At 65.2% G+C, this 52,668-nt stretch carries 54 protein-coding genes, 8 tRNA genes and 1 riboswitch (1 of these 63 only partly in view); of the genes, 43 read left to right on the forward strand and 19 right to left on the reverse strand.

The window, feature by feature from the left end; translation table 11 throughout:
* The 3 genes from ABE423_RS03635 to ABE423_RS03645 all read left to right on the forward strand — a co-directional run.
* Positions 1-3,349, forward strand: partial view of a PilC/PilY family type IV pilus protein gene (locus ABE423_RS03635; RefSeq protein ID WP_125893531.1) — the 3' portion only. It extends 1,226 nt beyond the left edge of the window; the window shows 3,349 of its 4,575 coding nt (coding positions 1,227-4,575); its start codon lies beyond the left edge, outside the window; it ends in the stop codon at positions 3,347-3,349.
* A gap of 23 nt (positions 3,350-3,372) precedes the next feature.
* A complete protein-coding gene (locus tag ABE423_RS03640) occupies positions 3,373-3,786 on the forward strand; it encodes a type IV pilin protein (protein WP_197617153.1) in 414 nt (137 codons plus the stop codon).
* A 68-nt stretch (positions 3,787-3,854) separates the two neighbouring features.
* Positions 3,855-3,931: transfer RNA gene (locus ABE423_RS03645), tRNA-Asn, on the forward strand.
* A gap of 60 nt (positions 3,932-3,991) precedes the next feature.
* Here ABE423_RS03645 and ABE423_RS03650 read toward each other — a convergent pair.
* Positions 3,992-4,552 (reverse strand): GspH/FimT family pseudopilin, encoded by a 561-nt coding sequence (locus ABE423_RS03650; RefSeq protein ID WP_346485020.1) that lies wholly within the window; start codon positions 4,550-4,552, stop codon positions 3,992-3,994.
* A 92-nt stretch (positions 4,553-4,644) separates the two neighbouring features.
* On the opposite strand from ABE423_RS03650, the gene uvrB reads away from it, so the two are divergent.
* From uvrB to ABE423_RS03665, 3 genes are all read left to right on the forward strand, one after another.
* On the forward strand, positions 4,645-6,669 hold the full coding sequence (gene uvrB / locus ABE423_RS03655; RefSeq protein WP_032128896.1) for an excinuclease ABC subunit UvrB: 2,025 nt from the start codon (positions 4,645-4,647) through the stop codon (positions 6,667-6,669).
* A gap of 107 nt (positions 6,670-6,776) precedes the next feature.
* Positions 6,777-6,851: transfer RNA gene (locus ABE423_RS03660), tRNA-Val, on the forward strand.
* Between the two features lie 98 nt (positions 6,852-6,949).
* Positions 6,950-7,024 (forward strand) — tRNA-Val (locus ABE423_RS03665).
* A 98-nt stretch (positions 7,025-7,122) separates the two neighbouring features.
* Here the strand turns inward: ABE423_RS03665 and ABE423_RS03670 are convergent.
* Entirely contained in the window at positions 7,123-7,455 is a 333-nt protein-coding gene (locus tag ABE423_RS03670; RefSeq protein ID WP_125893534.1) for a hypothetical protein, read from the reverse strand.
* Positions 7,456-7,637: 182 nt separating this feature from the next.
* Here ABE423_RS03670 and ABE423_RS03675 point away from each other — a divergent pair, with 182 nt between their 5' ends.
* On the forward strand, positions 7,638-7,778 hold the full coding sequence (locus ABE423_RS03675; RefSeq protein WP_165929929.1) for a hypothetical protein: 141 nt from the start codon (positions 7,638-7,640) through the stop codon (positions 7,776-7,778).
* Between the two features lie 44 nt (positions 7,779-7,822).
* On the opposite strand, the gene ABE423_RS03680 is transcribed toward ABE423_RS03675, so the two are convergent.
* Positions 7,823-8,107 carry a hypothetical protein gene (locus tag ABE423_RS03680; RefSeq protein WP_032128898.1) on the reverse strand — a complete coding sequence of 95 codons (285 nt, stop codon included), beginning with the start codon at positions 8,105-8,107 and terminating at the stop codon, positions 7,823-7,825.
* Positions 8,108-8,138: 31 nt separating this feature from the next.
* Positions 8,139-8,906, reverse strand: coding sequence for a MipA/OmpV family protein (locus tag ABE423_RS03685; protein WP_125893535.1), 768 nt, complete (start codon positions 8,904-8,906; stop codon positions 8,139-8,141).
* A gap of 145 nt (positions 8,907-9,051) precedes the next feature.
* On the opposite strand from ABE423_RS03685, the gene ABE423_RS03690 reads away from it, so the two are divergent.
* The 15 genes from ABE423_RS03690 to ABE423_RS03760 all read left to right on the forward strand — a co-directional run bounded on the left by ABE423_RS03690 (position 9,052) and on the right by ABE423_RS03760 (position 24,422).
* The gene (locus ABE423_RS03690) at positions 9,052-9,723 is read left to right on the forward strand and encodes a response regulator transcription factor (RefSeq protein WP_032128900.1); all 672 of its coding nucleotides are present in this window, start codon (positions 9,052-9,054) and stop codon (positions 9,721-9,723) included.
* Between the two features lies 1 nt (position 9,724).
* The gene (locus tag ABE423_RS03695; protein ID WP_049399928.1) at positions 9,725-11,077 is read left to right on the forward strand and encodes a HAMP domain-containing sensor histidine kinase; all 1,353 of its coding nucleotides are present in this window, start codon (positions 9,725-9,727) and stop codon (positions 11,075-11,077) included.
* A 59-nt stretch (positions 11,078-11,136) separates the two neighbouring features.
* Complete coding sequence (locus ABE423_RS03700; protein WP_346485025.1) at positions 11,137-13,536, forward strand: DNA internalization-related competence protein ComEC/Rec2; 2,400 nt, start codon at positions 11,137-11,139, stop codon at positions 13,534-13,536.
* A gap of 3 nt (positions 13,537-13,539) precedes the next feature.
* Positions 13,540-14,202: a MotA/TolQ/ExbB proton channel family protein gene (locus ABE423_RS03705; protein WP_019337175.1), complete on the forward strand. Its 663-nt coding sequence runs from the start codon at positions 13,540-13,542 to the stop codon at positions 14,200-14,202.
* Positions 14,203-14,205: 3 nt separating this feature from the next.
* Positions 14,206-14,628: a biopolymer transporter ExbD gene (locus ABE423_RS03710; RefSeq protein ID WP_125893537.1), complete on the forward strand. Its 423-nt coding sequence runs from the start codon at positions 14,206-14,208 to the stop codon at positions 14,626-14,628.
* A complete protein-coding gene (gene msbA, locus ABE423_RS03715) occupies positions 14,625-16,373 on the forward strand; it encodes a lipid A export permease/ATP-binding protein MsbA (protein WP_032128904.1) in 1,749 nt (582 codons plus the stop codon). Before ABE423_RS03710 ends, msbA begins: the two co-directional genes overlap by 4 nt.
* A complete protein-coding gene (gene lpxK, locus ABE423_RS03720) occupies positions 16,373-17,392 on the forward strand; it encodes a tetraacyldisaccharide 4'-kinase (RefSeq protein WP_125893538.1) in 1,020 nt (339 codons plus the stop codon). Before msbA ends, lpxK begins: the two co-directional genes overlap by 1 nt.
* A gap of 74 nt (positions 17,393-17,466) precedes the next feature.
* Positions 17,467-18,240: a 3-deoxy-manno-octulosonate cytidylyltransferase gene (gene kdsB / locus ABE423_RS03725; protein WP_121503788.1), complete on the forward strand. Its 774-nt coding sequence runs from the start codon at positions 17,467-17,469 to the stop codon at positions 18,238-18,240.
* The gene (locus ABE423_RS03730) at positions 18,237-18,725 is read left to right on the forward strand and encodes a low molecular weight protein-tyrosine-phosphatase (RefSeq protein WP_032128907.1); all 489 of its coding nucleotides are present in this window, start codon (positions 18,237-18,239) and stop codon (positions 18,723-18,725) included. Before kdsB ends, ABE423_RS03730 begins: the two co-directional genes overlap by 4 nt.
* Entirely contained in the window at positions 18,722-20,134 is a 1,413-nt protein-coding gene (locus tag ABE423_RS03735; protein WP_125893539.1) for a hypothetical protein, read from the forward strand. Before ABE423_RS03730 ends, ABE423_RS03735 begins: the two co-directional genes overlap by 4 nt.
* Positions 20,131-21,975: an excinuclease ABC subunit UvrC gene (uvrC, locus tag ABE423_RS03740; RefSeq protein ID WP_180837475.1), complete on the forward strand. Its 1,845-nt coding sequence runs from the start codon at positions 20,131-20,133 to the stop codon at positions 21,973-21,975. The genes ABE423_RS03735 and uvrC overlap by 4 nt, the downstream gene beginning before the upstream one ends.
* Positions 21,976-21,993: 18 nt before the next feature.
* Positions 21,994-22,620 carry a CDP-diacylglycerol--glycerol-3-phosphate 3-phosphatidyltransferase gene (gene pgsA, locus ABE423_RS03745; RefSeq protein ID WP_012510614.1) on the forward strand — a complete coding sequence of 209 codons (627 nt, stop codon included), beginning with the start codon at positions 21,994-21,996 and terminating at the stop codon, positions 22,618-22,620.
* Positions 22,621-22,911: 291 nt separating this feature from the next.
* Positions 22,912-22,987 (forward strand) — tRNA-Gly (locus tag ABE423_RS03750).
* A gap of 137 nt (positions 22,988-23,124) precedes the next feature.
* The gene (locus ABE423_RS03755) at positions 23,125-24,231 is read left to right on the forward strand and encodes an NAD(P)/FAD-dependent oxidoreductase (RefSeq protein ID WP_180837476.1); all 1,107 of its coding nucleotides are present in this window, start codon (positions 23,125-23,127) and stop codon (positions 24,229-24,231) included.
* A gap of 115 nt (positions 24,232-24,346) precedes the next feature.
* Positions 24,347-24,422, forward strand: a tRNA-Gly gene (locus ABE423_RS03760).
* Positions 24,423-24,489: 67 nt separating this feature from the next.
* On the opposite strand, the gene ABE423_RS03765 is transcribed toward ABE423_RS03760, so the two are convergent.
* A complete protein-coding gene (locus ABE423_RS03765) occupies positions 24,490-24,837 on the reverse strand; it encodes a hypothetical protein (protein WP_253143281.1) in 348 nt (115 codons plus the stop codon).
* A gap of 190 nt (positions 24,838-25,027) precedes the next feature.
* On the opposite strand from ABE423_RS03765, the gene ABE423_RS03770 reads away from it, so the two are divergent.
* The 4 genes from ABE423_RS03770 to ABE423_RS03785 are packed head-to-tail and all read left to right on the forward strand — an operon-like array spanning position 25,028 to position 29,277.
* Positions 25,028-26,491 carry an efflux transporter outer membrane subunit gene (locus tag ABE423_RS03770; protein WP_180837477.1) on the forward strand — a complete coding sequence of 488 codons (1,464 nt, stop codon included), beginning with the start codon at positions 25,028-25,030 and terminating at the stop codon, positions 26,489-26,491.
* Positions 26,488-27,627: an ABC transporter permease gene (locus ABE423_RS03775; protein WP_100434389.1), complete on the forward strand. Its 1,140-nt coding sequence runs from the start codon at positions 26,488-26,490 to the stop codon at positions 27,625-27,627. Before ABE423_RS03770 ends, ABE423_RS03775 begins: the two co-directional genes overlap by 4 nt.
* Before the next feature lie 10 nt (positions 27,628-27,637).
* Positions 27,638-28,366 carry an ABC transporter ATP-binding protein gene (locus ABE423_RS03780; RefSeq protein WP_012510619.1) on the forward strand — a complete coding sequence of 243 codons (729 nt, stop codon included), beginning with the start codon at positions 27,638-27,640 and terminating at the stop codon, positions 28,364-28,366.
* The gene (locus tag ABE423_RS03785; protein ID WP_346485032.1) at positions 28,363-29,277 is read left to right on the forward strand and encodes an HlyD family efflux transporter periplasmic adaptor subunit; all 915 of its coding nucleotides are present in this window, start codon (positions 28,363-28,365) and stop codon (positions 29,275-29,277) included. The genes ABE423_RS03780 and ABE423_RS03785 overlap by 4 nt, the downstream gene beginning before the upstream one ends.
* 9 nt (positions 29,278-29,286) lie before the next feature.
* Here the strand turns inward: ABE423_RS03785 and ABE423_RS03790 are convergent, their stop codons facing one another.
* From ABE423_RS03790 to ABE423_RS03800, 3 genes are all read right to left on the reverse strand, one after another.
* The gene (locus ABE423_RS03790) at positions 29,287-29,727 is read right to left on the reverse strand and encodes a hypothetical protein (RefSeq protein ID WP_253143278.1); all 441 of its coding nucleotides are present in this window, start codon (positions 29,725-29,727) and stop codon (positions 29,287-29,289) included.
* Between the two features lie 107 nt (positions 29,728-29,834).
* Positions 29,835-30,278 carry a hypothetical protein gene (locus ABE423_RS03795; protein ID WP_253143277.1) on the reverse strand — a complete coding sequence of 148 codons (444 nt, stop codon included), beginning with the start codon at positions 30,276-30,278 and terminating at the stop codon, positions 29,835-29,837.
* Positions 30,271-30,672: a hypothetical protein gene (locus ABE423_RS03800; RefSeq protein ID WP_180837480.1), complete on the reverse strand. Its 402-nt coding sequence runs from the start codon at positions 30,670-30,672 to the stop codon at positions 30,271-30,273. Before ABE423_RS03800 ends, ABE423_RS03795 begins: the two co-directional genes overlap by 8 nt.
* Positions 30,673-30,802: 130 nt before the next feature.
* Between ABE423_RS03800 and ABE423_RS03805 the strand changes: the two genes are divergently transcribed.
* From ABE423_RS03805 to ABE423_RS03820, 4 genes are all read left to right on the forward strand, one after another.
* Positions 30,803-30,878: transfer RNA gene (locus ABE423_RS03805), tRNA-Gly, on the forward strand.
* Between the two features lie 66 nt (positions 30,879-30,944).
* A tRNA-Cys gene (locus tag ABE423_RS03810) sits at positions 30,945-31,018 on the forward strand.
* A gap of 318 nt (positions 31,019-31,336) precedes the next feature.
* Positions 31,337-31,618, forward strand: a complete 282-nt coding sequence (locus tag ABE423_RS03815) for a hypothetical protein (RefSeq protein ID WP_258015754.1) — start codon at positions 31,337-31,339, stop codon at positions 31,616-31,618.
* Positions 31,619-33,438: 1,820 nt separating this feature from the next.
* Positions 33,439-34,473, forward strand: a complete 1,035-nt coding sequence (locus ABE423_RS03820) for a DUF2806 domain-containing protein (RefSeq protein WP_346485035.1) — start codon at positions 33,439-33,441, stop codon at positions 34,471-34,473.
* Between the two features lie 158 nt (positions 34,474-34,631).
* On the opposite strand, the gene ABE423_RS03825 is transcribed toward ABE423_RS03820, so the two are convergent.
* The gene (locus ABE423_RS03825; protein WP_180837482.1) at positions 34,632-35,870 is read right to left on the reverse strand and encodes a HEPN domain-containing protein; all 1,239 of its coding nucleotides are present in this window, start codon (positions 35,868-35,870) and stop codon (positions 34,632-34,634) included.
* Between the two features lie 232 nt (positions 35,871-36,102).
* Positions 36,103-36,507 (reverse strand): NUDIX domain-containing protein, encoded by a 405-nt coding sequence (locus ABE423_RS03830; protein WP_180837483.1) that lies wholly within the window; start codon positions 36,505-36,507, stop codon positions 36,103-36,105.
* A 107-nt stretch (positions 36,508-36,614) separates the two neighbouring features.
* Between ABE423_RS03830 and ABE423_RS03835 the strand changes: the two genes are divergently transcribed.
* Positions 36,615-37,136 (forward strand): GNAT family N-acetyltransferase, encoded by a 522-nt coding sequence (locus ABE423_RS03835; RefSeq protein ID WP_180837484.1) that lies wholly within the window; start codon positions 36,615-36,617, stop codon positions 37,134-37,136.
* Positions 37,137-37,146: 10 nt separating this feature from the next.
* On the opposite strand, the gene ABE423_RS03840 is transcribed toward ABE423_RS03835, so the two are convergent.
* Positions 37,147-37,788, reverse strand: coding sequence for a flavin reductase (locus tag ABE423_RS03840; protein ID WP_180837485.1), 642 nt, complete (start codon positions 37,786-37,788; stop codon positions 37,147-37,149).
* Between the two features lie 105 nt (positions 37,789-37,893).
* Between ABE423_RS03840 and ABE423_RS03845 the strand changes: the two genes are divergently transcribed.
* A complete protein-coding gene (locus ABE423_RS03845) occupies positions 37,894-38,598 on the forward strand; it encodes a winged helix-turn-helix domain-containing protein (protein WP_049399948.1) in 705 nt (234 codons plus the stop codon).
* 123 nt (positions 38,599-38,721) lie between these two features.
* Complete coding sequence (locus ABE423_RS03850) at positions 38,722-38,991, forward strand: hypothetical protein (protein ID WP_032128923.1); 270 nt, start codon at positions 38,722-38,724, stop codon at positions 38,989-38,991.
* A gap of 15 nt (positions 38,992-39,006) precedes the next feature.
* Here the strand turns inward: ABE423_RS03850 and ABE423_RS03855 are convergent, their stop codons facing one another.
* From ABE423_RS03855 to ABE423_RS03865, 3 genes are all read right to left on the reverse strand, one after another.
* Complete coding sequence (locus ABE423_RS03855) at positions 39,007-39,771, reverse strand: thioesterase family protein (protein ID WP_049461945.1); 765 nt, start codon at positions 39,769-39,771, stop codon at positions 39,007-39,009.
* A gap of 118 nt (positions 39,772-39,889) precedes the next feature.
* Entirely contained in the window at positions 39,890-40,090 is a 201-nt protein-coding gene (locus tag ABE423_RS03860) for a hypothetical protein (RefSeq protein WP_346485040.1), read from the reverse strand.
* Positions 40,091-40,178: 88 nt separating this feature from the next.
* Complete coding sequence (locus ABE423_RS03865; RefSeq protein WP_180837487.1) at positions 40,179-41,255, reverse strand: hypothetical protein; 1,077 nt, start codon at positions 41,253-41,255, stop codon at positions 40,179-40,181.
* A 261-nt stretch (positions 41,256-41,516) separates the two neighbouring features.
* Between ABE423_RS03865 and ABE423_RS03870 the strand changes: the two genes are divergently transcribed.
* Both ABE423_RS03870 and ABE423_RS03875 read left to right on the forward strand, forming a co-directional pair.
* Complete coding sequence (locus ABE423_RS03870; RefSeq protein WP_180837488.1) at positions 41,517-42,029, forward strand: ATP-binding protein; 513 nt, start codon at positions 41,517-41,519, stop codon at positions 42,027-42,029.
* A gap of 96 nt (positions 42,030-42,125) precedes the next feature.
* Positions 42,126-42,959 (forward strand): AraC family transcriptional regulator, encoded by an 834-nt coding sequence (locus ABE423_RS03875; RefSeq protein ID WP_032128928.1) that lies wholly within the window; start codon positions 42,126-42,128, stop codon positions 42,957-42,959.
* Between the two features lie 3 nt (positions 42,960-42,962).
* Here ABE423_RS03875 and crcB read toward each other — a convergent pair whose 3' ends face one another.
* A complete protein-coding gene (gene crcB / locus ABE423_RS03880; RefSeq protein ID WP_032128929.1) occupies positions 42,963-43,355 on the reverse strand; it encodes a fluoride efflux transporter CrcB in 393 nt (130 codons plus the stop codon).
* Positions 43,356-43,437: 82 nt separating this feature from the next.
* Positions 43,438-43,501: riboswitch (Fluoride riboswitch) on the reverse strand.
* 22 nt (positions 43,502-43,523) lie between these two features.
* Entirely contained in the window at positions 43,524-43,925 is a 402-nt protein-coding gene (locus tag ABE423_RS03885) for a transcriptional regulator (protein WP_010486043.1), read from the reverse strand.
* A gap of 111 nt (positions 43,926-44,036) precedes the next feature.
* Here ABE423_RS03885 and ABE423_RS03890 point away from each other — a divergent pair, with 111 nt between their 5' ends.
* Complete coding sequence (locus ABE423_RS03890) at positions 44,037-44,246, forward strand: hypothetical protein (RefSeq protein WP_032128930.1); 210 nt, start codon at positions 44,037-44,039, stop codon at positions 44,244-44,246.
* 353 nt (positions 44,247-44,599) lie between these two features.
* A complete protein-coding gene (locus ABE423_RS03895; protein ID WP_032128931.1) occupies positions 44,600-44,836 on the forward strand; it encodes a hypothetical protein in 237 nt (78 codons plus the stop codon).
* A 1-nt stretch (position 44,837) separates the two neighbouring features.
* On the opposite strand, the gene ABE423_RS03900 is transcribed toward ABE423_RS03895, so the two are convergent.
* Together ABE423_RS03900 and ABE423_RS03905 are read right to left on the reverse strand one after the other, a co-directional pair.
* The gene (locus tag ABE423_RS03900) at positions 44,838-45,887 is read right to left on the reverse strand and encodes a 4Fe-4S dicluster domain-containing protein (RefSeq protein WP_164080509.1); all 1,050 of its coding nucleotides are present in this window, start codon (positions 45,885-45,887) and stop codon (positions 44,838-44,840) included.
* Positions 45,884-46,171, reverse strand: coding sequence for a hypothetical protein (locus tag ABE423_RS03905; RefSeq protein WP_010486039.1), 288 nt, complete (start codon positions 46,169-46,171; stop codon positions 45,884-45,886). The genes ABE423_RS03900 and ABE423_RS03905 overlap by 4 nt, the downstream gene beginning before the upstream one ends.
* A 179-nt stretch (positions 46,172-46,350) precedes the next feature.
* On the opposite strand from ABE423_RS03905, the gene ABE423_RS03910 reads away from it, so the two are divergent.
* Together ABE423_RS03910 and hemN are read left to right on the forward strand one after the other, a co-directional pair.
* The gene (locus tag ABE423_RS03910; RefSeq protein WP_032128934.1) at positions 46,351-46,791 is read left to right on the forward strand and encodes a group III truncated hemoglobin; all 441 of its coding nucleotides are present in this window, start codon (positions 46,351-46,353) and stop codon (positions 46,789-46,791) included.
* 44 nt (positions 46,792-46,835) lie between these two features.
* Positions 46,836-48,245: an oxygen-independent coproporphyrinogen III oxidase gene (gene hemN / locus ABE423_RS03915; RefSeq protein ID WP_346485045.1), complete on the forward strand. Its 1,410-nt coding sequence runs from the start codon at positions 46,836-46,838 to the stop codon at positions 48,243-48,245.
* 23 nt (positions 48,246-48,268) lie between these two features.
* On the opposite strand, the gene ABE423_RS03920 is transcribed toward hemN, so the two are convergent.
* Positions 48,269-48,355, reverse strand: a tRNA-Leu gene (locus tag ABE423_RS03920).
* A 133-nt stretch (positions 48,356-48,488) separates the two neighbouring features.
* On the opposite strand from ABE423_RS03920, the gene ABE423_RS03925 reads away from it, so the two are divergent.
* The 4 genes from ABE423_RS03925 to ABE423_RS03940 all read left to right on the forward strand — a co-directional run bounded on the left by ABE423_RS03925 (position 48,489) and on the right by ABE423_RS03940 (position 52,567).
* Complete coding sequence (locus tag ABE423_RS03925; protein ID WP_032128935.1) at positions 48,489-48,923, forward strand: BLUF domain-containing protein; 435 nt, start codon at positions 48,489-48,491, stop codon at positions 48,921-48,923.
* Positions 48,924-49,065: 142 nt separating this feature from the next.
* Positions 49,066-50,352, forward strand: a complete 1,287-nt coding sequence (locus ABE423_RS03930; RefSeq protein WP_346485047.1) for a nucleotide sugar dehydrogenase — start codon at positions 49,066-49,068, stop codon at positions 50,350-50,352.
* 55 nt (positions 50,353-50,407) lie between these two features.
* Positions 50,408-52,030, forward strand: coding sequence for an FMN-binding glutamate synthase family protein (locus ABE423_RS03935; RefSeq protein ID WP_253143271.1), 1,623 nt, complete (start codon positions 50,408-50,410; stop codon positions 52,028-52,030).
* A 75-nt stretch (positions 52,031-52,105) separates the two neighbouring features.
* On the forward strand, positions 52,106-52,567 hold the full coding sequence (locus ABE423_RS03940) for a GNAT family N-acetyltransferase (protein WP_132809775.1): 462 nt from the start codon (positions 52,106-52,108) through the stop codon (positions 52,565-52,567).
* Positions 52,568-52,668 lie beyond the last annotated feature (101 nt).

Genomic DNA, 52,668 nt, shown 5'->3' on the forward strand with positions numbered 1-52,668 from the left:
GTATGCCGAAGCTGTGCGCTACATCAAGGGTGAAACCAAGGGCATCTACAGTGCGTCCGGGGACCTGAGCGGGCTGCCCAATGCGGTTGCCTGGAAGGATCCCTACCGCTCCCCGAACGATGGCGGCAACTCCTACTGCGCCACCTGCAACATCCTGGTGATGTCCTCAGGCCTGCCGTCGTTCGATAGCGACAACATCGGGTCGATCAATGGCCTGGCACCTGCGGCGTCGGCAACGGATGCGATCGGCAATCTTGAAGGCATTACTGGTGGCAGTTACATGGCTGGCCGCGTCGGCCTGACCGAGCGCTATGCCTCGATCAATACCCATGAGGACATCTGTCGCGCGGCCAAGGTTACTGGCCTGTCGCTGGTGCGTGGCATCTGCCCGGATGTGCCTTCCACGGAAGGCAGCTACCTGATGGCGGGCTTGTCAAAGGCCGCGGCCGAGACCGACCTTCGTCCGGGCGTGCAGAACAAGCCGGATACCTACAAGCTCACTGCGACCACCTATACCGTGGCCATGGCTGAGAGCCTGCCCAAGTTCGAGATTCCGGTGGGCAACGGCAAGATCACCCTGGCCCCACTGTGCCAGGCCAACAATACCGGTACGGCAAAAATCACCAGCAATGGCTGGCGCAGTTGCTTCCTCGGTTCTGTTGGTATCGGCACCAAACAGTCTACGGTCTCGCCGAATTTCGTCTATGGACGAACTTATCGCGCAGACGGCAAGGCTGGCAGTTTCTCGCTGGTATGGGAAGACTCGTTGTGGGGCAATGACCACGACAACGACGTGGTCTCCATGCTCAGCTACTGCGTGGGCGCTACCTGCAACGACGGCGACAATACGAATTTCCGCAACATCTGCTGGCGCTCCAGCAGTGCGGAGTGCAGCAACAATGCTGTACGCAATACCGTGGGCAGCGATGAGGTGCTGGTCCGCATTGAGAATCTTTCTGCCTATGCCGGCAACGCGATGCTCACCGGCTACACGATCGTGGGTTCGAACGCGGCCGACAACGTGCAGCGACTGGTACTGCGGCCCGGCGACAAGAACGGTTCGGTGCTGACGACCACCTCGGCTCCTCCGGCAGAATGGACAGGTGCCATTGTCCTGCGCTACCGCCTGGGAAGCGGCCAGGCCAATCAGTTGGAGAGCCCGCTGTGGTACGCCGCCAAGTATGGCGTGCCGGCTGGCAAGAAATGGGACAGCAAGGTGCCTGGCGTGCCGGACAACTATTTCCTGGCGCGCAATCCGGCCAAGCTGAAGTCTGCGCTGGAGTCGATCTTCGACAGTGCTGCCGCGGGCGAGGCGCCGGTGGGGGGCAGCGCGACTGGCGCCCGGGTCAACGCAGGTTCCTTCACCGTCTCGGCGCACTACACGGTACCGTCGGGATCCAATGACTGGACTGGCGATCTCATCGCCCGTCAGACCCTCTCCAATGGCGAAGTCGGCCCTGAGCTGTGGCGGGCGTCGACCAGGATGAGCGCTTCGGGCCGCAATATCGTGGTGTCGACTGCGCCGACTTTTGTGAACAAGTCCAATCAGTTGATTCCTGTAGCAGCGGCAGATTTCACTGCGGACAACATTCCCGGCCGCGACCGCGCCGAGAAACTGGGCAACCTTGGGCTCAATACCGTTCCCAACTGGTTCGGTTCGCATACGGTTGCCGATCTCGTCAGCTATCTGCGTGGTTCACCGGTCAGCGGGTTCCGTCCGCGCAGTGTACTGCTCGGCGACATCGTCAATTCCAGCGTCGAGATTGTTTCCACCCGGGATGACTACGGCTATACATCCTGGAAGGAGCAGGGCGGGATAGGCTGGAAGACCACACTCGGTACCCGCTACAAGGCCTATCTGACATCGAAGACTGCGTCTGGCGGCCCGCCCTCAATGGTCTATGTCGGGGCCAACGACGGCATGCTGCACGGATTCAATGCCGGCACCGGAACCGCGGCCGGCACTGAACAGTTCGCCTACATTCCCTCCACGTCGCTGCAGCACATGGCCGAACTGGCCAACCCTGCCTATGGCCATCGCTACTACGTTGACGGCGGACTGACGGCATCCGACGTCCACTACGGCGAGGCGTGGCATACGGTACTGGTAGGGACCACCGGCGGTGGCGGTGCCACGCGCGGCCCGTCCGCCACGGCAGTCGGTAACGGCTCGGTGTTTGCGCTGGATATCAGCAATCCAACGGCGTTCAACAGCGGCAACGTGCTGTGGGAGATTTCCGGCAAGACCGAATCGGACATGGGCTTCGCGTTCGGCAAGCCGGTGGTGGTGCCTGTCGCTGGCACTGATCCGAACGGCGCGCCGCGATTTGTTGCACTGTTCGGTAACGGCGTCAATTCGAGTACGGGCCGTCCTGTGTTGTATGTGGTCGACATCCAGAGCGGTGAGGTACTCAAGCGCCTGTATCCGAGCGGGGGCAAGTACGCGATCGCCAATGGCCTCAACCACGTCACAGCGGTGGCACTGCACAACAGCAGCAGCCTGGCCGATACCGTGTACGGTGGTGACATGCAGGGCAACATTTGGCGCTTCGATCTGCGGGGGGGCGACCCCACGGCATGGAATGTGTCGCTCAGCGGTACACCACTGTTCACCGCCATGCGCAGCGCGGTGGCGCAACCGATCACCGGAGCGATCCAGACGTCTGCGGGGCCGGGTGGGGGCGTCAGCCTGTTCTTCGGTACCGGTCGTTATTTCACCGCCGATGACAACGCCGTTACCCGCAATTCACCTGTGCAGACGCTGTACGGAATATGGGACAACCTCAGCGACGCGATCTCCAGCCGCGACGTGCTGGTGGGGCAGTCGATCAGTGCCAATGGTGCAGCATTCCGCGACATATCCAGCAACGCGGTGGACTATTCAACAAAGCGTGGCTGGTACGTTGATCTGATCGTGGATACCACGGTGGAGGGTGAGCGCTTCTTTGGATATCCGACGTTGCAGGGTGGCACCGTGATGTTCACCACGTATGTGCCTGGACAGTCCGTCTGCGGTACAGGTGGTGGCGTCAACTGGCGCTATCGGCTGAACATGGCCACCGGCCAGCCCGCGATGGGCGGCCTCACCGACGAAGTGGGGGGGGATCCGCTGTGTGGCGCGAATTGTGGCGCCGGGGCGTTGACTCGCGGCGGCGACGTCGCGACGGGGGCTCCTGTGCTGGATACACAAGTCAGTACATCGATGCGCAAGGGCTGCGACCCCAGCGATCCGAAGTGCTCGGTCGATGGTTCGATTGACCGGTGCATCGTGACGCTGAACACTCCGGGCGCGGATACTGCATACGGCCAGCGGGCCTGCGGTCGCCAGTCATGGCGCCAGATCCGCTGATGACCATGAACATGAGATCGCCCATGCACGCATCCTCAACCCGACGTTTTGCAGCTGGTTTCACCCTGATCGAGCTGATGATCACCGTGGCGGTGATCGCCGTCCTGGCGGCCGTGGCCCTGCCGTCCTATCAGCGGCACGTGCTGAAGACGAACCGGGCCCTGGCCAAGGCCGATCTGGTCGAGATTGCACAGTTGCTCGAGCGCTACCATACGGTGCAGAACAGCTATGACGGTTTCTCGCTGCCGTTCAACCAGTCACCGCGACAGGGCAACAAGCGCTACACGCTGTCCCTGAACGGCAAGGCCACGGCCAGCACCTACACGCTGCAGGCGGTGCCGGAAACCGGCCAGGACAAGGATGTGTGCGGCACGCTGACACTCGATCAGGCCGGGCGCAAGACGCCGGACAAGAAGACCAATGCAGAGTGCTGGTAACGGTTGGGCATCGCACGTGGAAAAAGGGCTTGCGCTGGTCGCCAAACGCTGGCTAAAATGCGCACCCCGCCCGAATAGCTCAGCCGGTTAGAGCACTTGACTGTTAATCAGGGGGTCGTTGGTTCGAGTCCAACTTCGGGCGCCAGATTCGAAAAAGCCGCGAGAAATCGCGGCTTTTTTCGTTTCCACGATGGCATTGCAGGTTTCAGCAGGGGGTGGACCTGCGCGGGCGCTGGCTCCTGACCCGTCCGGGGACGCTGATGATGACGCGGCTGTGCTCCTGTCCATCCACGCACAACACGATGGACTGGTTGGTACCGGCATTGCGGCCGTCGGGCCGGAACCGCACGTCGGGCCGATGATCGCTGGTGCGCAGGTCGACATGACGCTGGCGTGTCCTGTGCACGCGCAGTTCCCTTGCGGCGGCGGTCGCGCTGTTGGCCGGTTCGACCTGCACCCGCCAGCCCTGGCTCCATGCCTGGTCACACATCATGCTGTCCGACGATCCGCAGACCGTCACGCGGCGGCGTTCGGTGATGGCGGCGCTGCGCGCCATCGACAGGCTGGCGACCAGTTCGGCGCGCAGCGCTTCCGCCTGGAAGTGCCGCAGCGTGCGTTGCCAGGGGCCCCAGGCCAACGCCAGCAGGACCGACAGCACCATGACGGCGACCAGCAGCTCGATCAGATGGAGCCCGCGGTGGAGCCGGGCAGGGCGAAGACGATGAGGCATGCCTCCAGCCTCGACGTACGCCGGGGCATTCACCATCAGCCAACGCCGCGCTCACCTGCCCGGAAACCCCTCAGCGGGCCGTCACTCCATGCCCCGTATACTCACCACTCCCGGGAACTGGCACCATCATGAGCGACCGTTTTGAACTCGTCTCGCCGTATTCGCCGGCGGGCGACCAGCCTGATGCCATCGCAAAGCTGACCAGCAACTTCGAAGCGGGCATCGCCAAGCAGACCCTGCTGGGCGTCACCGGCTCGGGCAAGACCTACACCATCGCCAACGTCATCCAGAACGTGCAGAAGCCGACGCTGATCATGGCGCCGAACAAGACGCTGGCGGCGCAGCTGTATGGTGAGTTCAAGGCGTTCTTCCCGCACAACGCGGTGGAGTACTTCGTCAGCTACTACGACTACTACCAGCCGGAAGCCTACGTACCGTCGTCGGACACCTTCATCGAGAAGGACAGTTCGATCAACGAGCACATCGAGCAGATGCGGCTGGCGGCGACCAAGACCCTGCTGTCGCGCCCGGACGCGATCGTGGTGGCGACGGTGTCGGCAATCTATGGCCTGGGCGCGCCGGAAGACTACCTGTCGCTGCGCCTGATCCTGTCCAAGGGCGAGCGCATCGACCAGCGCGACCTGATCAACCACCTGACCCAGCTGCAATACACGCGCAACGAATACGAGCTGCAGCGCGGTACGTTCCGCGTGCGTGGTGAAGTCATCGACGTGTTCCCGGCCGAGTCGGACAGCGAGGCGCTGCGCCTGGAGCTGTTTGATGGCGAGGTCGAGAAGATCACCCTGTTCGACCCGCTCACCGGCGAGACGCTGCGCAACATGCAGCGCTTCACGGTCTACCCGAAGACCCATTACGCCACCACGCGCGAGCGTGTGCTGGCGGCGATCGAGACGATCAAGGTCGAGCTGAAGGAGCGCCTGGAGCAGCTGTACGCGCAGAACAAGCTGGTGGAGGCGCAGCGCCTGGCGCAGCGTACCCAGTTCGATCTGGAAATGATGGCCGAGGTCGGCTACTGCAACGGCATCGAGAACTACTCCCGGCACCTGACCGGCAAGAACGCCGGCGAACCGCCGCCGACATTGTTCGACTACCTGCCGGCCGACGCGCTGCTGGTGATCGACGAATCGCACGTGACCATTCCGCAGATCGGTGCCATGTTCAAGGGCGACCGTTCGCGCAAGGAGACGCTGGTCGAGTTCGGGTTCCGGCTGCCCTCGGCGCTGGACAACCGGCCGCTGCGCTTCGAGGAGTGGGAAGAGCGCTGCCCCCGCAGCATCTATGTGTCGGCCACGCCAGGCCCCTATGAGTACCGCGAGGCCGGTGACGAGATCACTGAACTGGTCGTACGCCCCACCGGCCTGATCGACCCGGTGGTGGAGATCCGCCCGGTGGGCACCCAGGTTGACGACCTGATGAGCGAGGCCAACGCGCGCATCAAGGCCGGTGACCGTGTGCTGGTCACGACGCTGACCAAGCGCATGGCCGAAAATCTCACCGAATACCTGACCGAGCACGGCATCCGCGTGCGCTACCTGCACTCGGACGTGGACACGGTCGAGCGCGTGGAGATCATCCGCGACCTGCGCCTGGGCAAGTTCGATGTGCTGGTGGGCATCAACCTGCTGCGGGAGGGCCTGGACATGCCCGAGGTGTCCCTGGTGGCGATCCTGGATGCCGACAAGGAGGGCTTCCTGCGCTCGACCGGCTCGCTGATCCAGACCATCGGCCGTGCCGCCCGCAACGTGCGTGGCAAGGCGATCCTGTATGCGGACAAGATCACCCGCTCGATGCAGGCAGCGATCGACGAGACCGACCGCCGTCGCGCCAAGCAGGTCGAGTACAACGAGCAGCACGGCATCGTGCCGCGCTCGGTGGCGCGTCCGATCACCGACGTGCTGGAAGGCGCGCGCTCCGATGCGGCCGAGAAGGAAGCAAAGAAGGGCAAGGGCAAGGGCAGGCCCGGCGTTGCCGAGGAGGGGAGTGACTATCGATCCCTCAGCCCGGCCCAGCTGGCGTCCCGTCTCAAGGCGCTGGAGCAGCAGATGTACCAGCACGCCAAGGACCTGGAATTCGAGGATGCCGCCCGCGTGCGTGACCAGATCCGGCAGCTGAAGGAAGCGAGCCTGGGCTGAACGCGGCAGTGCAGCATCTTCTTCACAAAAGTGTTGCGCTTCACGGCCGGCATCCGTAATATACGCGGCCTGCACCGACGCAATCGCGGACGTTCAGAAGCAAAATCGGGCGGTTAGCTCAGCGGTAGAGCACTACCTTGACATGGTAGGGGTCACAGGTTCGAACCCTGTACCGCCCACCACGAAGTCCCTGGAAGGGGGCTGTCGTGAACTGCAAAGCCCGGCCCTGGCGCCGGGTTTTTACGTAGCAAGGCCAGCTTTCGGGCGGCAAGAACAAGATGGGCGGTTAGCTCAGCGGTAGAGCACTACCTTGACATGGTAGGGGTCACAGGTTCGAACCCTGTACCGCCCACCACCTGGCTCCCGGCATTGCCGGTGCAGCGGTGGATCACGACGGAAGCCGGCCTTGTGCCGGCTTTTCTCGTTTCAGGCATCGATCACGGTTCAACATGGTCAGCGTTGCACGACCAGGTCTTCGACGCTGATCATCCGCTGCAGCTTCCAGTGACCGTCCACGCGCTCCCAGAGCTGGGCGACGCGAACCGTCGCACCACGCGTGGGCTGGGCAACGCCGGGTTCGTGTTGCAGGGGCTGGTTGGCCAGCCTCAGGACCCGGTCCTGGCGCAGCCGGTAAAGCAGCAGGGAGGGCGAACCGCAATCCTGTCGTACGACGTCCGGCTGCTGGGTTTCGGCAAGCAGGATCTGGCTGCGAAGGGCCTCTTCAGTGGGCCCGTTGCCAGCGCCGAACAGGCTGGAGAGCAGCAGCATCAGGGCAAGCATCGGCATGGCACGGTGCTCCAGCGGGAAAGTGCACGCAGGCTGGCATGACATGTGGGGTGCTGCAGCCGGCCTGCGACGAAGGCCGGAATTGAACCGCCAAAGACGGCCGGGGGGCGATGAATCCGGGCCGTGCAGGCGTAGACTCCGGTCTACCGCGCAATCGCGCCGTCACTGCAAGGAGCTGCCGCATGAGTGATCACGTTCCGGTTTCCCGGCCCAATCCCATCATCGAACTGCTGTTCGGCGGCAACATGCTGGAGGGTACCTTCAAGGCGGTGATCTGGGTGGCCCTGCTGGCGGCAGTGCTGGCGTGGACCACGTTCCGCTGAGTCTTCCCGCTGCCTGCGGCACCGGCGGCGTCGCTGGCCTGCGCTCAGGCGCTGAAGGCCTGGCGCAGGCTGCGCAGCGTGGCCTGGCGATGTTCCTTTGCGGTCGCTTCGCCCATCTCCAGTTCCTGTAGGCGCAATCCCACCAGCGTCATCGACAACGCGTAGCCGCGTGCCGCATCGGCAGCACGCGAAAGGCCCAGTGCGCGGCGCGTCAGCGCGTTCACGTGTTCCAGGTCGGGCAGCAGCCCCAGGTAGACGCGCTCGGCGCTGTCCAGGTCGGGGGCACGCAGGATCGCGTGCGCTTCAGCAGCAGGGGAGACGGAGGCCATGGGGGGGTCCTTGTCCGTTGAGGGCGCTCGATCAGAACGAGCGCATCAGGGAAACGAAGGCCGACGTCTGCGTACCGCGACGGGCCATCGGGCTGTCCTTTACTGCATCGCCGAACCACTGGTTGGCGACGACGCCGGTCGCGCGCCACTTCGTGCCCAAGGGCGTGCTGACTGCGATCTGCAGGCTCGGTGATGTCGCGCTGCCCGGGTTGTAGGCGGCAAGTCCCGAGCGCAGCGCTTCTTCGTCGGTGATGCCGTAGTAGTAGTCGAGCAGGCGCGCACTGGAGTGCACCACGCCGACCTTGGGCACCCAGGTGAAGCGACCGGCCTGGATCGGATAGCTGTAGTGCAGGCGCGACTCCATGCCACCTCCGTGCCCGGTGACCTCGCGCATCACGCCGGCCTCGACGATGCCCCAGTCGGCGCTGTACTCACCGTTGATGCCGGCCATGGCCGACATCTGCCGGCTGTGCAGGCGGCGCAGCTGCGGGTCGTTCACGTCGTCGGTCTTGAAGCGCAGCGTGTAGGGCGTGACTGCCGCCGACAGGCGCAGGCCCTCGCGCTTGTACAGGTACATGCCCAGCGAGCCCGGGCTGGCGAAGAAGCGCTCGCCCTGCCAGGCAATGGACGGTACGACCAGCGGCTTGACGTCGTAGTGGGCGTACGCCCCCGAGGTCGCGCCGGCACTGATACCGGCCTGCACGCCCGGGTTCCGGTCGGCGGCGTGGGTGATCAACGGCAGGCCGATGGCAGCGGAGAACAGCAACGGGCGCAGCAGGGTCGGGGACAGCGACGGCATCGATCAACCACTTTGCGGGGGATGGCTGTGCATGGTGCGGGTACAACATTGTCAGAACATTGCGCCTTCGCAACTGGCACACGAAGACGCCCAAACCTGGCGCCAGGCACTATGATCGGCACCGTTTCCGGTAGCCGAGCCCCTGATGCGCATTCTCCTGGTCGAAGACGATCCCGATCTGTCCCGAGCCCTGCAGTCGGGCCTGGAGCGGCAGGGCGTGGTAGCCGACGTGGTCGGCAGCCTGGCCGAAGCCGCGGTTGCGCTGCGCGAGCCGGTACACCAGCTGATGTTGCTGGACCGCCAGCTGCCCGATGGCGATGGCGTGGCTTTCGTCGCCACCGCACGCGCGCTGCGCCCGAACCTGGCGGTGATCATGCTGACGGCCAAGGGCAGGTTGTCAGACAAGGTCGAGGGCCTGGATGTCGGTGCCGACGACTACCTGGTGAAGCCGGTGGCGATCGAGGAGCTGATGGCGCGGATCCGTGCTGTCTCGCGGCGGCCCTCGGCCATGGTGACACCGAGCCTGCATCTGGGCCGGCTGGAATTCGACTTCGAATCGCTGCAGGCACAGGTGGAGGGCCAACCGCTGGCGCTGCCGCGGCGCCAGGTGCTGGTACTGCAGGCACTGGCGATGCGCCAGGGGCGCACGGTCACCCGCACGGCACTGGAGGCCGCGGTGTACGGCTTCGACGATGAGATCCAGTCCAATGCGCTCGATGCGCACATTTCCAAGCTGCGCAAGGCGCTGCAGCAGGCCGGGGCGGGCGTTGAAATCCATGTGATCCGGGGCGTCGGCTACCTGCTGGCGGAGGCCTGAGATGGCGCGTCCGACACGTCCGATCCGTTCCATCACGCTGGGGTTGGCCTGGCGGTTGTTCCTGGCGCAGGCCTTCACCGTGCTGTTCGCCGTTGTTGCGCTGATCCTGACCTGGGGCGACAAGGACACCTGGGGCATGGACATGTTCATGGCTGAAGCCGTGGCCAAGGCCGTGCACAGTGAAGGCGGGCGGTTGGTGCTGGACCAGGCGCGCTGGAACAAGCTCGACGCCGAGGCCGGGGGCAACCTCTGGTTCGCGGCGGTCGACGACAAGGGTGTCTGGCTGGAACGCGGCACGATTCCGGCGATCCACGCCCCGCTGCTCGCGCGCCTGCCGACGCTGGGTGCCACCGAACTCGGCTCGCTGGTGCCGCCGTACCTGGACGTGGCGCGGGTGATGATCCGCAAGGAAGATGGTCGCCGCATCACGGTGATGGTGGGTGGGGCGCCGAAGGGCGGGTTGCTGGACGGTGCGCTGATGGTGCTGCGCCTGATCGGGCTGTGGTTTTTCCTGCCGCTGATCGTGATCACGCTGCTGGTCATGCCGACCGTGATCCACCGCGCGATGCGCGGCGTGCGCCGCTCCGCACAACAGGCCAAGGAGCTGGATATCGGCCAGCCGGGGGCGCGTCTGGATGCGCAGCTGGTGTCGACCGAGGTCGCACCGCTGGTGGAAGCCTTCAACGACGCGATCGACAAGGTGCAGCAGGGGTATGCCGCGCGTGACAAGTTCCTCGCCGATGCCGCGCACGAACTGCGGGTGCCGATTGCAGTGGTGCAGGCGCGCCTGTCGCAGTTGCCGCAGGGCGAGCTGAAGTCGCAGCTGCTGACCGACGTGGCGCGGCTCGGTAACGTTGCCGAGCACCTGCTTGACCTGCAGCGACTTGATCGTAATGTCGGCGCACTGCAGCGGCTGGATCTGGCGTTGCTGGTGCGCGAAGCGGCCGCCGATCTGGCGCCGCTGGTGGTGGGGGCCGGTTACGGCTTCGAAGTGGATGCACCCGAGATGCCAGTGTGGATCCATGGCGACAGCCTGGCGCTGGGGCGGGTGATCGCCAACCTGGTGCACAACGCCATCGTCCACGGCGGCGGACGCGGCACCATCTGCGTGCGCCTGGATGCACGTGGCCTGCTGGAGGTCAGCGACCAGGGCGCCGGCATTCCGGTGGGCGACCGTGAAGCGATCTTCGAGCCGTTCCATCGTCTGCGCGCAGCGGGTAGCGGCAGTGGCCTGGGCCTGCATCTGGTGAAGGAAATCGTGCAGCACCATGGCGGATCGGTCAGCGTCGGCGAGGCGGCCGGTGGTGGCGCCAGTTTCCGTGTCAACTTCCATCGCGGCACCGTCCGGCGCTGACAGCCACGCGGGGAAATCCCCGATAGGCAACCTGCCACGTCCCTCGGCAGGCTGCTGGAATGGTTCCCGAACGATCCGCTCCACCGCTGTTTGGCAGTGGTTGTGCCGCCGGTCTGGTGCTGGGTGCGCTGGCCTGCGTGCAGCTGCCGGTGCTGCCGCCGCTGTGGCTGTGCATGCCGTTGGCCATTGCCAGCGCCACAGGCTGGATCGTGCCTTGGCGCGGCCGCGCCTGGACGGCTGCGCTGTTCGGCCTGTCGTGGGCGGCATTGCACGGACACTGGGTCCTGCAGGGCCAGCTTCCACCCGGAGGGCCCGCGCAGGACGTGCAGGTCCTTGGCCGAGTGGTTGATCTTCCACACAGTGGCCCCGGCTATACCCGTTTCGTGTTGAAGGTCAACGAGGCCGATGCGCTGCCCTCGTTGCGTGGCAAGCGCCTGCAGATCACCTGGAACGATCCATGGCGTGGACCGCCTGCGAGCGGCACCGATGGTGGGCGCCATGCGGTTCAAGCTGGCGCGTACTGGGAGCTGTCGCTGCGGGTGCGGGCACCGCGTTCGCGGATCAATCCTGGAGGCTTTGACGGCGAACGCCATGCATTGCTGCGCGGTATTTCCGGCAATGGCACGGTGCGCGACCCCGGCGCTGCGCGTGAGCGCGCGCCTGCACAGTGCCTGCCGGCCTGGCGCGAGCGCAGCAGTGACGCCATCGCAACGCAGGTGGCACATCCTGCCGCGCGGTTCGTGCAGGCCCTGGCACTGGGCGACACGCGCGGCCTGTCCGATGCCGACTGGGAGCACCTGCGCGCGCTGGGCCTGACCCATCTGGTCGCCATTTCCGGTTTCCACGTTGGCGTGGTGGCTGGCTTTGGCGTACTGCTGTGCCGCGTGTCGTGGTGGCTGTGCCCGGTGCTGGGACGGTTCTGGCCTCGGCCGCAGGCGGCGGCATGGGGCGCGGCGCTGGCCGCAGCCGTCTATGCCGTGGCCGCCGGCGGCGCGCTTCCAACAGTGCGTGCGGCGCTGATGATCGGGCTGGTGGCACTGGCCCGTGCCGGGCGTCGCCCGGTGGGTGCGGGGCAGGGACTGGCCCTGGCCGCGATGGTGATGCTGCTGCCGGCGCCGCTGTCGGTGCTGTCGGCCGGCTTCTGGCTCAGTTTCGGGGGCGTGCTGTGGCTGCTGTGGTGCCTTCCACGAACCGGGCCGGACGGCGTCGGTGGGGGCCTGCGCGGCTTTCTGGCCGCCCAGGGCGTGGCCAGCCTCGGCCTGTTGCCGCTGTGCGTGGCCCTGTTCGGCGGCACCGCGCGCTTGGGGCCGCTGGTCAATCTGCCGATCATTCCGTGGTGGACCCTGCTGGTGGTGCCGTTGTCGCTGCTGGGTACCGGCCTGCACGCGTTGCATGATGGCGCCGGGCGCTGGGCATGGCGCGCCGCCGCCTGGCTGTTCGAGCTCAGCTGGCAGGCCCTGCAGCCGTTGGCGCTGCACCCGCAGGCGATGTGGTGGTTGGCCGAGGCGCCGCGCTGGGCGGTGCCGGCGGCAGTGGCGGGGGTGTTCTGGTGGCTGCTGCCACGCGGCGCTGGCGGTACCTTGGCAGGCCTGCTGCTGTGCCTGCCGCTGCTGTGGCCCGCCCGGCATGCACCGGCTGAAGGCGAACTGGAGCTGCTGGTGCACGACGTAGGGCAGGGCACCGCGGTGCTGGTGCGTACGGCGAGGCACGCGCTCTGGTACGACGTGGGGCCGCCGACCGGCGGCGACGGCAACGAACGCATTCTGGTCCCGTCCCTGCGCGCGCTCGGACAGGGGCCGCCGCAGCAGGCGATGCTCAGCCATGACCATCTTGATCACACCGGCAGCCTGCCGAGCCTGCGAAGGCAGCTGCCCGGGCTGCAGCTGCTGGCGCCACCGGGCAGCACCATCGCCGGCGCTGCGCCCTGCCAGCAAGGGATGCAGTGGCAGTGGGACGGAGTTGATTTCCAGGTCCTGCACCCGGCACCGGGCAGCCGCCAGGCCGAGAACGAGGACAGCTGCGTGCTGCGCGTCGCCAGCCGTCACGGCGTGGTCCTGCTGCCTGGCGATATCGGCCGCCCGGCCGAGCAGGCGCTGCTGAAGGCATACCCGGCAGCGCTGAAGGCGGATGTGGTGCTTGTGCCGCACCATGGCAGCGGTGGCAGTTCCAGCGCGCCGTGGGTCGAGGCCGTGGCGCCACGGCTGGCGGTGGTCTCGGCCGGGCACCGCAACCGCTTCGGGCACCCCCGCCAGGACGTGGTCCAGCGCTGGCAGGCGCAAGGGGCCGAGGTGCTGGCCACGGCCGATTCCGGGGCGATCCGCATATGGCTTGGCGCACAAGGGCTGCAGCTGCGTGAACAGCGCATCCACGCATCCCGGTGGTGGGATGCCGCTGGGCGGGCGCGGTCGGCTGCTATCCTATCGCCGATCGAACAAGCGGCCGTTGGGCCGGAGGGTTGAAACGTGTGGGAACTGGTCAAGGCCGGTGGCTGGCCGATGGTGCCGCTGCTGCTGTTGGGCGTACTGGCTTTGGCGATCATCCTGGAGCGTTTCTGGTCCCTGCGACGTACTGAAGTGCTGCCGCCCGGCCTCGGCCAGGAAGTGCGCAACTGGGCGGCACGCGGCAAGCTCGACCCCGCCCACCTGCAGACCCTGCGGGCGAACTCGCCGCTGGGCGCGCTGCTGGCCGCCGCGCTGGAAGCGCGCAACCGTCCGCGTGACCAGATCCGCGAGCGCATCGAAGACACCGGCCGCCACCTGGTGCACCGCATGGAGCGTTTCCTCAACGCGCTGGGCACCATCGCATCGGCCGGGCCGCTGCTGGGCCTGCTGGGTACTGTGATCGGCATGATCCAGATGTTCCTGGGCATCCTCGACCATGGCGTGGGTGATGTGAACCAGCTGGCCGGTGGTATCGGCAAGGCGCTGGTGTGCACCGCCACCGGCATGATCGTCGCCATTCCAGCACTGATGTTCCACCGCTACTTCAAGGGCCGTATCCACGGTTACGTGGTAGAGATGGAGCAGGAAGCCAGCGCGCTGCTGGATACGCTGGATGGCCGCCCCGGCGTGATGAACCCTGCTGCTGCCACGCGCCCGGCCGGCGCGGCCACGGCGAAGGCCTGATCGATGCGTATCGGCAACGACCGATCCCAGGATGAGCCGCATATCGACCTGGTGCCACTGATCGATGTCATCCTGGTGCTGATCATCTTCTTCGTGGTCACCACCACCTTCGATGCGCGCTCGACGCTGCAGGTGCAGCTGCCGACCGCCAGCCAGCAGCAGACCAATGAGCCGCCGCGCTCGTTGAGCGTGCTGATCAACGCCGAAGGCCGCTACTTCATCAATGATCAGGAAGTCCTGCGCAGCGACGTCGAGTCGGTCAAGCAGACCATCGCGGCCGTGGCCGGCAGCGACCGCACGCAGCCGGTGCTGTTACGCGCCGATGCACGCACTCCCTACCAGGCCGTGGTGACCGCGCAGGATGCGCTTGGTCAGCTCGGCTTCCGCCGTATTGCCATTGCAACAGCACCCGAGGTGCGTCCATGAGTTCCAAACACGCGCCGGTGTGGCCGATCTACAAACGTCTGCTGGGATACACCCGTGCCTACTGGGGCATGATGGTCGCCGCCGTCATCGCCATGGCGGTGGAGTCGGTAGCCGGCTACCACTTCACCAAGCTGATGGAGCCGCTGGTCAACCGTGGCTTCGTCAATCCCGAACCGAAAATGGCGGTGATCCTGCCGCTGACCATCCTTGGCCTGTTCCTGATGCGCAGCGCCGCCACCTGGGTGAGCGACTACGCGCTGGCCAAGACCGGTCGCAGCGTGGTGCGCGACCTGCGTGAACAGGTGCTGGCCAAGTACCTGCACCTGCCGTCCTCGCATTTCGATACCGAATCGACGCCGGTGATGGTCAGTCGCCTCAACTTCGATACCGAGCAGGTCACCCAGGCCAGCGCCGATGCGCTCAAGACCGTGGTTGCCGACACCCTGACCATCATCGCCATGCTGGCGGTGATGCTGCAGATGAGCGTCAAGGTGACCGTGGCCATGCTGGTGGTGGTGCCGATGATCGGCGTGATCGTGTCTTACGTGGGCAAGCGCTACCGGCGCATCAGCCGCGGTATCCAGGACGGCATGGGCACGATGGCGCAGACCGCCGAGCAGTCACTGGCGGCCCAGCAGGAAGTGAAGGTGCACGGCACCCAGCAGCATGAGATGTCGCGCTACTCGCGCCTGGCCAACCGCATGCTGGCGCTGAACATGAAGGTGGAAATCACCCGTGCCGGTGCCTCCAGCGTGGTCCAGTTCCTGGCCGCGCTGGCGCTGGCGGTGATCGTCTGGGTGTCGACCCGCGAAGCACTGGCAGGGCGCCTCAATGCCGGCCAGTTCATGGGCCTGATGATCTCGATGACGGCGATCATCCCGTCGCTGCGCCGCCTGACCAGCGTGCAGTCCTCGATCTCCCGCGGTGTGTCCGCCGCCGAGCGCCTGTTCGACATCCTCGACATGCCGGTCGAGCGCGACGAAGGCCGCAACACGGTGCAGCGCGTGCGTGGCGAACTGGCCTTCGAGCACGTCATGCTGCGTTACCGCGAAGACAGTGGCATCGCCCTGGACGACATCAGCTTCGTGGCCAAGCCGGGTACGGTCACCGCCATCGTTGGTCGATCCGGCAGCGGCAAAACCAGCCTGATCCGGCTGGTGCCGCGCTTCTACGAACCCAGCGGCGGGCGCATCACCCTCGACGGGGTGGCACTGGACGACTATCCGCTGGCCGACCTGCGTCGCCAGGTGGCGATGGTCGGGCAGAAGGTCATGTTGTTCGACGACACCATCGGCGCCAACATCGCCTATGGCATGGACGCGACGGATGAACAGATCCGAGCGGCAGCTGAAGCCGCGAATGCCTGGGAGTTCATCGCACGCATGCCGCAGCAGCTGCAGACCCCGGTGGGCGAGAACGGCGCGCTGCTGTCCGGTGGCCAGCGCCAGCGCCTGGCGATCGCGCGTGCGATCCTGCGCGACGCGCCGATCCTGATCCTCGATGAAGCCACCGCAGCGCTGGACAACGAATCGGAGCGCCTGGTGCAGGACGCGCTGCAGCGATTGATGCCCGAGCGCACCACGCTGGTCATCGCGCATCGCCTGTCGACCATCGAGCATGCAGACCAGGTGCTGGTGATGGACCACGGTCGCATCGTCGAGCGCGGTACCCACAAGGAGCTGCTCACCATGGGTGGCCTGTACCAGCATCTGCACAGCATGCAGTTCCGCGAAAGGCAGGACTGATGGCCGGCAAGGGTACCCAGACCCCGCCGTACTGGTACGACGGCACCCCGGTTCCGTGGGCGATGCGCCTGCTGGCGCCGCTGTATGCCGGCGTCACCGCGCTGCGCCGGCGCGCCTATCGGCGTGGCTGGCGCAAGCGCTACACGCTGCCGGTGCCGGTCATCGTGGTTGGCAACATCACCGCCGGTGGGACTGGCAAGACGCCGCTGACCATTGCGCTGGTGGAGCGCCTGCGTGCCGCCGGTTGGAAGCCGGGCGTGGCCAGTCGTGGCTACGGCCGCGAAGATGCCAACAAGCCGCTGTGGGTCAAGGCCGATACGCCGACCGCCAAGGGTGGCGACGAGCCGGTGCTGATTGCCTGGAAGACCGGCGTGCCGGTGCGCGTGGACAGTGATCGTGTTGCAGCCGGCAAGGCGCTGATCGAGGCCGGCTGCGATGTGATCGTCTGCGACGACGGCCTGCAGCACTACCGGCTGGCACGCGACATCGAGATCGAGGTGGTCGATGCGCAGCGCCGCTACGGCAATGGCCGGATGATTCCGGCCGGGCCACTGCGTGAGCCGGTCAGCCGCGCCAGCGAGTGCGATTTCCGCGTGGTCAACCTCGGCCAGGCCGATGAGGAGACTGCAGCACAGGCCTGCGGCTTCGGCCAGTGGCCGATGGCCCTGCACATCGACAGCGCACAACCGCTGGCCGGTGGCCGTGCCCGTCCGCTGTCGTATTTCAAGGGCCAGCGTGTGCACGCCGTGGCCGGCATCGCCCACCCGCAGCGCTTCTTCGACATGCTGCGCGCGCGTGGCATCGGTGTCGTGCCGCACGCCTTCGCTGACCATCAGGCCTATCAGCCGCAGGACCTGTCCTTTGGCAGCCAGCTGCCGGTGCTGATGACTGAAAAGGACGCGGTGAAATGCCGCGCGTTCGGCAATGACTGGCACTACGCGGTCCCGCTGCGCGCCGAGCTGCCTGCCGCATTCTGGGTGGCGCTGACCGACCGCCTGGACAAGCTGCGACCGAACTGAGTGGCGCGGCGGCGCTTGCATTCATGCGCCGCCGGCCGCATTCCCGTTGTAACGAGCCTGCCGAGTACCGCCCCATGACCGAATTCGTCGTCGCCATCCCGGCCCGCTATGCCGCCTCGCGGCTGCCGGGCAAGCCGCTGCGCCCGCTGGGCGGTGAGCCGCTGGTGCTGCACGTGGCGCGTCGCGCGCTGCAGGCCGGTGCCGGCGAGGTCTGGGTCGCTACCGACGATCAACGCATTGCCGACGCACTGTCCGGCCTGGCCGAAGTGAAGGTGGCGATGACCGCCACCTCGCATGCCTCCGGTACCGACCGCCTGGCCGAGTGCGCGCGCATCGCCGGCTGGGCCGATGACACCGTCGTGGTCAACCTGCAGGGCGACGAGCCGTTCGCGCCGGCGGCGGGTATCCGCGCGGTGGCCCAGGCACTGGTTGAAGGCAATGCGCCGATGTCGACCCTCGCCACGACCGTAGAAGACGCGCATACCCTGTTCGACCCGAACGTGGTGAAGCTGGTGCGCAACGTGCGCAACGAGGCGATGTACTTCAGCCGCGCCCCGATCGCCTGGCACCGCGATGGCTTTGCCCGCAGCCGTGACACGCTGCCGGCCGGTCACAACTGGCTGCGCCACATCGGCATATACGGCTATCGCGCCGGTTTCCTGCAGCAGTTCGCGGCGATGCCGCCGGGCCAGCTGGAGCAGGTCGAATCGCTGGAACAGCTGCGCGTGCTGGAAGCGGGTTTCCCGATCAGCGTGGCGATCTCGCCCGAACCGTTCCCGCCGGGCATCGACACGCCCGAGGACCTGGAACGCGCCGAAGCATTGCTGCAGACGCTGGCTGCCCGATGAAGCTGCTGGTCGTCTGCCTCGGCAACATCTGCCGTTCGCCGATGGCCGAAGGTGCGCTGCGCGCGCGCCTGGACGCTTCGCCGCTGGCTGGTCGGGTGCAGGTCGATTCGGCCGGCACCGGCGACTGGCATGTGGGCGAGCCACCGGACCGGCGAGCGATCGCCTGCGCGGCCGGGCATGGCGTGGACATCGGCGGCCTGCGCGCGCGCCAGCTGCAGGTCGCGGATTTCGACCGCTTCGACTGGATCCTGTGCGCCGATGAGGCCAACCTGCGCGATGCGGGTCGCTTGGCCACACCCGCCCAGCGCGAACGCCTGGCGCTGTACCTGCCGTGGTCCGGCGGGCAGGGCAGGGGTGCGATCCCGGACCCGTATACCGGCGGCAGTGAGCATTTCGAACAGGTCTGGACATTGGTCGACGATGCTGCAAAACGTGCCGTGGCACGACTGTTGCATGACGCCGACTCCGGCATAATCGGGCCATGAACGTCCAGCCCGTCCCGGACCTGCCCGAGTTCGCCACCTGGCTCAACGCCACCCCCTGCACCCTGACCGAACTGCGCGGTCGGCCGGTGGCGCTGTTGTTCGTCAACGCCGCCTCCGCCTGGAGCGCGCAACGCCTGGCCGAGTTCGGCCAATGGCTGTCGCGCCACCCCGGCAAGCTGCAGCCGCTGGTGCTGCAGGTGCCGCGCTTCGATTTCGAACGCGAGGCCGGCGCCGCACTGAAGCTGCTGCGTCGCCAGGGCCTGACGATGCCGGTCCTGCTCGATGCCGACTGGGATGGCTGGCGCCGCTTCGGCATCACCGCCTGGCCGACCCTGGTGCTGCTGGATGCGCAGGGCCGCGAACAGCAACGGCTGGTCGGGCAGGGCGCACCCGGCGAACTGGAGCGTGCCTTGAACGCGCTGTGCGAGGGCGCGCCGTCGGCGCCGCCGCGCGGTGGCAGCGAACTGCATCCGGAGCCGCGCCACGCGCTGCGCTTCCCGCTCGGCCTGGCGGTCAGCACCGAACGCCTGTACATCGCCGACAGCGGCCATCATCGCATCCTCGAATGCAGCCACGGTGGCCGCATCCTGCGCCAGTTCGGGCTGGGCACCGCCGATTTCATGGACGGCAACCTCGCCGAAGCCGCGTTCCACCGCCCGCAGGCGCTGGTGCTGGAGCGCGATTCGCTGTACGTCGCCGACACCGGCAACCACGCGGTGCGTCGTATCAACCTGCTGACCGGGATCGTCGATACCCTGTGCGGCAACGGCCGTCCCGGTGCACCGATGGAAGGCCCGGTCGCGCAGGCGCGGCAGGTTGCGCTGGACCATCCTGTCGGCCTGGCCATTGCCGACAATCAGCTGCAGATCGCCATGGCCGGCGACAACCGCATCTGGAGCTACCACCTGGGCCAGCGCAGCCTGCAATGGCGCGCGGGCAGTGGTTCCATCGACGAGCGCGATGGCAGCGGGCATCTGGCCGCCTTCGCCCAACCCACCGCGTTGGCCGTGGTGCAGCAGGTGCTGTACGTGGCCGATGCGCTGGGTTCCTCGATCCGCGCGCTGCAGTTGCGCGGCGATCTGGTGCAGACCCTGGTCGGGCAGGGGCCGTGGCGCTTCGGTAGCGAAGACGGTCCGCGTTCGGACGCCAGCCTGCAGTTCCCACAGGCGATCGCGCTCAGCCCGGATGCGCCGCTGTTGTGGATTGCCGATACCGGCAACGGCCGCCTGCGCACGCTGCGCCTGGGCGGTGGCGAACTGACCACCCAGCCGTTGCCACGACGCCTGCATGGCCCCGCCGGCCTGGCGGTGGGGGCCGGTGCGGTATGGATCGCCGAGACCGACGCCCATGCCGTGCTGCGATTCGACCCGGATAGCGGCGTGCTCAGCGAAGTCCCGATCAGCGAATGACAGACGTTCCCGCCCCGGCCTTCGACGGCAAGGCCTTCGCGGCCCAGCTCAGTACCGCCCCTGGCGTGTACCGCATGTACGCCGCCGACGACACGTTGCTGTACGTGGGCAAGGCGCGCGCGCTGCGCAACCGTGTCGGCAGCTATTTCAACGGCAGCCCGAAGAACGCGCGGATCATGTCGATGATCTCGCAGATCGCGCGCATGGACGTGACCGTGACGCGCTCGGAAGCCGAGGCGCTGCTGCTGGAGAACCAGCTGATCAAGTCGCTGTCGCCGCGCTACAACGTCTCGCTGCGCGACGACAAGACTTATCCGCATGTGCTGCTGACGCGCGAGGACTGGCCGCGCATCGCGCTGCATCGTGGTCCGCGTGCCATTCCCGGTCGCTATTTCGGGCCGTATCCCGGGGTCACCGCGGTGCGTGAAACGCTGAACCTGATGCACAAGCTGTTCAAGCTGCGCAGCTGCGAGGACAGCGTGTTCCGCAACCGCTCGCGGCCGTGCCTGCAGTACCAGATCGGCCGCTGCAGCGCGCCCTGCGTGGAGCTGGTGCCGGCGCCGGACTACGCCGAATCGGTGCGTCGCGCCGCACTGTTCCTGGAAGGCAAGAGCGACGAGTTGACCCGCGAACTGGGCGAGCAGATGCAGGCCGCCAGCGAGGCACTGGAGTTCGAGCAGGCCGCGCGCCTGCGCGACCTGATCTCCTCGCTGCGCAGCATGCAGACCCGCCAGTACGTGGATGGCCGTGCCGCGGATCTGGACGTGCTGGCGGTGGCCATGCAGGGTTCGCAGGCCTGCGTGCTGCTGCTGGCTTTCCGCGATGGCCGCAACCTCGGTACCCGCCCGTTCTTCCCACGCACCAACGGTGAAGAAAGCCCGGAGGAAGTGCTGGCCGCGTTCGTCTCGCAGTACTACATCGAATTCGAGCCGCCGCGCGAGATCCTGCTGGACCGCGAGATTCCCGATGCCGACCTGCTGGTCGCCGCGCTGTCAGCCTCGGCCGAGCGCAAGGTGCAGCTGAAGTGGAACGTGCGTGGCGAACGCGCCGGCTATGTGGAACTGGCCAGCCGCAACGCGCAGCTGACCCTGGCCACCGAGCTCAACAGCCGCAACGCGCAGCATGCGCGCAGCGACGCACTGCGCGAGATGCTGGGCCTGGCCGAGCCGGTCAAGCGGGTCGAGTGTTTCGATATCAGCCACACCCTGGGCGAGGCTACCGTGGCCTCGTGCGTGGTGTTCGACGCTGCCGGTCCGGTGCGCGCGCAGTATCGCCGCTTCAACATCAGCGGCATCGAGCCGGGCGATGACTACGCCGCCATGCGCCAGGCCATCGACCGCCGCTTCCGCCGTGCGGTGGAAGAGCAGGGCGTGCTGCCGGACGTGCTGCTGATCGACGGCGGCGCCGGGCAGCTGGCGCAGGCCCAGGCCGCACTGGCCGACCTGGGCGTGGAAGGCGTGCTGCTGGTGGGTGTGGCCAAGGGCGTGGAGCGCCGCGCCGGCCACGAAGCCCTGGTGATGCCTGATGGCCGCGAGCTGCGCCCGGGCGCGGCCAATCCGGCACTGCAGTTCATCCAGCAGGTGCGCGATGAGGCGCACCGCTTCGCCATCACCGGCCACCGCGGCCGCCGCCAGAAGGCGCGGATGACCAGCAAGCTGGAGGACATCCCTGGTATCGGGCCGCGCCGCCGCGCCAGCCTGCTCAAGCATTTCGGCGGTCTGGTCGGCCTGAAAGCCGCTGGTGAAGCGGAAATCGCCAAGGTGGAAGGCATCAATGACGCCCTCGCGGCACGTATCTACGCTAACCTGCACGGGTTGGCCACGCCTGATCCGGCCGAGTAGAGAGAGAAGCACGCAAGCATGAAGTTGACCCTGCCCACCTGGCTGACCTTGTTGCGGATCGTGATGATCCCGGTGCTGGTGCTGGTGTTCTACCTGCCCTACACCTGGACCAACTTCGCTTCGGCGGCGATCTTCGGCCTGGCCGCGATCACCGACTGGCTCGATGGCTGGATCGCACGCCGTTACCAGCTGGAATCGGCCTTCGGCGCCTTCCTCGACCCGGTCGCGGACAAGCTGATGGTGGCGGTGGCGCTGTTCCTGATCGTGCAGGGTCACCCGACGCCGTGGATGGCGTTCTGGGCGGCAGTCATCGTCGGCCGTGAAATTGCGGTATCGGCGCTGCGCGAATGGATGGCCGAGCTGGGCCAGCGCGCCAAGGTGCGCGTGGCGATGATCGGCAAGGTCAAGACCACCGCGCAGATGGTCGCGCTGCTCTGCCTGCTGTATTCGGTGGCACCGAACGTGCCGGTGGAAGACATCTGGATGGGCTGGCCGGTGTTCCACATCGGTGACTGGACCCTGGCCATTGCTGCCGTGCTGACCCTGTGGTCGGGCCTGCAATACCTGCACGCCGCCTGGCCGAGCCTGCGCGATGACGAGCGCGCGGCGCGCGAGCGTGCGCGGCAGAAGAAGCTGGGCAACTGAGCCCCGGGGTCGGATCCCTTTCCGCAGGAAAGGGCTCTGACCCCATCGGTGCGTTTATCCACGCATGGCGTGGATCTACTCGACACGCTGGACGGATCTACGGTGATGCCCCATCCACGCATGGCGTGGATCAACTGGAAATGCCGCATCCACGGATGATGCGGATCCATCGGTTTGCGGGGATGCCATAGTAGATCCACGCCATGCGTGGATACGCAATGCAAGGTGCCTCGCAGACCCTGAAAAAGCGCTTGACGCCATCCTTGGAATAGGTAAAATTTCGCCTCCCAAGCGGGAATAGCTCAGTTGGTAGAGCGCAACCTTGCCAAGGTTGAGGTCGCGAGTTCGAGTCTCGTTTCCCGCTCCAGATTCAAGAAAAACGCTCCCGAAAGGGGGCGTTTTTCGTTTGCGTCCAACGCGCTTCATTGCCACTTCACCGTCGCCCCATCGCCCCACCACATGAAGGTTGGATGCTGCATCCTTCGTTCCAAGGGTGACGCCGCGATGCCTCATCAATCCTCCGCCTACGATCACGACGTGGTCATCGTCGGTGCCAGTTTCGCCGGTGCCGCCTGCGCGCTGGCCGCTGCCCAATACGGCCTGCGCGTCTGCGTGCTGGAGCGCAAGGCAGATCCCGGCGAACGCCTGCACACCACCGGCATCGTGGTGAAGGAAGCGATGGAGCAGACCTGGCTGGGGCGCATGCCCGAATACCTGGTGCAACGCGTTGCCAATGTGCGGCTGTATGCGCCGAACCTGCGCAGCGTGTTGTTGGCCGCGCCGGGCTATTACTTCCTCACCACCGATACGCCGAACCTGATGCGCTGGCTAGCCAGCGAGCTGCGCGCGAACGGTGTCGACCTTCGCCTGCAGCAGTCCTTCACCGACGCCCATCGCAGTGGTGACGGCTGGCAGGTGGAAGGGGCAGGGCGCTGCGCCTACCTGGTCGGCGCCGATGGCGCGCGCTCACGCGTTGCCCAGCGCACCGGCCTCGGCCAGGTGCGTGACAACCTCTACGGCGTCGAACGTGAGTTCGCCGGCCTCCAGTTGCCGCAGGGTGACGCACTCCATTGCTTCGTCAGCAAGCGCTTTGCACCGGGCTACATCGGCTGGGTCGCGCAGAATCCAACCGGCCTGCAGGTGGGATTGGCGCTGCGCCATGACCCGAATCAGGTACGCCCGCCTGATATTGATGGCTTCCTTGAGCACGTGCGCGATGTGGTCGGCATTCCGCCTTCGGCGCGCCCCTCGGCTACCCGTGCCGGCCTGGTGCCTTGCGGCCGGCCGGATGGGCCGATCACTGGCCAACGGCTGATCCTGACCGGCGACGCGGCGGGCATCGTCTCGCCATTGTCCGCCGGGGGCATCCACTCCTCGTGGCGGCACGGCTGGGCGGTCGGCGAGGCGATTGCCCGTCATCTGCGTGGCCAGGGGCCGGAAGCGGAACGGGTGGCGCGGCAGGTGGCGCCGGCATTCCATGGCAAGCGCCTGCTGCGCTGGGCGATGGATCATCTGCAGGCCGACTGGCCGCTCAACGCACTGCTGCACACGGCGACCACGCGGCGCATCGCTGAGCAGGTCTACTTCCATCGCCGTGGCCTGCGAACCTGAGGTATCGGTCCTGGGGGCCTGAACGCCGCCCCACAATGCACGCGAAAATTCCTGTTGACGCCGTGCAGCAATATCGACACAATAGCGCTCCTTCGACGCAGGTCGAACGGAATCTGCGGGAATAGCTCAGTTGGTAGAGCGCAACCTTGCCAAGGTTGAGGTCGCGAGTTCGAGTCTCGTTTCCCGCTCCAGATTCAAGAAGAACGCTCCCGCAAGGGGGCGTTTTTCGTTTGTCACACCGGTTGCACCACCGCCGCGCTAGCGTGCCTTGCCGGGCAGGGCGCTGCACCAGGTCCGGGCATCCTGCCGGTGGAAACCGGGGCAGCGGTTGTCCTGCGGGATGTAGACGTAGGGAGCGTCATCTTCGTAGGTGAAGTGGTAGTAGTAGGTCCGGTCCTTTCCGTACAGCCAGTAGTTCGACGAGCCCTGGTTGATGGCATATGGCTCGAACGTGAAGATCGAAGATTCACGGGGGATGAAGTTGCTGCGCTCCATCAGTAGCAGCACGGCGTTCGAGACCAGTGGGGTGGTCAGGACGAGCACGATCACACCGACAGTCGCTGTCGTGATCGAGCCAATCAGCAGCCAGCGGCGGGGGTGTTTCACGGTCGGGCAGCATCGAAGCAAGACAATGCCGCAATGTGCAATACGCTGTGAAAGTCGTCCAGTGTTCCGTGTCGAGAACGCATTGAAAGCGTAGTGAAAGACTGGGTCGGCGTTGCCTGAACCGCACGCGTGCTGTGACCTTTTTCGGACGATTTCTCCATGTTCGCTCCACAATCGCACGGTAGCCTTCATGCTCCTTCTACACGTTGGCGGGCTGGTGGTCAGGCGTATCACTTCAGTGGCAGTGCCCAAGGCCGGGCACGGACTCTCCCTGCATGCAGTGCTGCGCCCTGGTGCGTTGTTGGCAAGCCTGGCCTTGGCCGGTTGCATGTCGGTGCCTGTTCCGGACCTGCCTGACCGCACGCCCAGCACCTGGACCCAGGTGCCGCAGGGCCAGGGCGTGGCAGTGGATGCCAGACAGTGGTGGAAAGTGCTGTCCGACCCGGCACTGGATGGCCTGGTCGATCAGGCCATCGCCGGCAACCTCGACCTGCAGCAGGCCACGCTGCGCCTGCAGGCCGTTCGGATCGTCGCCGGCACTTCCGACTCGCGTTTCCTGCCGGAAATCTCGGCCAGCGCCAAGCAGGTGCAGGACGCCGCCGCCGTCGATACCTACTTCCATGCCGGCATCGAAGCGATCTGGGACCTGGGCCTGTTCGGTGCCGCCGAGAGCGCGCAGTTGAGCGCGCAGGCTTCGGCCGGCAATGCCGAGGCGCTGCGCAATGCCGCGCAGGTGGCGGTGATTGCCGACGTGGTGCGCAGCTATCTGGACCTGACCGTTGCACAGGCCCAGCAGGACCTGCTGGCCCGCCAGCAATCGGTGGATGACCGCGGCGAGCACCTGGCCCTGGTCCGCCAGCGCCTGCGCCTGGATGAGCCGGGCGAACTTGATCGCCTGCGTGCACGCCAGGCCGCCACCCACGCCGCCATCGCACAAGCCCGGGAAAACGCCGACAACGCCGCCCGTGCGCTGGCATTGTTACTGGGCCGTGATGGCCCGGATCCGGCTTGGCGCGCCTATCGCTCGCCGCCGAAGCTGGGCACGTTCTCGCTGCAGCAGGTACCGGCCGATCTGCTGCGCCGCCGCCCGCAGATTCTGCTGGCCGAATCTGAAGTGATGCAGGCCGCGGCGAGCAAGGGCTCCGCACGTGCCGCGATGTATCCGCGGGTCAGTCTTGGTGGCTCGATCCTGTACGCCTACAACCTCACCCAGAACGCCCGCTCCAACTCCGATTCCAGTCCGTCGATCGGCCCGTACGTCGATATCCCGCTGTGGGATTGGGGCCAGCGCCGCGCGCGCTTCAATGCCGATGAAAAGCAGCTGGATGCTGCACTGCTCGGTTACCGCAAGGCGGTACTGGAAGGCGTGAGCGAAGTGGAGGGCGCGCTGGGCAGCCTGGCGCGCCAGGACAGCAGCATTCAGTCGCTGCGTGCGGCCAATGATGCCGCCGGCCAGCAGGTCAAGCGCCAAGCGCGGCAGGTGCAGCTGGGCCTGTCCAGCGAGTTCGATGGACTGGATACGCAGCGTGCCGCGCTCGCCTCGCAGGCTGATCTGATCGGTGCGCAGGGCGCACGCGTGCTCGCGTTTGCTTCGCTGTACCGAGCGCTTGGCGGTGCACCGCTGCCGGCTGAGGGTGAGGGCGAACAGCAATGATCGCGCTGGCCCGCAAGACCCTGGCCTATGAGTGGCGCCGGTTTCTGCCGGTAGTGCTGGCGATGTGCTTTGCCGGCGTGCTGCTGATCGTGCAGGCGGCGCTGGTGCTGGGTATCTTCGGTACCGCCGCGATCTACGTGAAGGCATCGTCGGCTGATATCTGGGCCGGTTTCCCCGGCACCCAGAGCGTGAACTACGGCCATGCAATCAGTGCGGATGTGGAAAGCCACCTGCGCATGGATCCGGATGTCACCCGCGTCGAACCCTACGAATGGGTCGATGGCGAATGGCGTTCCAGCGCGCAGGGTACCGGCAACGTGTCGGTGTACCTGTCCGGCATCTCCACCCAAGGCGACGCGATGATGTTCGCGCGCATCCTGCCCGCCGACCTGCGCGCGCAGCTGCGCGAGCCGGGCGCGGTGATCGTCGACAGCGCCGATCTGGATACGCTGGGCGTGGACCTGCAGAACAACCGTGCCTGGATCAACGGCAAGGCAGTGCGTGTGGTTGCCGCACAACCGGGCCTGCGTGGCCTCGGTGGCGTCAACGTGCTGGCCTCGCTGGATACCGCGCGCGCCATCGCCGGTACCGAACCGCATGAAGGCAGTACCTATTTCGTGGCGGGCCTGCGCTCGCCGGACCTGGCCAGCGGCGTACGTGATCGTCTGGCCGCGTCGATGGGGCACGCCACGCCTGTCGAGTTCTGGACCGCACCGGAGTTCGCCAGCCGCTCGCAGCAGTACTGGCTGTTCGATACCGGTGCCGGCATCGCAGTGTTGTTCATGGCCGTCATCGTCTGCTTTGTTGGCGCGGTGATCACCAACCAGTCGTTTGCTTCGGTGGTGGCCGGTTCGGTGCGCGAGTACGCCACGCTCAATGCACTCGGTGCCGGTCGCTATGCGCTGGCGCGGGTGGTGTTCGAACAGGCACTGTTGATCGGCGGCGTGGGCATGTTGTTGGCGGCGGCCTTCAGTACGGTGGTGCTGTTGATCGCGCAGAGCCAGCGCGTACCGGTGCAGCTGACGCCGATGGTGATCATCGGCTGCGTGGCACTGGTCGCGGTGATGGCCATGCTCTCCAGCATCATGGCGGTACGCAGTGTCGTCCGCTCCGATCCATCGTTGCTGCTGCGTTGAGGACCGGTCGATGACTTCTACACGCGCCGTCGCCCCGACCCTGCAGGCCGACGCACTGGAAAAGGGTTTCATGTCCGGCGATGTGCAGGTGCCGGTGCTGCGCGGCCTGTCACTGGACATCTACCCCGGCGAACTGACCCTGGTATCGGGCCCGTCCGGCTGTGGCAAGAGCACGCTGTTGTCGCTGCTGTCCGGCCTGTCCGCGCCCGATGGCGGCCGCGTGCACGCACTCGGCCAGGATGTGGGCCACATGACGCGCAGTGAGGTGGAGCGCTTCCGCCTGCACCATGTCGGCTTTGTGTTCCAGGGCTTCAATCTGTTCCCGGCGCTGACTGCACTGGAACAGGTGCAGCTGCCGCTGGGCTATCGCGGCATGAGCAATCGCGAAAGCGAACCGCTGGCGCGCAAGGCATTGGACGAGGTCGGCCTGACCCATCGCAGCCACATGCGTCCGGCGCAGCTGTCCGGCGGTGAGAAGCAGCGTGTGGCCGTCGCCCGCGCCTTCGCCAAGTCGCCGACGCTGATCTTCGCCGACGAACCGACCAGTGCGCTGGATGCCGAGAATGGCCAGCGCGTGATCGACATCCTGCATCGCTACGCACGTGCGCATGGCGCCACCGTGCTGTGCGTGAGCCACGATCCGCGCCTGATCCGGCATGCCGATCGGGTGATCGCCATGGAAGACGGCATGGTCCGTGATGACCGCCGCCAGAACGAAACTGTAGAGTCCGCCCCATGACCAAGACGTCGCACCTGCTTCCCCTCAGCCTGGCCCTGTCCGCGGCATTGCTGCTCGGCGCCTGTTCCAAAGAGGCGCCCGCCCAGGCATCCGCCGGTAAGGCCAGCACTGCTGCCGCCGCCAAGGTTGCGGTCGCGCGCGGCATCATCGACGTCGAGGGCGGTTTGATCGCGCTGGCACCGCCGGTGGATGGCTCGATCACTGCCGCGCCGGTGAAGGAGGGCGCCACGGTGAAGAAGGGACAGCTGCTGCTGTCGCTGGATGGCGCCCTGCTGCAGCAGGAGGTGGCGATGGCCACTGCCGATCTCGCTTTGGCCAATGACCGCCTGAAGGGCAGCCAGGCGCAGCTGCGCGAACTGGAGCGCAATGCGACTCGCCTGTCCACCGGCGCCAGCGAAGGCGTGTCGTCCAACCAGCAGGCCGATGCAGCCAAGCAGCAACTGGCCGGTGCGCGCGCCGATGTCGACGTGGCTGGTGCGCAGGTCGACATGGCCCAGCACAAGCTGGAGCACGCCAGACTGAAACTGCAGCAGATGTCGCTGAGCGCACCGGAGGCCGGCACCGTGGTCGGCCAGGTGCCGGGACTCGGTGCATTCGTGCAGGGTGGCAAGCCAGCGATCTCGCTGCTGCCGGCACGCCCGCTGCAGGTGCGTGCCGAACTCAGTGCTGCCTACGCCGATGCCGTGCAGGTGGGCATGAAGGCCACCGTGGTGCCGGACAGCGATGGCGCCGAGAACACCGGCTCACTGCCACCCGCGCGCGTGGTGCGCATCAGTCCGGTGTTCGCGCAGGCACGCTTGCCCGAAGACGCGGGGCGCGGCGTGGCCAAGGTGGTGGAGTGTGTGCTGGAGTTCGACGGCGAGGCCAAGGCGCGCTTCGGCCAGCATGTGCGGGTGGAGTTCCGGAAGTAGGCGCTGGCCTCAGTTCCCGAGCCAGCGTCGCAGGCGAGGCCAGAGTGAGGCCGGCACAACCACGAGCAGTGCCAGCAGCAGGATGGTGCTCATGCCGAGCAGCCAGTTCGAGTGGACGTCGCGCACGGGGGATTGATGCATGGCAGCCAAGCCCCATAGGACGTTCCACCCCAGCCATGGAATGAGGCTGATCAGGATCCGCAGCCACAGGCGGCGGAACCGCCATGGCTGCACAGCCAGGCCCAGCGCTGTCATTTCCACGAGGACGATCAGCGCGAACGTGATCACCGAGCCGATGGGATAGGGCAGTGTCCCGGACTCGGTGTGACGCAGTTGCCAGTAGTCTGGCTTGAAGCCGGCATGGATGAGCGCGGCAACCAGCAGTAGCCAGATGAGTGATGCCAGCAGCCAGAAGGAAGGGGGAGCACGGAATGCGATGGGCAGGGGCACGATGCAGGCGTTCGTCGCTGGCGGATCCTCAACCTTCCTGCATCGGCCTGCCGCAATCCATGCAAGAGATCCGAAAATGAAGCGGTGAAGCCCTCGGGTCCAGCGCCTTAAGGAACCGCAGTCGGGGTATTCTTCCTACCGGAAATGCGTCCCAGGACACTGACCAGCGACACCACGCACAGCGCCAGCAGCAGTCCCACGTCCAACAGCAGCAACCACAGCAGGTGCATTCCCTGCACCGGTGGTTGGTGCATCGCCGACAGCAGCCATGGTACCGACCACGCCAGCAGCAGCACGAAGGCAATCAACAGGCGCAGCCACAGTCGCTTCAGTTTCCATGGCCGCACGATCAAGGCGGCCATGACCAGTTCAACCGTGCCCAGCAACGCGAACACGATGACAGTGCTGGTCGGGTAGGGCAGCTCGGCGCCTTCCAGGCGGTGCAGCAACCAGTAGTCCGGGGTGAAGCCGGCATTGACCAGCGCGACGATCAGCGCCAGCCAGGTCAGCGCGACCAGCAACCAGAACAGGCGGACGTAGCGTCTAGGCATCGGCGGTGTCCATGGCGGCGGGGAGGCGGTTGCGTGATGCATACCATGCGGAGATGACGATTGCGGCCAGTGCCAGCAGGCCGGGCCCGGCGGTGAAGTACAGCAGGCGCAGCGGATGGTTGTGCATCAGCGTCCAGCTGGCGAACGCCAAAGGAATCGTCAGGACCAGCAGCTTGGCAAACAGTGGCCGCAGCACCGCGATCAGCGGCTGGGCGCCAATGAACATCCAGAACAGATAAAACTGGGCGATGCCCAGGCCGATGTCGCGATGGGAGGTGAAGCCGAAATGGTCGCGATACCAGTTCATTCCCAGCGGAATCAATGCCCAGTACAGCAGCGCTACCAGCAGATGCAGCGCCAGGGCGATCAACAGGGGCTTGCCGCGAAGGAACATAGGCGCACGGGGCTGGGCGGGGCAGCGTACCCCAGTGCGGACGCCCGTGACCGCATGATGTGAAGACTGTTGACGGCGTGAAGGAATTTGGACACAATAGCGCTCCTTCGACGCAGGTCGAACGGAATCTGCGGGAATAGCTCAGTTGGTAGAGCGCAACCTTGCCAAGGTTGAGGTCGCGAGTTCGAGTCTCGTTTCCCGCTCCATGTTCCGACAGGCCCCATCATGGGGTTTTGTCTTGTCAGGGCTCCGTTCCTGGCGCGCAGTACGTTGGCCTCATGGCAGAGTGGCTATGCACCGGATTGCAAATCCGTTTACAGCGGTTCGATTCCGCTTGAGGCCTCCAAATAAACCCCTGATTCGTCAGGGGTTTTTCTTTGCCTGGCGTTTGGCGGTGTTGGCCAGAATCCCCTGATTCGGCCCTGAAATCATCGGTCTGCCACCCATTTCCGGGTGGCAAACTCGCGTTAACATGCGCCGAGTGCGTTTACGTGAGTTTGAGTAGGGATGGCGACCAAGCGACGCCGGGGCGACTCCTGGCAGTACACGATCAAGCGGGCGGGGCTGCTGCCCCACGGGAGAGCTGGCCGGGAAGGCAGTTACCTGCAAGGTGCGAAAGGGCGGTGAGGCGGGGCAGCTCTTCGCGCAGCAGGTAAGTAGCCCCTTGATCAACGTCGCTGCTGCCGCAGCTGAGAGGGGGCGCAACATCCTCTGCGATCGCGGTGAGCGGGCGGTGGTGGACCTGACCGTGCCGCTGTTCCCGAGGCCGCTGAAGGCGGGGGAGATCGGGGTGATCTTGCCGCTCGACCTGGTGCAGGTGCTGAGTTCTGAAGGAACTTGGCACGGCCAATGCGAGTCGATTCGTATTGAGGTCGTCGTGGATCAACAGGCTGTCGTGATCGAGCAGACGGCGACTCTGGAGAGGCATTTCACCGATGCGGACTGATCTGTGGAATCAATTTGGCGAACTCGTCAGCGGACGGCCGCGATTGTTGGCAACGGTCACTGCACACAATGCAGATGGCACCAGTAGCCTGACAACCTATGACGGCGCGCAGATGCGCGCCTTCGGTCAGCTGCAGCAGCCTATCCCGTACAACGTTTGGGTCAGTGGTGGCCGACTGCTGGAGGCCGCGCCCAATCTCCCGTTGGTAGAAGTAGTCGTCTAACGAAACAGGGCGCTGCCCAGATGCCGGCAAGCATCCAGGCAGCGCCGCAACAGAGGTGATCTCAGCACCTGGCATTGGCCGTGACCCCGTCGCCCTCGCGAGAGCGGCGGGATTGTTGTCAGGGCCAAGCGCAACGGAAAGAGATCAGAAGGTTTCTACTCTACAGCGCTGAGGGAGCCTCTACCCGTAGCACACCGCTGTGGTATGCATCCCTCCATCGACGTGTTCACAGTTCGGGCATCACTTATCAGACACGCTACTTGCGCTGTGTGTGTGCCTTCGAAGGGGGAGCTGTATGGCTCAGTCACCGACGTTGTACATCTTCCATCATCGACGGAAAGCGTTGCTTTCATGTCTCCTGCGACGACACTCTTAAAAGCAACAGCGCCAGCGGATGTGAAATTGCTTCCGACAGGATAGTACCCGTCAGGGGCAACGGCATACAGATAGTCCGAGCTCCTTGCGGAGATTGGGGCATTGCTCGAAGAAGGAGCATCTGCTTTGCTGTTTGTGCAGGACCAACTCCACACTGCCTCTCCGGAAATTGTAGTTGCCCCCCTTGAGGGAACAGAATCCTTCGCTTCACACAGGGCTTGATGATAGATCTTGGTTGCTTGACTTTGGTCGTCAAATCGGTAGACCAGTCCTCCTTTCCCATCTCTAAACAGACGTTGCTCGACCATCACTTTTCCCCCGCTGAAATCGGACGATGGGATGGTTCGAACGATCCATGTCTTTCCATCTGAAGATTCAAGTTGACGCTCATGAATCGCAGATTTCTCATTGGAAATGTGATTTGCGCTTGCCAGTCCAGGCGTTGCGGCCATAAAAATGGCTAGAGCGATCGCGGATTTCCCAAGCGGCTTCGAAGACTTTTTTACAGTGTCCATACTTTTCCTCTGGTCGATTTGGCGTATCAGCCAAGCTATCTACGCTACTGGCTAGTGACCTCTTGGACTCAACTGCCGAGACAGTCGATATGGAGGGCACCGGTTACACCATATGCGATGCAGGGCTCGCTTGCGCGAAATCGCTTGTATTTTGTGAAATCGATTCGTATTTATGTTCCTCGGGCTGACCGTAATCTTCACTAGGTCATGCCTCTATTCATGGTTTCAATTTCATGGCGATATTGGGACACGGTCGGTTGGGAGAGCTCTGCCTAGCGCCTGTATGGACAGCCCGACCCAACAGGGCGAAGTTGCCCGATGGTGCCGGGCGGGTGGGGCGGGCATTCTGACTCTGCTGGATACGGGGCCGCAGGCAGCTCAACCCGTAGCCGAGGCCGGAGCGAAGGAGGTGGAGCGGATCAGGGCAGCGCTGGAGCCCCGTAAGCCTCCGGCCGAAACGAAACCCCGTCCGAGGGATGCGCGTAAGGCATGGGTGAGGGCAGGACTGCGCGATCTACGTGGTTGGTGAGCGAAGAGGGTTCCCGAATACACGGGAGCTGCCCATTGCGAGACTAGGGGCTGTTCGCAGGTCTCCTGAATTGAACTCAATCTAAGCTGTTGACTACAATGCACAGTACGCCAGCCTTCTAAGCCGATCGACCTTCGACTATTCTCTTGCCTGTTCATCTTTTAGAGAGGGGCGGCAAATGGATTTCCCTGGCGAAAAGTTGCTCATTCATTTTTTGGATATGGTAGAGCGTAATGCGCTTTCGCCCTTCGTTGGTCCGTGGAAGGCCAAGCGCGACGGATTCGCTGCGATGGAAGTTCAGCGCGCTCAGATGTTGATGATTGCGCAGGCAGAGAGTGACATTTCTCGCATTAAAAGTGGTGAGCTGATCTTCTCGCAGGGAGAGGCGGATGCAGGTCTGCCAAAGTTAGTTCAAGCTCATTTGGCCTCAGATGAAGCTCAGGTTTCCAAGGCTCCAATTTTCGACGTGCTCAGCGCGCAAAGCGCAGGTGCTTTTACTAATAGTGCGATTCACACCCTGCGCAGAGAAGTAAATATTGCAAAGGCGGTTGCTCGCGCAGGTGGTGTTCTGCTGGAGGGCGAAGGTGTAGCGCCTGAGCAGGACCCCGATCCCGACTGGCTAGAACGCTGGCGCGAAAATGCGGGGGGCGTGTCAGCGGAGAAAATGCAAGAGCTTTGGGCTCAGGTTTTGGCGCGCGAAGTGCGGGCGCCAGGTTCGCTGTCTCTGAAGGCGTTGGATCTGCTAAGAAACCTCGACGGCAATGATGCGGCGCTGATTGAGAAGCTGGCTTCCTTCGCAATTGACCGTACGATAGTGCATAGAGGCTCAGGCGCCGATATCAAAGACTGGCTGAATTTTGGAGACGCGGTAGCACTCCAGGAGCTGGGAATCCTCGCGGGTGTTGAGTCTTTGGGAATGTCGTTGTCACTGCAATCGGAGTCAAGTACTGAATTCGTAGCTGGGCTTCGAGTGGGGCGGTGGGGGTTTGGGGTCAGAGGGAGCGATCCGAGTGCCGTTGTTAGATTGGATGGGTACAAGGTGACTAACGTAGGGCAGGAGATTTTGCTGCTTGTGGATGTCGAGCCCGACCGTGCATATCTAGAGGGCGTCGCTGCTTCCATCAAAGCTCATGGCCTTACCGTCGAACTTGGAATAGTCGTTCCTATTGAGGGCGGAAGCGGCTTCCGTCTGGAAGGGGCGGTGCGGCTCTAGTGGCCCACCGCACCTTGGCGGCAGGATAGCTCAGAGCATTGGCCTCCGTAAAACTGGCAGCAAGTTATTGAAATTTTCGGCCGAACTGCGCGGCTCTCCGTAAATTAACTTGCTATAAGTGATTGATTGCTAATAAAAAAACTTGCGGACTTTTTAATCTACTGCTCGAGCTCTCTGCACTCTTTTTGGATCACGGAAGAGCACAGCTTCTGCATGTAACTAAAGTGAGCCTTTTCCTCGGTGGAAAGTAGACTTTTTCCTGCATGAACGATTCTGGATCGAATGTCGTATCCCTTCTTAAATCCGGATGTGATGTTCTCGCGATCTCTACTGTTTCTTCCAAGAAGGTAAGCGCAACGGTTCGCCATCAATTGGCTGAGTCCTGTTTCGCGCCCTTGCTTTTCATCTCCCAGTAAAATTTCGAGCGCAATGCACACTTGGACAAAACGCACCTGATCGTTAGATCCACAGTGACTGTCGAAGTACCATCGCGCAGCGTTGCGCAGGCGCTCATCCGCGCGATCCATAACCTTTCCCAGCGTGCCTAAGAGTGCCAGGGTTCGGACGGCGGTTTCTCCGGGTGTCGGCGCGAGTCTGTGGATTATCTTGCCCATCTCCTTTTCCTGCGCTGGATCGAACGCGATACTCCAACTGTGTTGTTCTTCGGAACTATCAGTTCGATACATTTCAACTCTGTATGAAGGGGGGCGCTTGGTGGTAAATCGCCAAGGGTCGTGAGAAAAAATACCGAGGGACAGTCCAATGCCATACATAGAAAGTACTGAGGCGATCACTTGGTTTGCGCCGAGGGAGTCGCGACGTTGAGGCACATATCCTTCCACGGCCATTCGTAGATAGAGGGCTGGTTCGTCGACTGAACCGCTGTAGCTGCGTCCGAGGAGTGCAGTGGCGAGCGAAGCTACGCCTTCGTTGACTGGCGCTCTTGGCACGAGGTTGCTCGGCACTAACGCTACCTTTGACGTCAGCTCAAGCCCGTTTTCCCCGACCAGTACTGGATCGATCTCACCTGGAATCCTAACGTAAGCGGTGTACTGCCACGGTAAAGCCTCTAAGCTTCGGATCAGTTCCTCTGCCCATTCAGCAGGCGCATCGGCTCCAAGAACGTCGCAGAAATCTGTGGGTGGCTGGTCAAAACGCCATGGCCCAATATGTCGCTGATGGACTTCGTTGACGACGAAGTCGGACACGTGCAAGTCACCGATGTAACGCCTGAGCTGCTGATCAGTTGGTGAGCCGACGGACACGAGCTTGTGCAGGGAAAAAAAATCGGTCTCGATGCTGAGCGAAGCGCCAGATACGATACTGGATGCCCGCAACCCCGCAGCGATTCGAGTGGTGAGGGTGGCGCGCAGCGTTCGGGGCAGAGCAATGGGCATTGGTTCGGTTCAATTAGAGGTTCAAACAAGTCTAGCTTTGCCAAGGTCAGTTACGTCAGGTGGCAATTTGGGTGTCGTTTTTCCTAAGTGCTTGAATTTAAGAGGCCTTGCACGGATTGCAAATCCGTTTACAGCGGTTCGATTCCGCTTGAGGCCTCCAATTGAAAAGCCCTGACTCCGGTCAGGGCTTTTTGTTTGTCTGGATACCGGCACGTGCCCGGATCGATATCCGCTACAGCCTGGCCAGCGCCTGCACCGTGGCCAGGGTCAGTGGCTGGGGCAGCGCATCCAGCGCGAACCAGCCCAGCCCTGTCTGCACACCCGGCTCCTGGATGGAAGCCTCGGCACCGGCAGGTGCCCGAGCCTCGAAGATCGGCGCGACCCAGTGCTGCGCAAGTGTCGGCTCGAAATGATCGGCCACGCACAGCAGGCGCAGCAGCGTCACTTCCAACGCCGTCTCCTCGCGAGTTTCGCGGACCACGGCAGCCTCCACCGTTTCCATCCAGTCGACTTTGCCGCCGGGCAGGCCCCAGTGCCCGCGCTCCGGATCGCGTCCGCGCTGGATCAGCAGGATGCGGCCGTCGGCATCACGGACGACGGCGCCGCATCCAACGCGGGGAATCTGCAGTTCAGTCATGGCGGAGAGTGAAGAAGGAGCCGTCTTCATTCTTGCATGCACGCCGTATCAGGCGAACCCGCGCTAGGCTGGGCACCTGTGCATCAGCAACCTCACAGGTGTGTCGCATGCTTCTCCGGCAACTCGGCGCTGACGACGCCGATATTCTCTGGCAAGCACGGTTGCAGGCCCTTCGCGAGTCGCCTGCGGCGTTCCTGTCCACGCTGGCCGAGGCGCAGGATGACTCGGCGGACGTGATGCGCGCCCAGCTTGCCGATCCCGGCACGCGCTACTTCGGCACGTTCGTGGGCGGCATGCTGGTGGGTTTCCTGCGTTACGTACGCCCGGTGCGGTTGGCGCGGCGGCATACGGCGGAAGTGCACAGTGTCCATGTGGATACTGGCTATCGAGGCCAGGGTATCGCCCGTCAACTTCTTCTTGCCGCGTTCGCGGCTGCGCGCGCGGAAGGCATTGAATCGCTCACTCTCACGGTGCTGGCGGACAACGCCGCCGCGCGCGCGCTGTATGAATCGCTGGGTTTCACCGAATCCGGCGTCGAGCCGCGCGCGGTGAAGCGCGACGGCCGCTATGTGGACATGGTGTCGTACTGGATTTCAGTGACCAGCCACCCACCATCGCCGGCACCTTGAATCACCCGCTCTACGCCGGATCGTGGACCGGCGTCTGCGCGCGGAAGTTGCGCCCGACTGGTTCACCCACGCTCAGGTAGTGGCGGAACAGATAGATCAACGGTTTCCAGTGGGCGACATCGATGTGCTGGGTGCCAGCCACGGTGATCGCTTCGTGCGCATGCACGCAACGGATCCGTCCTTCGACGATCACGAAGCCCTGGCTGTCATCCTCGGCGGGCGGGTGCATCGCCATCACGCTGACTTCCACCTGCAGCGGGCACTCGGCAATCGCCTCTGGCGCGACGTGCGTCGAGGCGACCGCACTGAAGCCCCCCAGCGCGAACTTGTCACGCACATGCACGTAGCCCATCGCCTGTTTGGCATTGGGCACCGGGTCGCAGCCTGTCACGCGCGCGATGGCCTCGACCTGTGCGGCCTGCGCGGAGGATGGGAAGTTCAGTACGCACTCGTTGCGCAGCTGGAGGTTGCGATAGCCCTGACCCTGCACGCCGAGGCCCAGCACTACCCGGTTGCCCAGGGCCCAGAACGAAGACAACGGACTGATGTTGCTGCTGCCGTCGTCGTTCAGCGTGGTCATCAGCAACACAGGCGTGCCCGGGTACAGGACCGAAGGGGTGATGCGGCGGCGGGGAATCGGAGCGGTTTTCACGGCAGGCCTTGCGCTATCGGGGTGGCCACTGTGCCTTGGCAGCGGGTGCCGACGCTTCGGCCTGCATCGAATTGTCGGCCCGCAACGGCGTGCCACAATGCGGGCATGGTCCACACCTCCGGTTCCCTTGTCAGCGTCGGTGCCCTGGTTGGCGACCAGGCGCGCGCATCCATGCTGCTGCAGTTGATGGATGGGCGTGCGTATACCGCGACGGAGCTGGCACGCGTGGCTGGGGTAACACCGCAGACGGCGAGCACGCATCTGCGCAGGCTGGTCGAGGGCGACCTGCTGGTCGCTGTCGCGCAGGGGCGCCATCGCTATCACCGGCTGGCCTCGCACGAAGTCGCCGACATGCTGGAGGGCATCCTGCGCGTTGCGGACCGCACGCCGTCCTGCACCGCTGAGGCATCACGCAGCATGCCGGCGTTGCGCCAGGCGCGTTCCTGCTACCGGCATCTGGCCGGTGTGCATGCGGTGGCGATCACCGACCGCTTGTTGCAGGCAGGGCACCTGGTCCCGCACCAGGCGCATTGGCAAGTGAGTGTGGAGGGCGCAGCGTTCCTGCAGGAGCTCGGCCAGCCGCTGGCTGAGCTGCTGCGGCTTCCCGTGACGGTCAAGCCTGCGCGCTACTGCCGAGGATGCCTGGACTGCACCGAGCGGCGCCCGCATCTGGCCGGGCTGGTCGGCGAGGCGATGCTGGACAGCTTCGTGAAGAACGATTGGCTTCGGCGGGTTGAGGGTCGACGCGAACTGCGCCTGACGCAGCCGGGGCGCGAAGCGCTGTGGACGCGGTTCGGCCTGGCGACATAAGGGCCCCTCCAGTCTCATTCGCCCACGACATGGCAAGGCGCTATGGTCGAGTTCCAAGTCTTAGGGAGCTGCAATGGCGAGCAAGGACATGAACGATCGCGGCACGCTGGCGGTATGCCGGCAATGAGCAAATCTTCTGTGGAAGTACGTTGGCTGACGTTCCGCCTGATGAACGGCCAGTCGATCGGACCGGATCGACTGAAGGATGGATGGGTGATTGCTTCGGAGACCCGCCACTGTGGCGTGCGGCGTGAAGCCATCGAAGGCGCGGGCGTGGTCTACGCGCTGTATGCACCGGCCAACCTGGCCTCACCGCGGCGCGCGGAGATGCGCATGCGCGAATTCCTGATGAGCTCCGGCTACACCTTCACCATGGGTACGCTGGGCGGCTGACGCCGCCCTTTGGGGTCACGGGCGTACGGTCAGTGCCTGGCCGAGCATGCCGATTGGACCGCGCGCATCGTGCAGCACGGTGCTGGTCAAGCCGAGACCCTGGTGGCCAAACGACACCGACGTGTCGAAGCCCAGCCACTCGCCTTCGGGCATGCCGAACAGGTGCGCGGTCAGATCGAGGTTGGGGAAGGCGACCTCCTTCGGATCGGCGCGCACGGCCATGCCATTGGACAGATCGAACAGGGTGGCGGCACGGGCCAGCGGACTGACCGGCTCGCCGTCCAGCAGCGCGTGCTTCGCGCGCGCCCAGTAGGTGGCACGGCCGGGCCCCTGATCATGTCGGCGGATCTCCACGCTCTTGATGAAACCGCCTGGCCAGACCGTACCTGGGTCCCACGCGGGCATTGATTCCGGCGGAGCAATGCCGGTGATCGGCGTGCCGGCGATGGCCTGCGTATCGTTCGGGCGCATCAGCCATGCACGCACGCGCAGCGCGGGGCGATCGTCATGGCGCAGCGTGGCTTCGACCAGTTCGATGGTGCGACCACCGCGCAGCACCTGTACGTCGGCCTCCATCGCTTCGATCGGAATGGTGCCGAGGATGTCGTAGGACAGGCGCGCGATCAGAAAACCGTGCCCACGCGCTGCGGCGTCGCGTTCCAGGTGGTGCGCCAGCAGCCCGATCGCAGGTGCGATGTGTTGTTCGCGGATGTTCCAGGCGCCGCCCGTGTGTTCGGTCGGCAGGTAGCGGGTGTCGCTCAGTCGTTCGAAGAAGGCCATCGTATGCGTTGTGTCAGCAGGGAGGGGCGGCGGCAGATGCTGCGCGGGTCCCTGCATCGTAAGCGTTTGGCAGCGTGGCCGGCTGAGCCGGCTCCCGCAGGAGCCGGCCGGATGCCGGTCAGGAGGACTGGCAATCCATTTCGCGGCACATCTTGTACTGGGCCAGGCATTCTGCGGGTGTCTTGACCAGTGGGCCTGAAGTTGCGCGCAGACAATATTCGTACTGCTGGCTGCAGAATTCACAGGGGCCTGCGGCGAAGGCCAGCCCGGTCACGGCCATGCCAAGGAACATCACGGTCTTCAAGGTCGTCTTGATCATCACGTCAGTCCTTTGTGTGCCCGTCAATGGGCCCGGCCACCATAGCAGTCCTTATGGCGCGCCCCTGATGCGCTGCGACACGTTGAGCTCAACGCTGGATTGCCTTCAAGGCGTCGACAACCTGTGCTTCAGAGAAGCCACAATGCCCTTCGCCCACCGGCGGCAGCACGCGCGGCAATGGTCGCGCGCCGCCCTGTGCGGCCATCTGCGGATACATCGCCTGCATGTGCGGCACGATGGTGGGATCGTTGTTGTTGAACTGGACCACCAGCGGTCGCTTCAACGCGCCGCTCAGTGCCAGCTTCGCGCGGACATCGGCCTGTGCCGCAGGCACGGGAGCGATGCGCTGCACGCCGGCATTGAACGCGGCGTCGTCACCGAATCCGCTGTACACCACACCAAGGTTGCCGGCCGGCATGCCGCCGCTGCGCGTGGCCAGTTCATGCAGGACCAGCGTGTGCAGGCTGATTGTCCCGGCCAGTGCATCCGGAGCGACCTGCAGTCGCTTGGCGAGCACGTCGGCATGCTGGGGATTCCGTTGCAGCGCGTCGGCGATGCCCTGATAGAGCACTCCCTGCGGCAGCACGGCCGCTTCATGCGAAGCCAGTCCGGTGGCCGGCAGGCCTGCAGCGTTGGGGAAGAAGTAATCGAAGGCGACCAGCGTGGTCAGCAGATCTGCGGCGATCTGTTCGCCACTGAGATTGGCACCGCACAGCGAGACGCCACCGGTGTAGTGCTGCGGGAAGCGTTCGAGGCTGGCGAGTGTCACCGCGCCGCCCATCGAGAATCCGAGCAGCCAGGTGTGGCGCACGCGCTTGAGTTCGCCCAGCGCGTGCTGGCGCAGGCGCTCCATGTCGGTGATCGCATCGGCCACTGCCCAGCCCTGGCTGGCGTAGGCACTCTGCGCGACGGCGTAGCCTGCGGACAGCAGCGTTGCGGTGCTGTCATTGGCGGTCATCGGCGTAGTGCGTGGCACGCCCACCGGCTCGTAGCCGTGCGCCAGCATCACCAGGTCGCCGTTCCAGTCAGCCGGCACGTCCAGCCGCCAGGGGGCGCCCTGCAGCTCGCCGCTGAGCATGCGTGGTGCCGTGGGTGGCGCGGCCAGCAGCGATGCCGCAGGCAGCAGAAGGCCGAGGGCGAGGGCGCATCGAAGCAAGGGTCGCATCGTGGTCATTCCATGCGGGAATGGCGCCGAGCATAGATCCCCGCAAAACCTTGCGCGCGCTGCACTGCCGCAGGGGATTGCCCGCCGGCCAGGCTGCGCTCTACGCTGGCGGCATGGTCCTGCACAGCACCGCGTCGATTATCCGCATTCCCCACGGGAAGGCGGGATAGCGCGCGGTCGCCACGGCCATGCAACCCGCCCGGGAAGGCGGGTTGCATGCGGCGCTCTCCCGGGTACTGGAATCCATCGAGGAGAACGCAGATGCATCATCTTTCATCGACCGACAATGCGCCGACCCTGCACCTGGTGTGCGGCAAGATCGGTGCCGGCAAATCCACCCTGTCGCAGCAGCTGGCGGCGCAGCCACGTCATGTGCTGATCAGCGAGGACGCCTGGCTGGCCGCGCTGTATCCCGACCAGATCCACTCCGTTGCCGATTACCTGCAGCGCGCGGCCGCGCTGCGCGGAGCGCTGATGCAGCATGTATGCGCGATCCTGCAGGTCGGCGTTTCGGTCGTGCTCGACGTTCCGTTCAACACGCCGGCCGCCCGTGCATGGGGCCGCGAACTGTTCGAGTCGGCCGGTGTTGCCCACCAGCTGCATTTTCTCGATGTTGCCGACGCCATCTGCAAGGCGCGGCTGCATGCCCGCAACGCGCGCGGCGAGCACCCGTTCCAGGCCAGCGACCAAGCCTTCGAGCAGATCACCCGTCACTTCGTGGCACCTGCGCAGGAAGAGGGCTTCGTGGTGATCCGTCATTCACAGGAGGCTTGAGGGCGCAGAGAGGGCGGCGTTCAGTCGACCATCTCGGTGGCGATTCCGATACGATCTGTCGCATTGAGCTCGCCTCGCTTGACCCGGAGTCCCGTCATGGTCGACCGTCTCGCCATACTGCTTGAACGTTTTGCGGTGACCGCCTCGGTATTCCATGCCGGTGCGCTGTGCGGCATCAACACGCTGGAGGGCGAAGACGAGGCGGGTCAGCTGCACCTGGTGCGGCGCGGGCCGGTGCAGGTCAGCCACGGGCAGCAGACCGTGCAGGTCGAAGTGCCGAGCCTGCTGCTGTATCCGCGGCCGATGCCGCATCGCTTCAGCACCGACCCGCAGCAGGGCGCCGACATGGCCTGCGCCAACCTGCATTTCGAGGGCGGTCGGCTCAATCCGATCAGCGCCGCGCTGCCTGATTTCATCTGCCTGCCGCTGGCCGATCTGTATGGCGGCAACGCGGCGCTGGAACTGCTGTTCGAAGAAGCGTTCGAGCAGCGTTGCGGGCGGGCGGCGATGGTCAACCGGCTGTTCGAGGTGGTGATGATCCAGGTGCTGCGTCAGCTGATGGAAGGCGGCGAGATGCGTGGCGGCCTGTTCGCCGGGCTGGGTCATCCGCGGCTGCGGTTGGCGCTGGTGGCGATGCATGAAGCGCCGGCGCAGGCGTGGACGCTGGAAGACCTGGCCGAAGTGGCCGGCATGTCACGCAGCGTGTTCGCCGCCAGCTTCCGCGAGGCGATGGGCACCACGCCGGGCCAGTACCTGCAGGGCTGGCGGGTGGGGCTGGCGCAGCAGGCACTGCGCCAAGGCAGACCGCTGAAGCGGATTGCCGACGATGTGGGGTACGGCAGCGAAGCGGCGCTGTCGCGCGCGTTCAAGGCGCACACCGGGCAGTCGCCGCGGGAATGGCGGGGACAGGCCCGTGCCAGTGCGGCCTGAGCGTCAGCCGAGCACCAGCCGGGCCAGCTTCATCCCACCGAACAGGCCGGCCAGGCCCAGTGCCACCGAGCCGCCGGCATACAGTGCCGCCAGCCCATGCTGGCCACGCTGCAGCAGCAGGCCGATCTCCAGCGCATAGGTGGAAAACGTGGTGTAGCCGCCGAGGATGCCGGTGGCCAGCAGCAGGCGCAGCTGCGGCGAGGCGCCATTGCGCATCGCGAAGACCTCGACCACCACGCCCATCAGCAGGGCGCCGCTGACGTTGATCAGGAAGGTCGACCAGGGCCAGGGACTGCCGACGGCCACCCGCGCGCCGATCAGGTTGCAGGCATGGCGCAGGCAGGCACCGATGCCGCCTCCGACGAAGACCAGGAAATAATTGTTCAGTGTTTGCATGGCGTGCCTCGAATGCGGGTTCGCAGGGTCAATGGCGAACGCCGAGGGCAGGCACGACCTGCCGTCGACGAACACCGGGTTCGTCCTGGCAGGAGCCATCAGCCTTCTCAGGCGGTTATCGGGGGAGCCCCATCCCCATCGCGGTCCATGCTACCAGCGGCGGTGCATTCACGTCATCGAAGTCGTCAGCACGCGGGCGACCTTGCTGCGGCTGAAGCCATCCATCAGCAGTTCGAACGCGAGCAGATCCAACGCTGCATGGCGGCGATGGTCGATCTCCAGCCCGTTCTCGGCCACCAGGTGACTGACCAGCTCGTAGGCGTCCTGCCAGACATCCAGATGGGCCTGGCTGGGGATGTAGGCACTGCCAGGCTCACCGACGCCGAGCCCGCTGACCCCGTACAGCAGCTCGCGTGCGTCCAGCTTGGCCGCATCGGCGATGCGGAACAGCTGTTCGGCTTTCACGTGCGAGGCGCTCACGTGGTCGTTGAGCCAGTTGCTGATGGTTGCTGTCGTTGATTTGGCGGCGCGTGCCAGATCGGCCGGGCGTGGGTGCCCGGCCTTCTTCATGGCTGCCGCGAGTCGTTGGCCGAGAGTATTCATCTATGCAAGCCAGCTTAACGCGTGGATTGCGAAGAAGCCTTGTCGCAAGAATCAGTCTGGTTAACAGAAGGACCGACCGTGACCGAATTCTGGAGCAAGCGGCAGGTGCGCACCCGGCTGGGATTCCAGACCGATGCCGAACTGGCCCGCTTCTTTGGCATCAGCCGTTCCGCAGTGTCGCAATGGCCGAAGGATTTCCCGATTCCGGCCCTGCGGCAGTACATCCTGCATCAGCGCTATCCGAACCTGTTCCCCACGACAGAAGCGTCGGCGGGCGAATCCATCTGACTTGCGCCGCCTTTTGTCGCATTTAGCACGCTAAGCGCAATTTGCTAAGTATGCTTAGAAAAATAGGCAAGATCGATCGATCTGAGGGTCACAATCGGCGCCATCTACTGGAGTCATCGGTCCATGGTTCCCGCGGCCTGTCGGCTTCACCCCATCCGGGGGCCCCGGGGTCCCGTATGTGGTTTCGTGAACGATTAATAATTTCAATCGCGAAAGTCGCCGCATGTAATTGACCTGTCGTGAAATCTATGACTAATTGGAGTCAACCAGGCGTGAAGCCTGGGAGTCTTTCAGTAGCACGCAAGTGAGTCGGTAGACCGTCAACGATGCAGAACAAGTCCAACGGAGGTCGTATGGAATACGGCATGCATGGCTTGGCTGAACGGGTACGCCGCGAACTGGAAGCCAGTTACCACAAACACGGATGCGGTCCGGCGTTCTGGGATACCTACCAGCAGGTGCTGGACCGTCTGGTCCCGCAGGGGACCGAGCGTACCGAAGTCACCAACGAAATGGCGCTGATCATCGAACAGCTGGGCATCGTCCGGCGTGCGCAGCTTGTGCCGCCGCACGCCAGCGGGTCGCGTTGATTCAGAGCAGGCGCCAGGCGCCGCAGGCAAGCAGCGCCAGCAGCAAGGACAGCAGCGCCAACGTCCGGGGTCGCCACAGGCGCTTCGGTTGTCCGGCCATTGCCTGCGGACTGCAGTAGCGCACCAGCGCCGGACCGAAACCGGCCCGGTGCTGCTGTTGTGCGCAGGCCTCCAGGCAGGCACCGCAGGCCAGGCAATCGGCGTGCGGTCCCTGGCGGATGTCCAGTTGCATCGGGCAGGCAATGACGCAGGCCGCGCAATCGGTGCAATCACCCAGACGGTCGGCGCTGAAGGTCGGCATCGGTCCGGCCAGCAGCGGATGCGCGGCGCGGAATACGTAGTCCTGCGCAGTGGTTGGGTCGAGCAGGCCGCGGCCACGGCCCAGCACCCCGCCGAGCCCGGATGGACGTGGCCCGCGCGGCTCACCGCGACGGGCGTCGTACAGCATGCGCGGCGTATGCGGATCGGTCAGCAGTGGTTGCATGCGTGCGAACGGGCACAGCGAACGGCAGACCTGCTCGCGCAGGAAACCGGCGTTTCCCCAGGTGGCAGCGGCATAGAACAGTACCCAGAACGTTTCCCAGCCGCTCCAGCCAGCGTTTGGCGCGGCGGCCAGCAAGCCGGTGATCGGGCTGAACAGGCCGACGAAGGTAATGCCGGTCCACACTGACAGCAGTCCCCAGGCCAGCTGGGTGACCGGGCGTACAGCAGGTGCCGGCAGCATGCGGGCCGCGCTGCGGGCGATCCAGTCGAAGGCGCGCCGCCACAGCGTCTGCGGGCAGGCATGGCCGCACCAGATGCGTCCGGCGAGGTGGGTAAGCAGCGCCAGGCCGACGGCCAGTACCGCCAGCAGGCCGATCAGTACGCCGACGTCTCCGGGCCACAGGGTCCAGCCGAACAGGTCGAATCGCCGCGCGTTGATGTCCAGCAGCAGCGCCTGGCGGCCCTCCCAGCGCAGCCACGGCAGTGCGTAGAACAGCGCCAGCAGGGCGGCGCTGAGCGTGCCGCGCCAGTGCCAGGGACGGGGAGTCCGGGTACATGACGTGCTCATCCCAGCGGCAGCTCGTCGTCGTCATCGCTCGGCATGGGCCGCTGCAGGTACCAGGTGACCGCGCTGGACAGTGCCGTCACCGACCAGAACATGAAGAATCCCGCCGTGTAACCCAGTTCGCGGCTGATTGCGGTGCCCGGGAAACTGATGGCCTGCAGGCGCAATGGATCGACGAAGGCGAAGAACACCACGCTGGCCACGCCGGCGGCGATGAAGCTGGGCCAGAGGATGGCGCCCCACTGCTGGATCAGCCGCTGGCGGCGGTTGGGAGAAGGTCTGTTCATGCTGTCCCGGATCGAAAAGTGGGCGGCGCGTATACTTCGCCAGGGTCGGCGCCGCATCCGCAGGGCATGCTTCCTGCAAGCGTGCCAGCCTAGGCGCAGCGGACTGCGCCGACATTGATCTGGATCAACGGTGGTGATGGCCGGCTGCGGCACACTGCCGGCACGCTTTGGGTACCCCGATGAACGCAACACCGCCGCCTGTCCTCCCCGTCGCCTCGCCCGAGTTGTGCACCGAGCAGGAAGTGACCCGCCTGGTTCACGACTTCTATGCGCGCGTGCGCGAGGAAGAGCGGCTGGGGCCGGTGTTCGGCGCGCACGTCCACGATTGGCCCGAGCACCTGGCGCAGCTGGTCGACTTCTGGTCGGCGATGTTGCGCGGCACCCGCCGGTTCAAGGGCTCGCCGATGTCCAAGCACATGGCCATCGAGCTGGACAAGGACCTGTTCGACCGCTGGCTGGTGCTGTTCCGGATCACCACCGCCGAATGCAACAACCCGCCGATGCAGGAGCTGGCCAACGACGTGGCCGCGCGCATCGGTGACACCTTCTGGAAGCGCTACCAGATGCTGCGCTGGCCGCAGGTCGGCCTGCCGGTGCTGGGCATCCCTGCCAAGGATTGATCTGGGTCAAGGCGGCGCAGGCCGCCCGGCGCGATGCTGGCGGCATGGACACGTTCTCTCCCGCCGCTGGTGGCCTGGCCTGGACCTTCGACCCCGATCTTCTGCGTCGGCACGACCGGCCGGGCCCGCGCTACACCTCGTACCCGACCGCGCCGCATTTCCATGATGGCTTCGACGCGCCGGCACTGCGCCAGGCGATCGCCGACAGCAACCAGCTGGCCCGTGCGCTGTCGCTGTACGTGCATGTGCCGTTCTGTTCCAGCCCCTGCTTCTACTGCGGCTGCAACCGGGTGATCACCCGTGATCGCGGTCGTGGCCACAGCTACGTCTCACGCGTGCTGGCCGAGGCCGACCTGCTGGCGCCGCAGTTCGATGACGGCCGCGAGGTGATCCAGCTGCACCTGGGTGGTGGTACGCCGAACTTCCTCGATGCCGAAGCGATGACCACGCTGGTGGAAGGGTTGCGCCGGCGCTTCGATTTCAGTGATTCGCCGCAGCGCGATTTCTCGATCGAACTCGATCCGCGCTTCATCGACACCCGCGACGTCGCCATGCTGGCGCGGCTGGGCTTCAACCGGGCCAGCCTGGGCGTGCAGGATTTCGATCCGCAGGTGCAGGAATCGATCAACCGCGTGCAGGGCGTGCAGCAGACGCTGGACATCCTGCGCGCCTGCCGCGACAGCGGCATGCGTTCGGTCAACGTCGATCTGATCTATGGGTTGCCGGGACAGAGCCTGGAAGGCTTCGGTCGCACCCTCGAGCTGGTGCTGGCGCTGCGCCCGGACCGTCTGGCGGTCTACGGCTACGCGCATCTGCCGCATCTGTTCCGCGCGCAGAAGCAGATCGACGAAAGCCGCTTGCCGTCACCGGAAGACAAGCTGGCGCTGCTGGGCCTGGCGGTGGAGAAGCTCTCCGCGGCGGGCTACCAGTACATCGGCATGGATCACTTTGCGTTGCCGGAAGAGGATCTGTCGCGCGCACAACGCGCCGGCCAGCTGCATCGCAACTTCATGGGCTATACCACCCATGCCGATACCGATCTGCTCGGCCTGGGCGTGAGTGCGATCAGCCACATCGGTGCCACCTACAGCCAGAATCCGCGCGACCTGCCGTCGTGGGAGGACGCGGTGGACCAGGGCCAGCTGCCGGTCTGGCGCGGCGTGGCGTTGAGTGCCGACGACCAGTTGCGCGCGGAACTGATCCAGCAGCTGATGTGCCAGGGGGAGGTGGATGGCGTGCTGCTGGGGCAGCGTCACGGCATGGATTTCGAGCAGTACTTTGCCGAGGACCTGCGTTCGGTACAGCGGCTGCAGGAAGACGGCCTGGCCGAATACCGCGATGGCGTGGTGCGTGCCAGTGAACCCGGGCGACCGTTGCTGCGGTTGCTGGCGATGTGCTTTGACCCGTATCTGCGTGCCGCGCACGAGCAGCCACGTTATTCGCGGGCGATCTGAAAGCGGGATGTGCTGCGTGCGTGTGGTGCCCGGAGCCGGAATCGAACCGGCATGGGGTTGCCCCCGGCGGATTTTAAGTCCGATGCGTCTACCAGTTTCGCCATCCGGGCCTGCAGCGCGGCGCCGATTGTAGCCCACCTGCGGTTCCGCAACCGGATTGCATCATGGCCGCGGCGTGCTTAACTGTCGATCGCATTCATGTCATAGTCCCTGCCATCGTTCCCAGGGGGGGGGAGCCACCTGATGTCGCTGCACGCGATTGCCTATGCCAGTGAGGCCCGCGCCGATCTGCAGACAACCGATCTTGACCGCCTGCTGGCCGACGCCACGGCATTCAATCGTGTGGCCGGTGTCACCGGTGTGCTGATGTTCGACGGAGCGCGCTTCCTGCAGTATCTCGAGGGCCCGGAGGACGGCATCGATTCGGTGTTCCAGCGCATCCTCAATGCGCGCAGCCACGGGCAGCTGAAAGTGTTGTGCCGTGCCCCCGTGGTGCAGCGCGCATTTCCGCGCTGGTCGATGGGCACGCGGCGGATCGAACCGGAGCTGCTGGCACAGATCGTCGACGCCGCGTGGCCCGGCTTCCTGCTTGGCAGCGGTGGATTCGAGCGCCTGCTGCAGGCCTGGACCGGCGCAGACGGCGAACTGGAACCGGCCGCGGTGGCGTTGGGGTCCTGAGCCCGCCTTGGCGGCAGGGCGCCGGGGCCGGTAGGCTGTAGCCTTTCTGGCGCAGGTTTTCCGGAGTGGTGCAGCAGATGAGTGTGTTGGCCGAGGCCATGGCAGCGTATGTGCGATCGCATCCGTTGCGCGGGATGTGCCGATGAGTGCGCCGGTAGCGGCGGCCAGCGCACCCCGGTTTGCGGTGATCGGCCTGGGCTACGTCGGCCTGCCGTTGGCGGTGGCGTTTGGCCGGCAGTGGCCGACGTTGGGTTTCGATATCGATGCCGGTCGCATCGCCGAGCTGCGCAACGGCCAGGACCACACGCTGGAAATGGAATCCGACGAGCTGGCAAGTGCGCAGCTGCTGCAGTACGGCAGCGATCCGGCACTGCTCGATGCCTGCAACGTCTACATCGTCACCGTGCCGACCCCGATCGATGCTTACGAGCAGCCCGACCTGGAGCCCCTGCGTTCGGCGACACGGCTGATTGCCAGTCATCTTCGCGCCGGCGACCTGGTGATCTACGAGTCCACGGTCTACCCCGGTACCACCGAGGAAGTGTGCGTGCCGCTGCTGGAGCAGGGTTCGGGCCTGAGCTTCAACGAAGACTTCTATTGCGGCTACAGCCCGGAACGGGTCAGCCCCGGCGACCGCCAGCGGCGCCTGGCCGACATCCGCAAGATCACTTCCGGCTCGACACCGGAAGTTGCTGCGGTGATTGATGGTCTGTACCAGCGCATCATCGCCGCCGGTACCTTCCCGGCACCGTCGATGCGGGTGGCCGAAGCGGCCAAGGTGGTCGAGAACATCCAGCGCGACGTCAACATTGCGCTGGTCAACGAGCTGGCCCTGATCTTCGACAGGCTGGGCATCGATACCCAGGACGTACTGGACGCCGCCGGCAGCAAGTGGAATTTCCTGCCGTTCCGGCCGGGGCTGGTCGGCGGCCACTGCATCGGCGTGGACCCGTACTATCTGCTGCACAAGTCCGAGAGCGTGGGCTATCACCCGGACCTGATCCACACCGCACGACAGGTCAACAACCGCGTCGGCGAGCACGTGGCGGCGCGGGTGCTGGCGATGCTGGCCGAGCGTGGCCGTGCGCCGGCGGACGCACGCATCCTGGTACTGGGCGTGACCTTCAAGGAGGATTGCCCGGACCTGCGCAACAGCCGCGCGCTGGAGCTGGCGCAACGCCTGCGCGATGCCGGTGCGCAGGTGGAGGTCAGCGACCCCTGGGTCGGCCCGGCGGCGCTGACCGGCGAGGGCCTGGATTGGCTGGCCGATCCCGGGGCGGGGTGTTATGACGCGGTGGTGCTGGCGGTGGCCCACGCCCGTTTCAAGGCGATGGATGAATCCGCAATCCGGGGCCTGCTGGCGCCGGGAGGCCTGGTCTACGACGTGAAATCGGCCTGGCCGCGCAACGTGGTTGACGATCGCTTGTAAGCCTTGGCAGCGGGTGGCGCGGTAGACTCGGGGGCAGTTGCAACCGAGGAAAGCCATGCACCGGTATATCGTCTACCTGCTCGCCATCCTGATGTTCCCGATATGCCTGTGGCTGGCCACGATCTGGCCGGCCTGGTATTGGGGCGTCGGCCTGACTGCCGCGATGGCGGCGCTGGGGACCTGGGACCTGCTGCAGAAGCGCAGCACGCTGCGCCGCAACTATCCGGTGATGGCGCACTTCCGCTACGGGCTGGAATCGATCGGCCCGGAGATCCGCCAGTACTTCGTGCAGAGCGACCTGGAAGACGTGCCGTTCTCGCGCCAGCAGCGTGCACTGATCTACCAGCGCGCCAAGAACGAGATGGACACGGTGCCGTTCGGCACCCTGCGCAGCACCTATGCGGTGGATTACGAGTGGATCAACCATTCGCTGGCACCGACCGCCATCGCCAAGCATGACTTCCGTGTGTTGATCGGCCCGAACTGTGCCAAGCCTTATTCGGCCAGCGTGTTCAACATCTCGGCGATGAGCTTCGGTTCGCTGTCGGCCAATGCCATCCGCGCGCTGAACGAAGGCGCACGCCGCGGTGGCTTCTATCACGACACCGGCGAAGGTTCGATCTCGCCCTACCACCGCGAGATGGGCGGCGACCTGGTGTGGGAGATCGGCTCGGGCTACTTCGGTTGCCGTGACGAGAAGGGCGGATTCAGCGAGGAACGCTTCGTTGCCAATGCCACCCATGATCAGGTCAAGATGATCGAGATCAAGCTGTCGCAGGGCGCCAAGCCCGGCCACGGTGGCGTGCTGCCGGCGCCAAAGGTGACCGCCGAGATCTCGGTGACGCGTGGCGTGCCGATGGGTGTGGACTGCGTGTCACCGTCGCGTCACTCGGCGTTCTCGACGCCGGTCGAGCTGCTGCAGTTCGTTGCACGCCTGCGCGAGCTGTCCGGTGGCAAGCCGGTCGGTTTCAAGCTGGCCATCGGCCATCCATGGGAGTGGTTCGGCATTGCCAAGGCGATGCAGGAAACCGGGCTGCTGCCGGACTTCATCGTGGTCGACGGCGCCGAGGGTGGCACGGGTGCGGCACCGGCGGAGTTCGTCGACCATGTCGGCGTGCCGATGCACGAAGCGCTGCTGTTGGTGCACAACACCCTGGTCGGCCTGGATCTGCGCGATCGCATCCGCATCGGTGCGGCCGGCAAGATCACCAGCGCGTTCGACATCGCGCGGACCATCGCGCTGGGGGCTGACTGGTGCAATGCCGGCCGAGGCTTCATGTTCGCGCTGGGCTGCATCCAATCACTGAGCTGCCATACCGACAAGTGCCCGACCGGCATCGCGACCCAGGACCCCGCACGCTGGAAGCATCTGGATGCACCGGACAAGGCCACCCGTGTGTACAGCTACCACGAGCACACGCTGCACGCCCTGAAGGAGCTGCTGTGTGCGGCGGGCCTGAACGATCCTGCCGAGCTGGGGCCGGAGCACATCCTGCGCCGCGTCTCACCGGTGGAAATCCGTTCGCTGGCCTCGCTGTACCGCTACCTGGAACCAGGCGAACTGCTGCACAAGGTGCCCGACCATGCGGTGTTCCATGCGTTCTGGGCCGATGCACGCAGCGACTCGTTCCAGCCGCCGCCGAAGATCCAGGCGCTGCGCGCCAGCAAGTCGCGATAACGATTCTGTAGCGTCGAGCCATGCTCGACTGCTTTTCCACGCAGTCGAGCAAGCTCGACCCTACAAGGAGGCGTCATGCAGTTCAGGACCGGCACCATGGATGATGTGGCCAGGCTGTGGGCCCTGCGTACGCGCTGCGTGCGCGAGATCTGCAGCAGCCATTACCCTCCCGAGGTCATCGCGCCCTGGTCTGCCTCGCCGCCACCGTCGCAGTACGCGCGGCTGTTGTCGCAGGGGGGCTGCGTGGTGGCCGAGGACGGGCAGGGTGTCCTGCTCGGGTTCGGCGTGTTTGATACCGATGCCAACGAGGTTGATGCGTTGTTCGTCGATCCGGATCGCGGCGGCAAGGGCATCGGCCAGGCGCTGATGCAGCGCCTGCTGGCGATGGCCGATCGTGATCGTGAGGTAGTGCTGTCGGCCTCGCTCAACGCCGTGCCGTTCTATCAACGGCACGGGTTCATCAGCGTGCGCGAGGAGACCTATCCGCATCCCAGTGGCGTCGCGTTGGCGTCAGTGAGCATGCGCCGGCCGTGGTGATGTAGCGTCGAGCTTGCTCGATGGTTTTTGTAGAGTCGGGGGGGGGGGGCGGGGACGGAAGAGGGGGAGAAAAAAAAAAGCACCCAGGGGGAGACGACAAA

It is taken from the genome of Stenotrophomonas sp. TWI1409 (genome assembly GCF_039673015.1).
Classification (GTDB): domain Bacteria; phylum Pseudomonadota; class Gammaproteobacteria; order Xanthomonadales; family Xanthomonadaceae; genus Stenotrophomonas; species Stenotrophomonas maltophilia_A.

What these genes read in the sequence shown, in the direction of transcription:
- ABE423_RS03800 (WP_180837480.1), bottom strand. Translation starts at nt 30,672, where the DNA reads ATGTTCCTTCGCGGCAAGCCCCTGTTGATCGCCCTGGCGCTGCATCTG.
- ABE423_RS03640 (WP_197617153.1), top strand. Translation starts at nt 3,373, where the DNA reads ATGCACGCATCCTCAACCCGACGTTTTGCAGCTGGTTTCACCCTGATC.
- ABE423_RS03670 (WP_125893534.1), bottom strand. Translation starts at nt 7,455, where the DNA reads ATGCCGATGCTTGCCCTGATGCTGCTGCTCTCCAGCCTGTTCGGCGCT.
- uvrC (WP_180837475.1), top strand. Translation starts at nt 20,131, where the DNA reads ATGACAGACGTTCCCGCCCCGGCCTTCGACGGCAAGGCCTTCGCGGCC.
- ABE423_RS03935 (WP_253143271.1), top strand. Translation starts at nt 50,408, where the DNA reads ATGCACCGGTATATCGTCTACCTGCTCGCCATCCTGATGTTCCCGATA.
- ABE423_RS03730 (WP_032128907.1), top strand. Translation starts at nt 18,237, where the DNA reads ATGAAGCTGCTGGTCGTCTGCCTCGGCAACATCTGCCGTTCGCCGATG.
- ABE423_RS03930 (WP_346485047.1), top strand. Translation starts at nt 49,066, where the DNA reads ATGAGTGCGCCGGTAGCGGCGGCCAGCGCACCCCGGTTTGCGGTGATC.
- ABE423_RS03860 (WP_346485040.1), bottom strand. Translation starts at nt 40,090, where the DNA reads ATGATCAAGACGACCTTGAAGACCGTGATGTTCCTTGGCATGGCCGTG.
- ABE423_RS03820 (WP_346485035.1), top strand. Translation starts at nt 33,439, where the DNA reads ATGGATTTCCCTGGCGAAAAGTTGCTCATTCATTTTTTGGATATGGTA.
- ABE423_RS03650 (WP_346485020.1), bottom strand. Translation starts at nt 4,552, where the DNA reads ATGGTGAATGCCCCGGCGTACGTCGAGGCTGGAGGCATGCCTCATCGT.
- ABE423_RS03900 (WP_164080509.1), bottom strand. Translation starts at nt 45,887, where the DNA reads ATGAGCACGTCATGTACCCGGACTCCCCGTCCCTGGCACTGGCGCGGC.
- ABE423_RS03905 (WP_010486039.1), bottom strand. Translation starts at nt 46,171, where the DNA reads ATGAACAGACCTTCTCCCAACCGCCGCCAGCGGCTGATCCAGCAGTGG.
- ABE423_RS03910 (WP_032128934.1), top strand. Translation starts at nt 46,351, where the DNA reads ATGAACGCAACACCGCCGCCTGTCCTCCCCGTCGCCTCGCCCGAGTTG.
- lpxK (WP_125893538.1), top strand. Translation starts at nt 16,373, where the DNA reads ATGGCCGGCAAGGGTACCCAGACCCCGCCGTACTGGTACGACGGCACC.
- ABE423_RS03850 (WP_032128923.1), top strand. Translation starts at nt 38,722, where the DNA reads ATGAGCAAATCTTCTGTGGAAGTACGTTGGCTGACGTTCCGCCTGATG.
- ABE423_RS03775 (WP_100434389.1), top strand. Translation starts at nt 26,488, where the DNA reads ATGATCGCGCTGGCCCGCAAGACCCTGGCCTATGAGTGGCGCCGGTTT.
- ABE423_RS03825 (WP_180837482.1), bottom strand. Translation starts at nt 35,870, where the DNA reads ATGCCCATTGCTCTGCCCCGAACGCTGCGCGCCACCCTCACCACTCGA.
- hemN (WP_346485045.1), top strand. Translation starts at nt 46,836, where the DNA reads ATGGACACGTTCTCTCCCGCCGCTGGTGGCCTGGCCTGGACCTTCGAC.
- ABE423_RS03780 (WP_012510619.1), top strand. Translation starts at nt 27,638, where the DNA reads ATGACTTCTACACGCGCCGTCGCCCCGACCCTGCAGGCCGACGCACTG.
- crcB (WP_032128929.1), bottom strand. Translation starts at nt 43,355, where the DNA reads ATGCAAACACTGAACAATTATTTCCTGGTCTTCGTCGGAGGCGGCATC.
- ABE423_RS03925 (WP_032128935.1), top strand. Translation starts at nt 48,489, where the DNA reads ATGTCGCTGCACGCGATTGCCTATGCCAGTGAGGCCCGCGCCGATCTG.
- ABE423_RS03835 (WP_180837484.1), top strand. Translation starts at nt 36,615, where the DNA reads ATGCTTCTCCGGCAACTCGGCGCTGACGACGCCGATATTCTCTGGCAA.
- pgsA (WP_012510614.1), top strand. Translation starts at nt 21,994, where the DNA reads ATGAAGTTGACCCTGCCCACCTGGCTGACCTTGTTGCGGATCGTGATG.
- ABE423_RS03710 (WP_125893537.1), top strand. Translation starts at nt 14,206, where the DNA reads ATGCGTATCGGCAACGACCGATCCCAGGATGAGCCGCATATCGACCTG.
- kdsB (WP_121503788.1), top strand. Translation starts at nt 17,467, where the DNA reads ATGACCGAATTCGTCGTCGCCATCCCGGCCCGCTATGCCGCCTCGCGG.
- ABE423_RS03695 (WP_049399928.1), top strand. Translation starts at nt 9,725, where the DNA reads ATGGCGCGTCCGACACGTCCGATCCGTTCCATCACGCTGGGGTTGGCC.
- ABE423_RS03895 (WP_032128931.1), top strand. Translation starts at nt 44,600, where the DNA reads ATGGAATACGGCATGCATGGCTTGGCTGAACGGGTACGCCGCGAACTG.
- ABE423_RS03830 (WP_180837483.1), bottom strand. Translation starts at nt 36,507, where the DNA reads ATGACTGAACTGCAGATTCCCCGCGTTGGATGCGGCGCCGTCGTCCGT.
- ABE423_RS03875 (WP_032128928.1), top strand. Translation starts at nt 42,126, where the DNA reads ATGGTCGACCGTCTCGCCATACTGCTTGAACGTTTTGCGGTGACCGCC.
- ABE423_RS03680 (WP_032128898.1), bottom strand. Translation starts at nt 8,107, where the DNA reads ATGGCCTCCGTCTCCCCTGCTGCTGAAGCGCACGCGATCCTGCGTGCC.
- uvrB (WP_032128896.1), top strand. Translation starts at nt 4,645, where the DNA reads ATGAGCGACCGTTTTGAACTCGTCTCGCCGTATTCGCCGGCGGGCGAC.
- ABE423_RS03845 (WP_049399948.1), top strand. Translation starts at nt 37,894, where the DNA reads ATGGTCCACACCTCCGGTTCCCTTGTCAGCGTCGGTGCCCTGGTTGGC.
- ABE423_RS03690 (WP_032128900.1), top strand. Translation starts at nt 9,052, where the DNA reads ATGCGCATTCTCCTGGTCGAAGACGATCCCGATCTGTCCCGAGCCCTG.
- ABE423_RS03755 (WP_180837476.1), top strand. Translation starts at nt 23,125, where the DNA reads ATGCCTCATCAATCCTCCGCCTACGATCACGACGTGGTCATCGTCGGT.
- ABE423_RS03785 (WP_346485032.1), top strand. Translation starts at nt 28,363, where the DNA reads ATGACCAAGACGTCGCACCTGCTTCCCCTCAGCCTGGCCCTGTCCGCG.
- msbA (WP_032128904.1), top strand. Translation starts at nt 14,625, where the DNA reads ATGAGTTCCAAACACGCGCCGGTGTGGCCGATCTACAAACGTCTGCTG.
- ABE423_RS03940 (WP_132809775.1), top strand. Translation starts at nt 52,106, where the DNA reads ATGCAGTTCAGGACCGGCACCATGGATGATGTGGCCAGGCTGTGGGCC.
- ABE423_RS03735 (WP_125893539.1), top strand. Translation starts at nt 18,722, where the DNA reads ATGAACGTCCAGCCCGTCCCGGACCTGCCCGAGTTCGCCACCTGGCTC.
- ABE423_RS03855 (WP_049461945.1), bottom strand. Translation starts at nt 39,771, where the DNA reads ATGGCCTTCTTCGAACGACTGAGCGACACCCGCTACCTGCCGACCGAA.
- ABE423_RS03865 (WP_180837487.1), bottom strand. Translation starts at nt 41,255, where the DNA reads ATGCGACCCTTGCTTCGATGCGCCCTCGCCCTCGGCCTTCTGCTGCCT.
- ABE423_RS03870 (WP_180837488.1), top strand. Translation starts at nt 41,517, where the DNA reads ATGCATCATCTTTCATCGACCGACAATGCGCCGACCCTGCACCTGGTG.
- ABE423_RS03685 (WP_125893535.1), bottom strand. Translation starts at nt 8,906, where the DNA reads ATGCCGTCGCTGTCCCCGACCCTGCTGCGCCCGTTGCTGTTCTCCGCT.
- ABE423_RS03795 (WP_253143277.1), bottom strand. Translation starts at nt 30,278, where the DNA reads ATGCCTAGACGCTACGTCCGCCTGTTCTGGTTGCTGGTCGCGCTGACC.
- ABE423_RS03885 (WP_010486043.1), bottom strand. Translation starts at nt 43,925, where the DNA reads ATGAAGAAGGCCGGGCACCCACGCCCGGCCGATCTGGCACGCGCCGCC.
- ABE423_RS03675 (WP_165929929.1), top strand. Translation starts at nt 7,638, where the DNA reads ATGAGTGATCACGTTCCGGTTTCCCGGCCCAATCCCATCATCGAACTG.
- ABE423_RS03700 (WP_346485025.1), top strand. Translation starts at nt 11,137, where the DNA reads ATGGTTCCCGAACGATCCGCTCCACCGCTGTTTGGCAGTGGTTGTGCC.
- ABE423_RS03770 (WP_180837477.1), top strand. Translation starts at nt 25,028, where the DNA reads ATGCTCCTTCTACACGTTGGCGGGCTGGTGGTCAGGCGTATCACTTCA.